This window comes from Sphingomonas sp. Root720, from assembly GCF_001428605.1.
Lineage (GTDB): Bacteria > Pseudomonadota > Alphaproteobacteria > Sphingomonadales > Sphingomonadaceae > Rhizorhabdus.
In genome coordinates, this window is the sequence record NZ_LMID01000014.1 from 113,520 (window position 1) to 168,183 (window position 54,664).

At 67.6% G+C, this 54,664-nt stretch carries 57 protein-coding genes (2 of these 57 only partly in view); 25 read left to right on the plus strand and 32 right to left on the minus strand.

The window, feature by feature from the left end; translation table 11 throughout:
• Positions 1–762: the 3' portion of a thioredoxin-disulfide reductase gene (gene trxB, locus ASE22_RS21305; RefSeq protein WP_056364372.1), read on the plus strand. Its footprint begins 210 nt before the window's first position; only the last 762 of its 972 coding nucleotides appear in the window; its start codon lies beyond the left edge, outside the window; it ends in the stop codon at positions 760–762.
• 42 nt (positions 763–804) lie between these two features.
• Here trxB and ASE22_RS21310 read toward each other — a convergent pair whose 3' ends face one another.
• Complete coding sequence (locus ASE22_RS21310; RefSeq protein ID WP_056364374.1) at positions 805–1,077, minus strand: acyl carrier protein; 273 nt, start codon at positions 1,075–1,077, stop codon at positions 805–807.
• Positions 1,078–1,202: 125 nt separating this feature from the next.
• Between ASE22_RS21310 and ASE22_RS21315 the strand changes: the two genes are divergently transcribed.
• The 11 genes from ASE22_RS21315 (at position 1,203) to ASE22_RS21365 (ending at position 15,639) form a co-directional block, all read left to right on the plus strand.
• Positions 1,203–2,732, plus strand: coding sequence for an acyl-CoA ligase (AMP-forming), exosortase A system-associated (locus ASE22_RS21315; protein WP_056364698.1), 1,530 nt, complete (start codon positions 1,203–1,205; stop codon positions 2,730–2,732).
• The gene (locus ASE22_RS21320) at positions 2,729–3,970 is read left to right on the plus strand and encodes a pyridoxal-dependent decarboxylase, exosortase A system-associated (RefSeq protein WP_056364376.1); all 1,242 of its coding nucleotides are present in this window, start codon (positions 2,729–2,731) and stop codon (positions 3,968–3,970) included. The genes ASE22_RS21315 and ASE22_RS21320 overlap by 4 nt, the downstream gene beginning before the upstream one ends.
• A 102-nt stretch (positions 3,971–4,072) precedes the next feature.
• Positions 4,073–4,723: an XrtA/PEP-CTERM system exopolysaccharide export protein gene (locus tag ASE22_RS21325; protein WP_056364378.1), complete on the plus strand. Its 651-nt coding sequence runs from the start codon at positions 4,073–4,075 to the stop codon at positions 4,721–4,723.
• Between the two features lie 32 nt (positions 4,724–4,755).
• Positions 4,756–6,276, plus strand: coding sequence for an XrtA system polysaccharide chain length determinant (locus tag ASE22_RS21330; RefSeq protein WP_056364380.1), 1,521 nt, complete (start codon positions 4,756–4,758; stop codon positions 6,274–6,276).
• Between the two features lie 4 nt (positions 6,277–6,280).
• Positions 6,281–7,399, plus strand: a complete 1,119-nt coding sequence (locus ASE22_RS21335; protein ID WP_056364382.1) for an AAA family ATPase — start codon at positions 6,281–6,283, stop codon at positions 7,397–7,399.
• Complete coding sequence (locus tag ASE22_RS21340; RefSeq protein WP_056364383.1) at positions 7,396–9,006, plus strand: hypothetical protein; 1,611 nt, start codon at positions 7,396–7,398, stop codon at positions 9,004–9,006. Before ASE22_RS21335 ends, ASE22_RS21340 begins: the two co-directional genes overlap by 4 nt.
• A 38-nt stretch (positions 9,007–9,044) precedes the next feature.
• Positions 9,045–10,634: an ExeA family protein gene (locus ASE22_RS28040; RefSeq protein ID WP_056364385.1), complete on the plus strand. Its 1,590-nt coding sequence runs from the start codon at positions 9,045–9,047 to the stop codon at positions 10,632–10,634.
• On the plus strand, positions 10,609–11,487 hold the full coding sequence (locus ASE22_RS21350; protein WP_082545537.1) for an XrtA system polysaccharide deacetylase: 879 nt from the start codon (positions 10,609–10,611) through the stop codon (positions 11,485–11,487). The genes ASE22_RS28040 and ASE22_RS21350 overlap by 26 nt, the downstream gene beginning before the upstream one ends.
• A 3-nt stretch (positions 11,488–11,490) precedes the next feature.
• Positions 11,491–12,543, plus strand: coding sequence for a FemAB family XrtA/PEP-CTERM system-associated protein (locus ASE22_RS21355; protein ID WP_056364387.1), 1,053 nt, complete (start codon positions 11,491–11,493; stop codon positions 12,541–12,543).
• A complete protein-coding gene (locus tag ASE22_RS21360; protein ID WP_056364389.1) occupies positions 12,543–13,733 on the plus strand; it encodes a TIGR03087 family PEP-CTERM/XrtA system glycosyltransferase in 1,191 nt (396 codons plus the stop codon). Before ASE22_RS21355 ends, ASE22_RS21360 begins: the two co-directional genes overlap by 1 nt.
• Positions 13,734–13,737: 4 nt before the next feature.
• Complete coding sequence (locus tag ASE22_RS21365) at positions 13,738–15,639, plus strand: XrtA/PEP-CTERM system amidotransferase (protein ID WP_056364391.1); 1,902 nt, start codon at positions 13,738–13,740, stop codon at positions 15,637–15,639.
• 3 nt (positions 15,640–15,642) lie between these two features.
• On the opposite strand, the gene ASE22_RS21370 is transcribed toward ASE22_RS21365, so the two are convergent.
• The 3 genes from ASE22_RS21370 to fmt are packed head-to-tail and all read right to left on the minus strand — an operon-like array spanning position 15,643 to position 17,731.
• Positions 15,643–16,068, minus strand: coding sequence for an FKBP-type peptidyl-prolyl cis-trans isomerase (locus ASE22_RS21370; RefSeq protein WP_082545536.1), 426 nt, complete (start codon positions 16,066–16,068; stop codon positions 15,643–15,645).
• Entirely contained in the window at positions 16,065–16,808 is a 744-nt protein-coding gene (gene truA, locus ASE22_RS21375) for a tRNA pseudouridine(38-40) synthase TruA (protein ID WP_056364393.1), read from the minus strand. Before truA ends, ASE22_RS21370 begins: the two co-directional genes overlap by 4 nt.
• Positions 16,805–17,731 (minus strand): methionyl-tRNA formyltransferase, encoded by a 927-nt coding sequence (fmt, locus tag ASE22_RS21380; RefSeq protein ID WP_056364395.1) that lies wholly within the window; start codon positions 17,729–17,731, stop codon positions 16,805–16,807. Before fmt ends, truA begins: the two co-directional genes overlap by 4 nt.
• Before the next feature lie 52 nt (positions 17,732–17,783).
• Here fmt and recR point away from each other — a divergent pair, with 52 nt between their 5' ends.
• The 3 genes from recR (at position 17,784) to def (ending at position 19,508) form a co-directional block, all read left to right on the plus strand.
• Positions 17,784–18,380 carry a recombination mediator RecR gene (gene recR / locus ASE22_RS21385; RefSeq protein ID WP_056364397.1) on the plus strand — a complete coding sequence of 199 codons (597 nt, stop codon included), beginning with the start codon at positions 17,784–17,786 and terminating at the stop codon, positions 18,378–18,380.
• 111 nt (positions 18,381–18,491) lie between these two features.
• Entirely contained in the window at positions 18,492–18,872 is a 381-nt protein-coding gene (locus ASE22_RS21390; protein WP_056364399.1) for a hypothetical protein, read from the plus strand.
• Positions 18,873–18,974: 102 nt separating this feature from the next.
• Positions 18,975–19,508, plus strand: coding sequence for a peptide deformylase (gene def, locus ASE22_RS21395; RefSeq protein WP_056364401.1), 534 nt, complete (start codon positions 18,975–18,977; stop codon positions 19,506–19,508).
• 148 nt (positions 19,509–19,656) lie between these two features.
• Here def and ASE22_RS21400 read toward each other — a convergent pair whose 3' ends face one another.
• Both ASE22_RS21400 and ASE22_RS21405 read right to left on the minus strand, forming a co-directional pair.
• Entirely contained in the window at positions 19,657–20,340 is a 684-nt protein-coding gene (locus tag ASE22_RS21400; RefSeq protein WP_056364403.1) for a Fe2+-dependent dioxygenase, read from the minus strand.
• A 5-nt stretch (positions 20,341–20,345) separates the two neighbouring features.
• Positions 20,346–21,071, minus strand: a complete 726-nt coding sequence (locus ASE22_RS21405; protein WP_056364405.1) for an energy transducer TonB — start codon at positions 21,069–21,071, stop codon at positions 20,346–20,348.
• A gap of 152 nt (positions 21,072–21,223) precedes the next feature.
• On the opposite strand from ASE22_RS21405, the gene ASE22_RS21410 reads away from it, so the two are divergent.
• On the plus strand, positions 21,224–23,593 hold the full coding sequence (locus ASE22_RS21410) for a ribonuclease R family protein (RefSeq protein ID WP_082545559.1): 2,370 nt from the start codon (positions 21,224–21,226) through the stop codon (positions 23,591–23,593).
• A gap of 27 nt (positions 23,594–23,620) precedes the next feature.
• On the opposite strand, the gene dcd is transcribed toward ASE22_RS21410, so the two are convergent.
• The 5 genes from dcd to ASE22_RS21435 all read right to left on the minus strand — a co-directional run bounded on the left by dcd (position 23,621) and on the right by ASE22_RS21435 (position 26,749).
• Positions 23,621–24,175, minus strand: a complete 555-nt coding sequence (gene dcd / locus ASE22_RS21415; RefSeq protein WP_056364408.1) for a dCTP deaminase — start codon at positions 24,173–24,175, stop codon at positions 23,621–23,623.
• A gap of 17 nt (positions 24,176–24,192) precedes the next feature.
• Positions 24,193–24,645, minus strand: coding sequence for a cytidine deaminase (locus ASE22_RS21420; RefSeq protein ID WP_056364704.1), 453 nt, complete (start codon positions 24,643–24,645; stop codon positions 24,193–24,195).
• A 10-nt stretch (positions 24,646–24,655) separates the two neighbouring features.
• Positions 24,656–25,138 (minus strand): UPF0262 family protein, encoded by a 483-nt coding sequence (locus tag ASE22_RS21425; protein WP_056364410.1) that lies wholly within the window; start codon positions 25,136–25,138, stop codon positions 24,656–24,658.
• A gap of 127 nt (positions 25,139–25,265) precedes the next feature.
• Positions 25,266–26,315, minus strand: coding sequence for an HlyD family secretion protein (locus ASE22_RS21430; protein WP_056364412.1), 1,050 nt, complete (start codon positions 26,313–26,315; stop codon positions 25,266–25,268).
• Positions 26,312–26,749: a MarR family winged helix-turn-helix transcriptional regulator gene (locus ASE22_RS21435; RefSeq protein ID WP_235536388.1), complete on the minus strand. Its 438-nt coding sequence runs from the start codon at positions 26,747–26,749 to the stop codon at positions 26,312–26,314. Before ASE22_RS21435 ends, ASE22_RS21430 begins: the two co-directional genes overlap by 4 nt.
• Before the next feature lie 152 nt (positions 26,750–26,901).
• Between ASE22_RS21435 and ASE22_RS21440 the strand changes: the two genes are divergently transcribed.
• Positions 26,902–28,416, plus strand: a complete 1,515-nt coding sequence (locus ASE22_RS21440) for a replicative DNA helicase (protein WP_056364416.1) — start codon at positions 26,902–26,904, stop codon at positions 28,414–28,416.
• Positions 28,417–28,635: 219 nt separating this feature from the next.
• On the opposite strand, the gene ASE22_RS21445 is transcribed toward ASE22_RS21440, so the two are convergent.
• The 7 genes from ASE22_RS21445 to ASE22_RS28045 form a co-directional block, all read right to left on the minus strand.
• Complete coding sequence (locus tag ASE22_RS21445; protein WP_056364418.1) at positions 28,636–29,400, minus strand: phosphoadenylyl-sulfate reductase; 765 nt, start codon at positions 29,398–29,400, stop codon at positions 28,636–28,638.
• Positions 29,393–29,818 carry a DUF934 domain-containing protein gene (locus tag ASE22_RS21450; RefSeq protein ID WP_056364420.1) on the minus strand — a complete coding sequence of 142 codons (426 nt, stop codon included), beginning with the start codon at positions 29,816–29,818 and terminating at the stop codon, positions 29,393–29,395. Before ASE22_RS21450 ends, ASE22_RS21445 begins: the two co-directional genes overlap by 8 nt.
• Positions 29,811–29,957, minus strand: coding sequence for a hypothetical protein (locus tag ASE22_RS26955; RefSeq protein WP_156397250.1), 147 nt, complete (start codon positions 29,955–29,957; stop codon positions 29,811–29,813). Before ASE22_RS26955 ends, ASE22_RS21450 begins: the two co-directional genes overlap by 8 nt.
• 161 nt (positions 29,958–30,118) lie before the next feature.
• Positions 30,119–31,765 carry a nitrite/sulfite reductase gene (locus ASE22_RS21455; RefSeq protein WP_056364423.1) on the minus strand — a complete coding sequence of 549 codons (1,647 nt, stop codon included), beginning with the start codon at positions 31,763–31,765 and terminating at the stop codon, positions 30,119–30,121.
• Between the two features lies 1 nt (position 31,766).
• Positions 31,767–32,063 (minus strand): DUF2849 domain-containing protein, encoded by a 297-nt coding sequence (locus ASE22_RS21460; RefSeq protein WP_056364425.1) that lies wholly within the window; start codon positions 32,061–32,063, stop codon positions 31,767–31,769.
• Entirely contained in the window at positions 32,060–32,869 is an 810-nt protein-coding gene (gene cobA / locus ASE22_RS21465) for a uroporphyrinogen-III C-methyltransferase (RefSeq protein WP_056364427.1), read from the minus strand. The genes ASE22_RS21460 and cobA overlap by 4 nt, the downstream gene beginning before the upstream one ends.
• A gap of 20 nt (positions 32,870–32,889) precedes the next feature.
• Positions 32,890–33,615, minus strand: coding sequence for an HGGxSTG domain-containing protein (locus tag ASE22_RS28045; RefSeq protein WP_414886635.1), 726 nt, complete (start codon positions 33,613–33,615; stop codon positions 32,890–32,892).
• 54 nt (positions 33,616–33,669) lie between these two features.
• Here ASE22_RS28045 and ASE22_RS21470 point away from each other — a divergent pair, with 54 nt between their 5' ends.
• Entirely contained in the window at positions 33,670–34,020 is a 351-nt protein-coding gene (locus ASE22_RS21470) for a hypothetical protein (protein ID WP_235536389.1), read from the plus strand.
• A 410-nt stretch (positions 34,021–34,430) separates the two neighbouring features.
• On the plus strand, positions 34,431–34,823 hold the full coding sequence (locus ASE22_RS21475; RefSeq protein ID WP_056364429.1) for a hypothetical protein: 393 nt from the start codon (positions 34,431–34,433) through the stop codon (positions 34,821–34,823).
• Positions 34,824–35,160: 337 nt separating this feature from the next.
• Here the strand turns inward: ASE22_RS21475 and ASE22_RS26340 are convergent, their stop codons facing one another.
• The 3 genes from ASE22_RS26340 to ASE22_RS21480 are packed head-to-tail and all read right to left on the minus strand — an operon-like array spanning position 35,161 to position 38,286.
• Positions 35,161–36,315 carry a serine/threonine-protein kinase gene (locus ASE22_RS26340; protein WP_082545535.1) on the minus strand — a complete coding sequence of 385 codons (1,155 nt, stop codon included), beginning with the start codon at positions 36,313–36,315 and terminating at the stop codon, positions 35,161–35,163.
• Entirely contained in the window at positions 36,234–37,268 is a 1,035-nt protein-coding gene (locus ASE22_RS26345) for a serine/threonine-protein kinase (protein WP_162248235.1), read from the minus strand. Before ASE22_RS26345 ends, ASE22_RS26340 begins: the two co-directional genes overlap by 82 nt.
• Before the next feature lie 25 nt (positions 37,269–37,293).
• Entirely contained in the window at positions 37,294–38,286 is a 993-nt protein-coding gene (locus ASE22_RS21480) for a PP2C family protein-serine/threonine phosphatase (protein WP_162248234.1), read from the minus strand.
• Positions 38,287–39,148: 862 nt separating this feature from the next.
• On the opposite strand from ASE22_RS21480, the gene ASE22_RS21485 reads away from it, so the two are divergent.
• Complete coding sequence (locus ASE22_RS21485) at positions 39,149–39,529, plus strand: DUF427 domain-containing protein (RefSeq protein WP_056364432.1); 381 nt, start codon at positions 39,149–39,151, stop codon at positions 39,527–39,529.
• 82 nt (positions 39,530–39,611) lie between these two features.
• Here ASE22_RS21485 and ASE22_RS21490 read toward each other — a convergent pair whose 3' ends face one another.
• Positions 39,612–40,442 carry a 23S rRNA (adenine(2030)-N(6))-methyltransferase RlmJ gene (locus ASE22_RS21490; RefSeq protein ID WP_056364434.1) on the minus strand — a complete coding sequence of 277 codons (831 nt, stop codon included), beginning with the start codon at positions 40,440–40,442 and terminating at the stop codon, positions 39,612–39,614.
• A complete protein-coding gene (locus ASE22_RS21495) occupies positions 40,439–41,008 on the minus strand; it encodes a pseudouridine synthase (RefSeq protein ID WP_056364436.1) in 570 nt (189 codons plus the stop codon). The genes ASE22_RS21490 and ASE22_RS21495 overlap by 4 nt, the downstream gene beginning before the upstream one ends.
• A 343-nt stretch (positions 41,009–41,351) precedes the next feature.
• Between ASE22_RS21495 and ASE22_RS21505 the strand changes: the two genes are divergently transcribed.
• On the plus strand, positions 41,352–42,494 hold the full coding sequence (locus ASE22_RS21505; RefSeq protein WP_162248233.1) for a vWA domain-containing protein: 1,143 nt from the start codon (positions 41,352–41,354) through the stop codon (positions 42,492–42,494).
• 118 nt (positions 42,495–42,612) lie between these two features.
• Complete coding sequence (locus ASE22_RS21510; RefSeq protein WP_200933191.1) at positions 42,613–43,818, plus strand: sensor histidine kinase; 1,206 nt, start codon at positions 42,613–42,615, stop codon at positions 43,816–43,818.
• 81 nt (positions 43,819–43,899) lie between these two features.
• Here ASE22_RS21510 and ASE22_RS21515 read toward each other — a convergent pair whose 3' ends face one another.
• The gene (locus ASE22_RS21515; protein WP_056364442.1) at positions 43,900–44,166 is read right to left on the minus strand and encodes a GlsB/YeaQ/YmgE family stress response membrane protein; all 267 of its coding nucleotides are present in this window, start codon (positions 44,164–44,166) and stop codon (positions 43,900–43,902) included.
• Between the two features lie 291 nt (positions 44,167–44,457).
• On the opposite strand from ASE22_RS21515, the gene ASE22_RS21520 reads away from it, so the two are divergent.
• Positions 44,458–46,575, plus strand: a complete 2,118-nt coding sequence (locus ASE22_RS21520; protein WP_082545557.1) for a transglycosylase domain-containing protein — start codon at positions 44,458–44,460, stop codon at positions 46,573–46,575.
• Between the two features lie 30 nt (positions 46,576–46,605).
• On the opposite strand, the gene ASE22_RS21525 is transcribed toward ASE22_RS21520, so the two are convergent.
• Positions 46,606–47,094, minus strand: coding sequence for a glutathione peroxidase (locus ASE22_RS21525; RefSeq protein WP_056364446.1), 489 nt, complete (start codon positions 47,092–47,094; stop codon positions 46,606–46,608).
• Positions 47,095–47,098: 4 nt separating this feature from the next.
• On the minus strand, positions 47,099–47,632 hold the full coding sequence (locus ASE22_RS21530) for a MarR family winged helix-turn-helix transcriptional regulator (RefSeq protein WP_056364710.1): 534 nt from the start codon (positions 47,630–47,632) through the stop codon (positions 47,099–47,101).
• 65 nt (positions 47,633–47,697) lie between these two features.
• On the opposite strand from ASE22_RS21530, the gene ASE22_RS21535 reads away from it, so the two are divergent.
• Entirely contained in the window at positions 47,698–48,582 is an 885-nt protein-coding gene (locus ASE22_RS21535) for a branched-chain amino acid aminotransferase (RefSeq protein ID WP_056364448.1), read from the plus strand.
• A 3-nt stretch (positions 48,583–48,585) separates the two neighbouring features.
• Here ASE22_RS21535 and rarD read toward each other — a convergent pair whose 3' ends face one another.
• The 6 genes from rarD to ASE22_RS27775 all read right to left on the minus strand — a co-directional run bounded on the left by rarD (position 48,586) and on the right by ASE22_RS27775 (position 54,570).
• A complete protein-coding gene (gene rarD / locus ASE22_RS21540) occupies positions 48,586–49,476 on the minus strand; it encodes an EamA family transporter RarD (protein WP_056364449.1) in 891 nt (296 codons plus the stop codon).
• Between the two features lie 154 nt (positions 49,477–49,630).
• Positions 49,631–50,419, minus strand: coding sequence for a sulfite exporter TauE/SafE family protein (locus ASE22_RS21545; RefSeq protein WP_056364451.1), 789 nt, complete (start codon positions 50,417–50,419; stop codon positions 49,631–49,633).
• A 90-nt stretch (positions 50,420–50,509) separates the two neighbouring features.
• Entirely contained in the window at positions 50,510–52,969 is a 2,460-nt protein-coding gene (locus ASE22_RS21550; protein ID WP_056364452.1) for a TonB-dependent receptor, read from the minus strand.
• A 208-nt stretch (positions 52,970–53,177) separates the two neighbouring features.
• Positions 53,178–53,375: a DUF5818 domain-containing protein gene (locus ASE22_RS27770; RefSeq protein ID WP_082545556.1), complete on the minus strand. Its 198-nt coding sequence runs from the start codon at positions 53,373–53,375 to the stop codon at positions 53,178–53,180.
• Positions 53,372–54,052: an orotidine-5'-phosphate decarboxylase gene (gene pyrF, locus ASE22_RS21555; RefSeq protein WP_056364453.1), complete on the minus strand. Its 681-nt coding sequence runs from the start codon at positions 54,050–54,052 to the stop codon at positions 53,372–53,374. Before pyrF ends, ASE22_RS27770 begins: the two co-directional genes overlap by 4 nt.
• Positions 54,049–54,570 carry a LapA family protein gene (locus ASE22_RS27775; RefSeq protein ID WP_235538189.1) on the minus strand — a complete coding sequence of 174 codons (522 nt, stop codon included), beginning with the start codon at positions 54,568–54,570 and terminating at the stop codon, positions 54,049–54,051. Before ASE22_RS27775 ends, pyrF begins: the two co-directional genes overlap by 4 nt.
• 82 nt (positions 54,571–54,652) lie before the next feature.
• Here ASE22_RS27775 and ASE22_RS21565 point away from each other — a divergent pair, with 82 nt between their 5' ends.
• Positions 54,653–54,664: the beginning of a hypothetical protein gene (locus tag ASE22_RS21565; RefSeq protein ID WP_156397248.1), read on the plus strand. 504 nt of this gene lie beyond the right edge of the window; the window shows 12 of its 516 coding nt (coding positions 1–12); its start codon is at positions 54,653–54,655; its stop codon lies beyond the right edge, outside the window.

The window sequence follows — 54,664 nt, forward strand, 5'->3', positions numbered from 1 at the left end:
GCCCAGGCCGAACATGTCGGCGCGACGATGATGTGGGACACGATCGTCGACGTCGACCTGAGCGAGCGGCCCTTCCGGCTGCGCGGCGACGGCGGCACGCTCTATGTGTGCGACACGCTGGTGATCGCGACCGGCGCGCAGGCCAAGTGGCTGGGCGTCGAGGGCGAGACGGCCCTGGGCGGCAAGGGCGTTTCGGCCTGCGCGACCTGCGACGGCTTCTTCTATCGCGGCAAGAAGGTCGCTGTGATCGGCGGCGGCAACACCGCGGTCGAGGAGGCGCTCTACCTGACCAACCACAGCCAGGACGTGACCCTGATCCACCGCCGCGATTCGCTGCGGGCCGAGAAGATCCTGCAGGACCGCCTGTTCGCGCATCCCAACGTCAAGGTGCTGTGGAACAAGCAGGTCGACCGCTTCGTCGGCGGTGAGGGCAATGCCGGCCTGGTCGCGATCGCGCTCAGCGACACGCAGACGGGCGAGACGTCCGAGCTGGCGGTCGACGGCGGCTTCGTCGCGATCGGCCACAGCCCGGCGACCGAGCTGTTCCGCGGCCATCTCGAGCTGGACGAGGACGGCTATCTGATCGTCGAGAAGGGCGGCACCCGCACGGGCGTCCCGGGGGTGTTCGGCGCGGGCGACGTTTCGGACAAGACCTATCGCCAGGCCGTCACCGCCGCCGGCATGGGCTGCATGGCCGCGCTCGATGCCGAGCGCTTCCTCGCCGAGGCCGATTTCGAGGCGCGCGCGACCGTCGCGGCGTAGCGTTCGGGTTCCCCTCCCTGCCAGGGAGGGGACTCGGGAGGGTCAGTTCTTCAGCTTGCGCTCGACGAACGCGACCAGCGCGCCGAAGCTTTCGAGCATCTCGCCGTCGACCTCGTCATCGTCGATGATGATGCCGAGCCGGTCTTCCAGCGCCGTCAGCAGGCCGGCCACCGCCATCGAATCGAGTTCGGGCAGCGATCCGAACAGGCCGGTATCGGCGGTGAATCCGGCGGCGCGATCGGGATCGAGCGCCAGCACGTCGACGAGCACCGCACGCACAACATCCTCTGTCCGGTCGAAATCGGTCGCGCCCACGTCGTCGTCCCTGCAGCTTTCGAAGTCGCGGCTCCGTAGACGGATCGCGCGGCAGGGACAAGATTCGGATCGTCGTCGGCGCGCACCGTTGCCCCGGCGCCGTGCAACGCCTAGCTGAAGCGATGATGCACGAGCTTCCCGATCCAACGCCCAGGCCGCTCGATCATCTGGCGCTGACCGGCGCCCGCGACGCGCCCGCGCTCGTCGACAAGGCGGGGGTGCTCGATCATGGCGGGCTCGACGCGGCCGTGGGCGCGCTGGCGGCGGCGCTGCTGGCCAAGGGGCTGCGGCCCGGAGACCGGGTGGCGAGCTGGCTGCCCAAGCAGCGGCTGGCCTGCCTGCTGCCGCTGGCGGCGGCCCGGGCGGCGCTCGTCCATGTCCCGGTCAATCCGCTGCTCAAGCATGGGCAGGTCGCCCATATCCTCGCCGACAGCGGCGCGCGCCTGCTGATCGCGGGGCGGGGCCGCGCCGAGACGCTCGAGCCCGGAGAGCGGCCCGACGGCTGCGCGCTGCTGGTCGAGGAGGACGAAGGCGCGGCCCTGCTTGGCCATGGCGACCGCCTGCCGCCATCCTCAGCCGATCCCGATGCGCTGGTGGCGATCCTCTACACCTCGGGATCGACCGGGCAGCCCAAGGGCGTCATGCTCAGCCATGCCAATCTCTGGCTCGGCGCGATCGGCGTCGCCCATTATCTCGGCCTCGGCCCGGACGACCGGACGCTCGCCGTGCTGCCGCTCAGCTTCGACTATGGACAGAATCAGCTGCTCTCGACCTGGGCGGCGGGCGGCTGCGTCCACCCGCTCGACTATCTGACGGCGCGCGACGTCGTCCGTGCGGTCGGGCGGCATCGCATCACCACCCTGGCGGGCGTGCCCCCGCTGTGGATCCAGCTCGCCGAGGCCGAATGGCCGGCGGAGAGCGTCGCGCCGCTGCGGCGGCTGACCAACACCGGGGGGCGGATGAGCGTGCCGCTGGTCCGGCGGCTGCGGGCGCTGTTCCCGGCCGCGCGGCTCTTCTCGATGTACGGGCTGACCGAGGCCTTCCGCTCGACCTATCTCGATCCGGCGCTGATCGACGACCATCCCGATTCGATCGGCGGCGCGATCCCCTTCGCCGAAGTGCTGGTGGTCCGCCCCGACGGCACGATCGCCGCCGACGGCGAGCCGGGCGAACTGGTCCATGCCGGACCGCTGGTGGCGCAGGGCTATTGGCGGGACGCCGACCGGACGGCGCAGCGCTTTCGGCCCGCGCCGGCCGCATCGCGCCACGGCGGGACCGCGGTGTGGTCGGGCGACACGGTGGTCCGCGACGCGGCCGGTCTGCTGCGCTTCGTCGGCCGCGACGACGAGATGATCAAGAGTTCGGGCAACCGGATCAGCCCGACCGAGATCGAGGAGGCGGCGATCGCCAGCGGGGCGGTGGCCGAGGCGGTTGCGCTCGGCATGCCCGACGACCGGCTCGGACAGGTGATCCTCCTCTACGCCCGGCCGGTCGGACCCGATGCCGGCGAAAGGCTGACCGACTGGTTCCGCCACAACCTGCCGGGCTTCATGCAGCCCGCGCAGGTAATCTGGCGCGACGACCTGCCCCGCAACGCCAATGGCAAACTCGACCGCACGGCGCTGAAGGCCGAGGCGGCGGAGATGACGGCATGAAACCGACCGGACCGATACCCCCCGATTTCCGCCGGCAGGACGGCGCATTGATGATCGGAGGGCGCAGCGCCGACGACTGGATCGGCATCGCCGGCGACACGCCGCTGTTCGTCTACGATCTCGCGATCGTCCGCGACCGGATCGCGCGGTTCCGCGCCGCCTTCCCGGGGGTGTCGCTTCATTATGCGGTGAAGGCCAATCCGCATCCGCCACTGGTCGCGGCGATCGCGTCGCTGGTGGACGGGATCGACGTCGCCTCGGCGGGAGAGGCGAAGCTGGCGCTCGACGCCGGGATGGATGCGCGCCGCATCTCCTTCGCCGGGCCCGGCAAGCGCGACCGCGAGCTGGAAATGGCGATCGAGGCGGGCGTCACCCTCAACCTGGAATCGGACGGCGAGGCCGATCGCGCGCTGGCCATCGGGCGCGGCATCGGCCGCACGCCGCGGCTGGCGTTGCGGATCAACCCCGATTTCGAGCTCAAGGGATCGGGGATGAAGATGGGCGGCGGTGCCAAGCCGTTCGGCGTCGATGCCGATCGCGCCGCCCCGATCGTCCGCCGGATCGTCGAGGCCGGTGCCGTCTATCGGGGCTTGCACATCTTCGCCGGATCGCAGGCGCTCGATGCCGAGGCGCTGATCGAGGCGCAGCGGTCGGCGCTGGCGCTCGCCGCGCGGGTCAGCGGCGAGGCGGGGATCGCGCCGCCGCACGTCAATCTCGGCGGCGGTTTCGGCATACCGTATTTCGCCAATGACGCGGCCCTGGACGAAAACAGGGTGGGGATCGCACTATCTGCGGCGCTGGCCGCGCGCGACCCGATCCTCGCCGACGCAGAATTTACAATAGAATTGGGCCGCTGGCTGGTGGGCGAGGCGGGGGTCTATCTGACCCGCATCGTCGACCGCAAGGCCAGCCATGGCGAGACGTTCCTCGTCGTCGACGGGGGATTGCACCACCAGCTGGCGGCCAGCGGGAACTTTGGCACCGTGGTCCGGCGTAACTATCCGATTTCTTTGACGAAATACGCCGATTCCGCTATCGTCGAGGATGTGACGGTGGTGGGCTGTCTCTGCACTCCGATCGATCGGCTCGGCGACCATGTCGGTCTGCCGGAGGCGAAGGTCGGCGACGTGGTCGCTTTGTTCCTGGCGGGAGCCTATGGGGCCAGTGCCAGCCCGCAGGCTTTCCTCGGCCACCCGCCGTCGCGCGAAATAACGATAGACGGGACCCGGATCCTGTGATTCTAAGCTTATGTTCATGGATGGTGGAGCATTAGGCGCGACATTGAGTTCACGGGCTCGGGGAAGCTCGTCGCTGGGCCGCTGGCCCTGGAGGGTATGCGTATGGCCTTTGGTGCTGCAGTGAGGAAGTTCGTCGGAATCCTGGCGGTGGCGGCGATCGTCGCCGCGATGCCGGTCCATGCCGCCGACAAGGAAAAGGAGCTGCCTCCCGCGCCCTTCGTGCCGGAAAGCGGACCGCCCGGAGCCGACTATACCATCGGCCCGCTCGACGCGCTCACCGTCTTCGTATGGCGCAACCCCGAGCTGGGCGCACAGGTGCAGGTGCGGCCCGACGGGCGCATCACCCTGCCGCTGATCAGCGACATGGTCGCGGTCGGCAAGACCCCCTCGAAGCTCTCGGACGATATCCGCGACGCGCTGTCGACCTACATCACCGACCCGATCGTGTCGGTCATCGTCAATAATTTCTCGGGAACCTTCTCGCAGCAGATCCGCATCGTCGGCGCCGCGGAAAAGCCTGCCAGCGTCTCCTACCGGTCCGACATGACCCTGCTCGACGCGATGATCGCGGTCGGCGGCCTGTCGCAGTTCGCGGCGGGAAATCGCGCGAAGCTGATCCGCTACGATCCGGCGACCAAGCGGCAACAGGAATTCCGGCTGCGCATCGACAGCCTGTTGAAGCGCGGCGACATCAAGGCGAACGTCAAGCTCCAGCCGGGCGATGTGATCATCATCCCCGAGAGCGTGTTCTAGGATCGGAACCGTGGGGGCGACGAACTAGATCGATGGAAGCCATCTACACCGAGATCAGGATCGCCCTGTACGCGATCTGGCGGATGCGCTGGCTGGCGCTCGCTGTCGCCTGGGGCTTCTGCCTTATCGGTTGGGTGATGGTGATGCGCGTGCCCGCGGCCTATGAGAGCAGCGCGCGCGTCCAGGTCCAGGTCAAGTCGCTGTTCGCCGACGGGGCCGCAGGCGACATGCAGAAGAATGTCGACCGGGTCCGCCAGTCGCTGACCTCGACCGAGATACTGAAACGGGTGGTCCGCACCGTTTCCAACGGCGAGCGGCCGCTGACCTCCTATGAGGCGCTGTCGCTGATCGGCGCGCTGCGCGGCGGCATCTCGATCACCGCCCAGGGCGAAGACCTGCTCGAGATCAAGACGCGGATCAGCCTGAAGAGCATCTCGGAGCAGCAGACCGCCTTCATCGCGCGCAACGTCACCCAGAAGCTGATCGAGATATTCATCCAGGAGAATGTGATCGGCAGCAAGGCGAACAACGCCGAGACGCTGACCTTCCTCGACCAGGAACTGGCCCGCCGTGCGAAGGAGCTGACCGACGTCGACCGCCGGCGCGCGAAGATCACCCAGGACACGCTCGGTTCGCTGCCCGGTTCGGGCACGCTGGACCAGCGGATGGACGCGGCGCGCAACGAGATGGTCAACCTCGAATCGGGCCTGATGCAGGCGCGCAGCGCGCTGGCCGCGATGAACGGCCAGATTGCCGCCACCCCCGCACAGATCCCGGCGGGCGGCGTGGGGATCGATTCGCTCGACCAGCGCATCGGCACGCTCGAGGGCCAGCTGTCGGAGGCGATCTCGCGGGGGTGGACCGAAAAGCATCCCGACGTCATCGCAATCCGCGCCCAGCTCGCTCAGTTGCGTGCCGAAAAGGCGCGCGGCGGCAGCCGATCGGTGCCGATGGCGCCCAATCCCGTCTACGTCTCGCTCAAGTCGATGCAGGCCGAACGCGAGGGCAATGTCGCGGCGCTCCAGGCGCGCAAGTCGCAGCTCGAGGGCGCGGTGAACATGATCGCGCAGCGCCAGTTCGCCGCTCCGGTGGCCCAGATCGATCAGGCGCGGCTGGACCGCGATTACGACGTGCTCAAGGAGCAATACAACAAGCTGCTGGCCCAGCGCGAATCCGCCAAGCTGCGGTCCGACGCGACCGGCAAGACCGACGGCGTCCAGTTTCGCGTGATCGACCAGCCGTCGCTGCCGCGCCAGCCGGCCGCCCCCAACCGGACGATGCTGCTCACCGCGGTGCTGGTGGCCGGGATCGTCATCGGTTCGGGCGTGGCCTTCGCCAAAAGCCAGCTCTCCAGCGTCTATACGACCACCCAGCAACTGGCGAAGGCCAGCGGCCTGCCGGTGCTGGGATCGATTTCGGAGGTGATCACCGCCGACGCGCGGGTGATCCGCCGCAAGCAGATGATGTGGTTCTCCTCGGCGGCGGCGGGCTTGCCGGGCATGTTCATGCTGCTGATGTTGATCGAGTTCGTCAAACGCATCATGGTGCCCTGACGCTATGGATGGACAGGACGACAGCGGCAAGCCGCCGCCCCGGAAGCGCAAGCGCCGCGGTTCGCTGATCGAGCGGGCCGGTTCGGTCTATGACTTCGAAGCCGTGCTGCGCGCCCGGGTCGTGATGCCGGACGGCGGTGGCGGCGGGGCGCCGATCATCGACGTGCCGCTGAGCCCGTCACAGGCGCCTCTGCAGCCGGCCCAGTCGCAACCCCAGGCGCCGGAGCCGCTGCCCTATGCGGCGCTCGACACCGGGCGGAGCATCGCCGGGACGGGTGCGCCGCCTCCACCGCCCGCCCTGGCCGAGGCTGGGGGGGCTGCGCTGGTGCCGCCCGCCACGCCGCCGCTCGCCGGCCGGGATGGCGGCACCGCGCTGCCCGCGCCCGATATCGTCTATCGCACCGCCAAGGTGAATCGCGCCGACCTGATCGACCAGGGCTTCGTGATGCCCGACGCGGCGATAACGGCGCTCGCCGAGGAGTTCCGCATCGTCAAGCGGACCCTGCTGCTCAACGCGATCGGACCGACCGCGCTGCCCAACGGGCGCCGCATCCTGATCTGCTCGGCCCAGGCGAACGAGGGCAAGACCTTCTGCGCGGTCAACCTCGCGCTGTCGATGGCGAACGAGCGCGACATCGAGGTGCTCCTGATCGACGGCGACTTCGCCAAGCCGACCGTGCTGTCGACGCTGGGCATCGAGGGGCCGGTCGGCCTGATGGACGCGCTCGCCGATCCCGACATCGACGTCGAGACGCTGGTGATCAAGACCGACGTCGGCAACCTCTCGGTGCTGCCCTCGGGCAAATATACCAACGAGGCGACCGAGCTGATCGCCGCCGACCGTACCCGCACGATCATCGAACGGCTGTCGTCCAAGGGCAATCGGATCATCCTGTTCGACAGTCCGCCCGCGCTGGCCGCGTCGCCGGCGTCGGTGCTGGCCTATCATGTCGGTCAGGTGCTGCTCGTCGTGCGTGCCGACAAGACGGCGGAGGCCGAACTGCGCGACGCGGTGCTGCTGCTCGGCGGCTGCGAGGAGATCCAGCTGCTCCTCAACGGCGCGCGCTTCGCGCCCAACGCCCGCCGGTTCGGCAGCTACTACGGATATGAAGCGCCGCGATGAGCAGCGCCACATCGCGAATCCTGCTGGGTCTCTTCGCCGGAGGGGCTGCTTGCGGCGTGGCCCGTGCCGATCGGCCGGAGATCGGCGCCTTCATCGACACGCAGCAGGTCGCCGAGACGCAGCTGCATGGACCGGGCGAGGACGACGTCACCTATACCGAGGTCTCGGGCACGCTGACCGCCCAGATCAAGAACCGCCGCATCGTGGCGTCGGGCACCTACCGGCTTTCCTACCGCATGCCCGAGATGGGCGACGTGGGGAAGAACTTCAACCAGGACGGGCTGATGCGGTTGCAGGCCAACCTCATCGACGAGTGGCTGACGATGGAAACGGGGGCCATCATCACCCGGAGCCGCGTCGATGCGACCGGCGCGGCGCCGCAGTTCAATGTCGGCGATCCGCAGAATCTGGCGCAGACCTATTCGGCCTTCGTGCAGCCGACGATCTCGCATCGGCTGGGGGACGTGAGCGTCGGGCTGAGCTATCGCTACGCCTATACGCGCAACGAGACGACCCAGGACGCTCCCCCCGCCACCGGCCCGATCAACGACCGGTTCGACAGCTCCAAGGCGCAGCGGGTGACGCTGGACCTGGGGATGGATCCGGGCGCCCTTCCGTTCGGATGGAAGGTCGCGTCCGAATATCGCCACGAGGACACCACCAACCTGGCCGAGAATTTCCGGTCCTTCAACGTGATCGGCGAGGTCCGCCTTCCGCTGTCGAGCGAGCCGATCGCGCTGGTCGCGAGCGGAGGGTACGAACAGGTCCGGACCTCGGAACGTTCGGCGCTGCTCGACCCGGTCACGGGCTTTCCGGTGCGCGGCAAGGGCGGCAGGTTCGTCGTCGACCCCGCGAGTCCGCGCTTCCTGACCTATGACGTATCCGGCCTGATCGCCAATGCGGGCGTCATCTGGAAGCCCAGCCGGCGCACCCGCATGGAAGCGCGCGTCGGCCGCCGCTATGGCGACCTGTCCGTCACCGGCCTGGTCGAGATGCGGCCGGACGAGCGATCGGGCCTGACCTTCATCGTCAGCGACAGGGTGGAGAGCTTCGGCCAGGGACTATCGGATGGGCTGGCCGGGACGTCGCCGGCGATTGATGTCGGCCAGGTCGATCCGGCCAGTTCCTATCAGCAATGTCTGTTCGGCAAGACCAAGGGTTCGGGACAGTGCGTGAACGGCGCGCTGGGCCAGGCATCGGCGAACAGCTACCGCGAGCGGGCAGCGAACATCATTTTCATGCGCGCCATGCGGATCTGGACCTTCAGCGGTTCGTTAGGCTATTCGCGCCGGGACTATATCGACAATCCCAATTCCCCGGTTTCACTCGACGGCGTGGTCGACCAGAGCTTCTTCGCCAACATGACGTTCGGCCGGCCGCTCAGCCGCACCTCGGGGCTGTCCTTTTCTTTTAGCGGCAATTTGTTTAAGAATGGGCAGGTCGGAGCAGCTGATGTGATGTCTGGATCGTTCAGCACCAGTTACTATCAAAGCTTCGGACGTGGTATACGGATGCAGGCAAGCGTCGCGGTGGATGGGTCGAAGCAGGATGGGACAACGGCCGATGTATCGGGGCGTGCGCGGCTTGGTTTGCAGTATCGGTTTTGAAATGCGGCATCGCTGCCTGTCCAGGCGGGAGGGTCGATTTGGATCATGACCCCTACGGTCTGACCGACCGGCCTTTCCAGCTCACTCCGGACCCGCGCTTCTATTTCGAGAGCGCCACCCACCGCAAGGCGATGACCTATCTGGGCTACGGCCTTGCGCAGGGCGAGGGTTTCATCGTCGTCACGGGCGAGGTCGGGACCGGCAAGACGATGCTGGTCGGCCGCCTGATGGCGACGATCGACCGCTCGCGGCTGACCGCCATCAACCTGGTCTCGACCCAGCTCGAGGGCGAGGACATCCTGCGGATCGTCGCGCTCGCGCTCGGCATCGCCACCGACGTCGCCGCCAAGGGGCAACTGCTCGCCCGGATCGAGCGCTTCCTCCATGAACAGGCGCGCGGCGGCAAGCGAACCCTGCTGATCGTCGACGAGGCGCAGAACCTGCCGATCTCGGCGCTCGAAGAACTGCGCATGCTGTCGAACTTCCAATATGGCGGGCAGGCGCTGCTCCAGATATTTCTGCTCGGCCAGCCCGAATTCCGTGATGCGCTGGCCCAGCCGCGCTTCGAACAGCTGCGCCAGCGCGTGATCGCCACCCACCATCTGACCGCGATGGGCGCGGACGAGGTGGCGCCCTACATCATGCACCGGCTGGCCTGCGCCGGCTGGAAGGGCACGCCGCGCTTCACGCAGGACGCCTATGAGACCTTCCACCGCCTGTCGGGCGGCATCCCGCGCCGGTTGAACATGCTGGCGGGACGCGTGATGCTGCAGGGCGCGATCGAGCGGCTGATCGATATCGACGGCGAGGTGGTCGAGGATGTCGCCGCCGATCTGGCGAGCGAGAGCATCATGCCCGCCGCCGGCCCCCAGCCGCTGGCGCGGGCGATGCCGATCATGCCCGAGGCGATGCCGCAGCCGTCCGCCTATCTGGCGCCGGTCGAGCCGGCTGCTGCGCCGGAGCCGCAATGGTCGCCCGCCCCGGTCGAGCCAGAGCCGCCGCAATGGGCGCCGCCGCCCGCCGCCGCGTCGCAGGCGGTACAGGTCGAGCCGAACCGAGGCGCCGCCGCGCCGTCCTATACCAGCTACGCGCCCGACGAGGAGGACGAGCCGGCTCCGCCGCCCGCCGATCCGTTCGCCGCACTCGCGGCCAATATTCCGCCGCCGTCGATCGCACAGCCCCCTCGCTATGACGGCTATGTGCCGCCCCAGGCGGCGGCGCCGCCGCCGATCGTCCCGCCCCGGCCCCCGCTGCGGGCCGTGGACGCCGATCCGGCGGTCGCGCCGGCCCCGGTCCATGCCGCCGCGCCGCCGCCCATATTCGCGCCGGCGCCCGAGACCTACGCGCCGCCGGTCCAGCCCGCCTATCAGCCGCCGCTGGCGGAAGCGTCGCCGGCGCCGGTACCTGCCCCGCCCCATCCCGCCGCCGCGGTGCCCGATCCGGCGGTGGCCGACTATGCCGCGCGCAACGCCGCGCTCGAGGCCCGGCTGGCCGAGCAGGAGGCGATGCTGCGGCGGACCCTGTCGTTGCTGGTCGAACTGGTCGAGACCGATCCGCTGCTGCCCGGGAACTCGCGGCCCGGCGATCCACGAGGCAGCGGCGATGGCGGCAACCAGGACGCGGCCTGATCGCATCATGGTAACCAACGGCCTGTCGGTCGATATCGAGGACTGGTTCCAGGTCGGCGCCTTCGAACGCACGATCCGTCGCGAGGACTGGGATGCGCTGACGCCGCGGGTCGAACGGAACAGCGACGCGGTGATCGACCTGTTCGGCCGGATGGGCGCCAGGGCGACCTTCTTTACCCTCGGCTGGGTTGCGAAGCGCAATCCGTCGCTGATCCGTCGGATCGTCGATGCCGGGCATGAACTGGCCAGCCATGGCTGGGACCATCTCCGCGTTTTTACCATGACCCCGGACCGGTTCCGCGAGGACCTGCGCCGCACCCGCGCGGTGCTGGAGGACTTGGGCGGGCAGAAGGTGATCGGCTATCGCGCACCGAGCTTCTCGATCGACGCCCGGACCCCCTGGGCCCACGAAATCCTTGCCGAGGAGGGCTATGTCTATTCGTCGAGCGTCGCTCCGGTGGTGCACGATCATTATGGCTGGCCCGAAGCGCCGCGCTTCGCCTTCCGCCCGGTGGCGGGCAGCGCGCTGGTCGAGCTGCCGGTGACGACCGCCCGGCTGGGCGGTCGCATCGTCGCGGCGGGCGGCGGCGGCTTCTTCCGGCTGTTCCCCTATGCTTTTTCGCGCTGGGCGATCCGGCAGGTGAACGGCGAGCGGCATCCGGCCGTCTTCTATTTCCACCCGTGGGAGATCGATCCCGGCCAGCCGAGGGTCGCCGATGCGCCGCTCAAGTCGAAGCTGCGCCATTATGCGCGGCTCGGCGCGATGGAGGGCAAGCTCGAGCGAGTGATCGGCGACTTCCGCTGGGATCGGATCGACCGCGTGGTCGCCGCCGAAGCGGCCGGGGCCTCCTAGGCCGTGACGGGGGTCCGCCGCGTTGCCCTGACCGATCCCTCGATCGCCGCCGCGATCGAGGCCTATGTCCAGCGCCATCCGCAGGGCAGTGCTTTCCATCGCCCGGCGTGGAGCCGCGCGGTCGAGCGGGGCTGCGGACAGGCCGCCCATTATCTGGTTGCCGAGTCCGCGGATGGCGACCTCACCGGACTGCTGCCGCTGACCGAGATGCATTCGCCGCTGTTCGGGCGGGCGCTGGTGTCGGCCGGCTTCGCCGTGGGCGGCGGGCCGATCGCCGACGACGACGCGACCGTCGATCGGCTGGCGGAGGCGGGCTGGGCGCTGGCCGGACGGCTGAGCTGCCCGTCGCTGGAACTGCGCGGCGGGGCGCTGCCGTCGGGCAGCGGCTGGCATGTCGAGCGGGGCATCTACGCCGGTTTCGTCCGGCCTCTCGCGGCCGACGACGAGGCCGAGTTGCTCGCGATCCCGCGCAAGCAGCGCGCCGAAGTGCGCAAGGCGCAGGGTCTCGGGCTGACCGTCACCGCCGGGCGCGACGAGGCGGATAGGGCGGCCCATTATGCGGTTTATGCCGAAAGCGTCCACAACCTGGGCACGCCCGTCTTTCCACGGGCGCTGTTCGACGCGGTGCTGGACGGTTTCAGCGAGGACGCCGACATTCTGACGGTGCGCCATCGGGGGGTGCCGCTCGCAAGCGTGCTGAGCCTGTACCACAAGGGCGTCGTCATGCCCTATTGGGGCGGCGGCACGCGGGCGGCGCGGACGTGGCGCGCCAACGACATGATGTATTATGCGCTGATGCTTCACGCGCGACGGCGCGGATGCACCGCCTTCGATTTCGGACGGTCGAAGTTCGGGACCGGTGCGTTCGCCTTCAAGAAGAACTGGGGCTTCGAGCCGGAGCCGCTCGGCTATGCCGCGCGCACCGCCGACGGGCAGCAGCCGCGCGAGATCAATCCGCTGAGCCCGAGATATCGGCTGCAGATCGCGCTGTGGCAGCGTCTTCCGCTGTCCCTCGCCAACCGGATCGGTCCCTGGATCGCCAAGGGGCTCGGCTGATGGGCGAGCTGATGTTCCTCGCCCATCGCATCCCCTTTCCGCCGGACCGGGGGGATCGCATCCGCAGTTTCCACATGCTCCGGCACCTCGCGCGGATGCGGCCCGTCCACCTGCTCGGCTTCGTCGACAATGAGGACGACCGCAAGGCGGCGAAGGAATTGCTCCCGATGCTCGCGTCGCTCCACATCGAGGTGCGCGCCAAGTCGAGGCTGCGCGCCGGGCTGGAGGCGCTGATGCTGGGCGAGCCGGTGTCGGTCGCGGCGTTCGGATCGCGGCGGATCATGCGGATGGTGGACCAGCTGCTCGCCGAACGGCCGATCGACACGATCCTCGCTTATTCGGGACAGATGGCGCAGTTCGTGCCCGACGATCGCCGGGGGCGCCGTTTCATCATGGATTTCGTCGACGTCGATTCGGAGAAGTTCGCGGCCTATGGCGCCGCCGAGCGCGGCCCGATGCGCTGGATCCATCGCCGCGAGGCGCGGCTGCTCGGCGAATATGAGGACAGCGTCGGCCGCTGGGCCGATGTCAGCCTGTTCGTCAGCGAGGCGGAGGCGGCGCTGTTCCGGCAACGGGCGGGACTGTCGAGCAGCCATGTCCGCGCGCTCGACAACGGCATCGACACCGGTTTCTTCGACCCGGCGGGCTTCCCCCGCCTCGAGGGGGCCGAGCCGATGCTCGTCTTCACCGGGCAGATGGACTATCGCCCCAATGCCGACGCCGTCGACTATTTCGCGCGGCGGACCTTTCCCGCGATCCGGGCCAAGCACCCCTCGACCCTGTTCGCGATCGTCGGCCGCGATCCGACCCCGGCGGTGCGGGACCTGGCCAAGCTCAGGAACGTCATCGTCACCGGGGCCGTGCCCGACGTGCGGCCCTGGCTGGCCGCCGCCGCGGCCGTCGTCGCGCCGCTCGACATCGCGCGCGGGGTCCAGAACAAGGTGCTCGAGGCGATGGCGATGGCGCGACCGGTGGTGGCTTCCCCCGCGGCGTTCGAGGGAATAGACGCGGTGCCGGGAGAACATCTGCTGGTCGCCCACGGCTATGACATGGCCAATGCCGTCCTCCATCTTCTCACCCATTGCGAAGAGGGCGAGGCGATCGGCCGGGCGGCCCGCGCGCACGTCATCGCGCGCTATGACTGGGAGGCGCAGCTTCGCGCTCTCGATTCGCTGATCGGACAGCCCTGAACCCATGTGCGGAATTGCCGGTATCTATCATCTGCAGACCGCCAAGCCGGTCGAGGAAGCCCGCGTCCGGGCCATGACCGACATGATCGCCCACCGCGGGCCCGACGGGGCCGGCGCCTGGACCGATGCCGGGGTCGGACTCGGCCATCGGCGGCTGTCGATCATCGACCTGGCGGGCGGCGCCCAGCCCATGGCCAGCAATGACGGCCGGGCGATGCTCACCTATAACGGCGAAATCTACAATTATCGCGCGGTGCGCGCCGAGCTGGAGGCGCTCGGCCGCGGCTTCCGGACCAGCAGCGACACCGAGGTGATCGTCGAGGCGTGGCGCCAATGGGGCCCAGATTGCCTGTCGCGCCTCAACGGCATGTTCGCCTTCGCGATCCACGATCAGGAGCGCGGCTGCCTGTTCCTCGCCCGCGACCGGCTGGGCGTGAAGCCGCTATTCTACGCCGAGCTGTCCGACGGCAGCGTCATCTTCGGGTCGGAGCTGAAAGCGCTGCTCGCCCACCCGCTGCTGCGCCGGACGCCCGATTTCAGCGCCGTCGACGACTATCTGGGCCTGGGCTACGTCCCCGACGACAGCAGCGTCGTCGCCGGGGTCAGGAAGCTGCCGGCCGGCCATTACCTGCTGATGAAGCGCGGCGCCCCGCTGCCGCGGCCGGCACAATGGTGGGACGTGAGCTTCGCCGAGCGGGCCAGGGGCGGCGCGGCCGCGCTCGAAGAGGAACTGGTCGCCATCATGCGCGCCGCCGTCACCGACCGGATGGTGGCGGACGTCCCGCTCGGCGCCTTTCTGTCGGGTGGCGTCGACAGTTCGGCGGTGGTCGCGCTGATGGCGGAGGCGAGCAGGCAGGCGGTGAAGACCTGCTCGATCGGCTTCGATCACCCCGATTTCGACGAGTCCCGCTATGCCGCAGCAGTCGCGGGGCGCTTCGCCACCGATCATCGCACCCGCGTCGTCTCGGCCGACGATTACGGCCTGATCGACACGCTGGTCGAGGCCTTCGACGAACCTTTCGCCGACGCCTCGGCGCTGCCGACCTACCGCGTCTCCGAACTGGCGCGCGAGACGGTGACGGTCGCGCTGTCGGGCGACGGCGCCGACGAGGCCTTTGCGGGCTATCGCCGGCTGACCTTCTTCCAGGCGGAGGAACGGGTGCGCCGGCTGCTGCCGCTCGGCTTTCGTCGTCCCGTCTTCGGGACGCTCGGCCGGGTCTATCCCAAGCTCGACTGGGCGCCGCAGAAGCTGCGCGCCAAGACGACGCTGCAGGGGCTCGCCAGGTCGAGCGAGGAAGCCTATGCGCTCGCAGTGGGCGTGACCGCGCCGGCGATGCGGCGGCGGCTCTATACCGACCGGGCGGTGCGCGAACTACAGGGGCATCGCGCCGAGGACCGCTATATCGCGACGATGCGCAAGGCGCCGGCGCGCGACGCGCTCGACCGCGCGCAATATGCCGACATCAAGATCTGGCTGCCCGGCGACATCCTGACCAAGGTCGACCGCACCAGCATGGCGGTCGGGCTAGAGGCGCGCGAGCCCCTGCTCGACTATCGGCTGATCGAGTTCGGCGCGCGGTTGCCGGTGGGCATGCGGGTGCGCGGCTCGACCGGCAAATGGCTGCTCAAGCGGGCCATGCGCCGCTATCTGCCCGACGATATCCTGTTCCGCCGCAAGATGGGTTTCGTCACCCCGATCAGCGCCTGGTTCCGGGGGCCGCTCGCCGGCGAGGCCCGCCGCATCGCGAAGGCCTCGTCGCTGGTCGAGACCGGATGGTTCGAGCCTGCGGCGCTCGACGCCGTCGTCGCCGAACATCAGGGCGGCCGCGTCGACCATGGGCGCCTGTTGTGGCAGCTGATGATGCTCGACCGGTCGCTGGGCAGGCTGTTCGGGACTGGACGCTGACCCTCAACGGACCTTGATCAGCTCCACCTCGAAGATCATCCAGCTGTCGGGCGGGACCGGGCCCTTGCCTTTCGCGCCATAGCCGGCCGCGGGCGGGATGATCAGGGTGCGGATGCCGCCTTCCTTCATCCCGGCGATTCCCGAATCCCAGCCGTCGATCACGGTGCCGCTGCCCAGTACGAAGCTGATCGGCTCGCCGCCGCGCGACGAATCGAAATTCCTGCCGCGCGCTTCCTCCTCCGGCAGCCAGAGCCACCCGGTATAATGGACGCTGACGGTTCGGCCGGCGTGGGCCTCGACGCCGGTTCCGAATTCATAATCCTCGATCTGGGTGCCGTCGGGCAGGGTGACCGTGTCGGCATGGGCCGCCATGCCCAGCGTCAGCGCGACGATCGATGCGAGTAGGAGGCGGGCGGCGCGGGTGCTCATCCGGGATAGACCGCTTCCATGAAGTAGAGCCCGTCGGGCGGAGCGTTGAGGCCGAGCCGCGAGCGGTCCGCCGCAGCCAGCGCACCGGCCAGGTCGCCGGAACTCCAGCGGCCCCGCCCGACCAGCATCAGGCAGCCGACCATCGAGCGGACCTGATGATGGAGAAAGGAGCGCGCCGCCGCCTCGATCTCGATCAGTTCGCCGATGCGGCGCACCTCGAGCCGGTCGAGCGTCTTGACCGGGCTTTCGGCCTGGCAATGCGCCGAGCGGAAGGTGGTGAAGTCGTGGCGGCCGACGAGATGCTGCGCGGCGTCGTCCATCGCCCGGTCGTCGAGCTCGGCCGCGACCTGCCAGGCGAGCCCCACATCGAAGGTCAGCGGCGCGCGGCGGTTGACGATGCGGTAGACGTAGCGACGGCCGATGCAGGAGAAGCGCGCGTGCCAGTCCTCCGCGACGACCTCGGCGGCGAGGATCGCGACCGGCGCCGGGCGCAGCAGGGCATTGAGCGCCTCCTTCAGCCTGAAGGGCGTGATCGGCCGGGCGATATCGGCATGCGCGGCCATCGCCCGGCCATGGACGCCGGAATCGGTGCGGCCGGCGGCGTGGAGCACCGCCGTCTCGCCGGTAACGGCGGTGATCGCTTCCTCGATCGCCTGCTGCACGCTGGGGCCGTGCGCCTGCCGCTGCCATCCCATGAAGGGGCGCCCGTCGAACTCGACGGTCAGGCGGAAGCGCGTCATCCGCGCGGCGGACCGTCGAGATGGGTGCCCGGCGGGATCGCGAAGCCGCGCAGGAGTTCCTCGGGGCTCATCGCCGCCTTGCCCGCGCGCTGGACGCGGGTCGGACGGATCGCGCCGTTGATGCATTCGATCGTCAACCGGTCGTCGATCACCTCGCCGGGCGCGGCGAGGCCATGCCGGTCGACGACCTCGCAGGCGAGGATGCGGATGCGCTCGCCCAGATGTTCGAACCAGGCGCCGGGGGCTGGGTTATAGGCGCGTACTTGCCGCTCGATCTGCCCGGCGGCCTCGGCGAAGTCGATCCGGGCCTCGGCCTTGTCGATCTTGGCGGCATAGGTGACGCCCTCCTCGGGCTGGACCACCGGCGGATAGGCCGGAAGGTCCGCGAGGACATCGACCATCAGTGCCGCCCCGCGGCGCGCCAGTTCGTCGGTCAGCTCGCCCGCCGTCTTGCCCGCGACCGGGGTTTCGACGGTCGCCAGCATCGGCCCGGTGTCGAGCCCGCGCTCCATCCGCATGATCGTCACCCCGGTCACCGGATCGCCGGCGAGGATAGCGCGCTGGACGGGCGCCGCGCCGCGCCAGCGCGGCAACAGCGAGCCATGGACGTTGAGGCAGCCCCGGCGCGGCGCATCGAGGATCGGCTGCGGCAGGATCAACCCGTAGGCGGCGACCACCGCGGCATCGAGGTCGAGCGCGGCAAAGCCGGCCTGCGCCTCGGCATCGCGCAGGGTGGCCGGGGTGCGGACCGCTATGCCCAGCTCCTCGGCGCGACGCTGGACGGGGGATGGCATCAGCGCCTTGCCGCGCCCGGCGGGGCGGGGCGGCTGGCAATAGACGGCGGCCAGCTCGTGGCCCGCCGCGACCAGCGCGTCGAGCGTCGGCACGGCGAAATCGGGGGTTCCCATGAAGGCGATGCGCATGGTCCCTCTGAAACGCTTGCGTTGCGATGATGCAAGCCCATATCGATGGACCATGTCGTCCGCCGAGATAGAAACCCTCACCCAGGCCCTGGCGAAGCTGCCCGGGCTCGGCCCCCGTTCGGCCCGGCGCGCGGTGCTTCATCTCCTCAAGAAGCGCGAGGCGGCGCTGGCGCCGCTGCTCCGCGCGCTCGAGGTGGTGAACGAGAAGCTGACGAGCTGCCATGTCTGCGGCAATGTCGACACCGACGACCCCTGCGGCATCTGTTCCGATCCACGGCGCGATGCGCGGATGCTGTGCGTGGTCGAGGAGGTCGCCGACCTCTGGGCGCTCGATCGCTCGCGGCTGTTTCCGGGTCGCTTCCATGTCCTCGGCGGGCGGCTCTCCGCACTCGAAGGCGTGCGGCCCGAGGATCTGTCGATCGACCTGCTCATCGGCCGCGTCGCCGCCGGCGGCATCGACGAGGTGGTGCTGGCGATGAACGCCACGCTCGAAGGGCAGACCACCGCCCATTATATCGCCGACCGGCTGGAAAGCTTCCCCATCCGCCTGACGCAGCTGGCCCATGGCCTGCCGGTGGGCGGCGAACTCGACTATCTCGACGAAGGCACCCTGGCGCAGGCGTTGCGCGCGCGCCGCCCGGTGAGCTGACCGGGGAACGGGAAGGGGCCCCTGGCCGTTCTGCCACGGTTAAGATAGATTCGCCCATTCTCGACGCCGGCCGACTCCAGCTCGGACCCAAAAGGGTAAGGAGCTTTGCTGATGAGACGATTATTCACCAAATTGGTCGCGGCGCTTGCCGTCACCAGCGCCGTTGCGGCGGCTGTGCCCGCCGAGGCGCGCGATCGCGGGGGCTATGGCCGCGACGGTCATCGCTGGGACGGGGACCGCCGCTGGCGGGGCGACCGTAGCTGGCGGGGCGACCGTGGCTGGCGCGGGGATCGCAACTGGCGTGGCGATCGCTGGGGCGGACGTGGCTACGGCTATTATCCGCCGGTCCGCTATCGCTATGCACCGCGCTATTATGGTTATGGCTACGGCTATCCGCGCGGAGGCTATTATCATCGCGATCGTGGCGGCGACGCGCTGATCGGCGCGATCGCGGGCATCGCGATCGGTGCGGCGATCGCCGGCGCCGATTGATCCAAGCGGCCGACTGACCGCCTGAGGCACCCTCCTCGACAGGGGAGGGTGTCGAACGCTGATCGTCTTGACGATTCGGCCCCGGATACCTAGCTCGGCTCAATGGCCATCCGTCCGATCCTCGAAGCGCCCGACCCGCGGCTGCGCACCAAGTCCACGCCCGTCGACTCGGTCGACGACGATCTGCGCGCCCTGATCGGCGACATGTTCGAGACGATGTACGACGCGCCGGGCATCGGCCTTGCCGCGATCCAGGTCGGTGTGCCGAAGCGTGTGCTGGTCATCGACCTGCAGGAAGAAGAGGACGCCGAGGGCAAGCCGGTCCGCAAGCCGCTCGTCTTCGTCAATCCCGAGCTGTTCGAGCCGTCCGACGAGCAGTCGGTCTACAATGAGGGCTGCCTGTCGGTTCCCGACCAATATGCCGAGGTGGAGCGACCCGCGGTGATCCACGCCCGCTGGCTCGACGAGAAGGGCGAGAAGCACGAGGAGCGGCTGGAAGGCCTGCTCGCGACCTGCCTGCAGCATGAGATGGATCATCTCGAAGGCGTTCTCTTCATCGACCATCTCTCGCGCCTGAAGCGCGACATGGTGCTCAAGAAGCTCGAAAAGGCCCGCCGCGCCCGCAAGGCGGCGTAAGGCGAAACCCGTCCATTGGTCCGTCATTCCCGCGCAAGCGGAATTCACGGTCACGGGACGCCTTTTGGACGGCGGAGGGGCGCATCGTCCCTTCATGCTTTCTGTCGCGCGCCCGGCTTACGCCATGACGTTCATGCGTTGACAGGCGTCAGGCGTCCGCCCAGCGCCGCAGCAGGTTGTGATAGACGCCGGTCAGCTTGATGATCGCCGGATCGTCCTGGCCGCGGTCGGCGCCGACCGCCTGGATCGCCGTGTCGAGATCGAACAGCGTGCGGCGGGCGCCGTCGTCGCGGACCATGCTCTGGATCCAGAAGAAGGAGCAGAGCCGCTCGCCGCGCGTCACCGGGGTGACGTGGTGGAGGCTCGATGCCGGATAGAGGATCATGTCGCCGGCGGCGAGCTTGACCTGATGGGTGCCGAGCGTGTCCTCTACCACCAGCTCGCCACCGTCATAGCTGTCGGGATCGGCCAGGAAGAGGGTCGCCGACAGGTCCGAACGGATACGGAAATCGGTGCCGCGCTTCAGGCGGATCGCGTTGTCGACATGGGTGTCGAAGTGCTCGCCCCCGCCATAGCGGTTGAACAGCGGCGGATAGACCTTGAGCGGGAGCGCGGCCGCGATGAACAGCGGCGTCGCCCCGAGCGCGTCGAGGATGAGGCCGCCCGCCTCGCGGGCCGCGGCGTCGTCCTCGGGCAACTGCCGATTCTTCTTGGCGAGCGCCGACTGGTGGCCCGACGTGGCGTTGCCGTCGATCCATTCGGCCCCGGTCACGAGCGTGCGGACATGGTCGAGGGCGCGGCCCGACAGCACGCCCGGAATCGCGATCATCATGCGGGTCAGCCGTTCAGCGTAAAGGGCATGCTGTAGAGGCCACGCACCTCGACCGGCTGGCCGTCGCGAACGATCGGCTGCCAGCGCCATCCGCGAATCGCCTGGAGGGCGGCCTTGTCGAGCCGCTCGAAGCCGCTGCTCTGGGCGATCGAGATCTCGCTGACCCGCCCATCGGTACTGATCAGCAGCCGCACCACGACGGTGCCCTGTTCATGCTTGCGGCGCGATTCCATCGGGTAGCGCGGCGGGTTGCCCTCTAGCAGTCGCTCGTCGAGATTGCCCACCGTCACGGGGCCCGCCGGCGGCGGCGCGGCGACTGCGGTCTGCTTGGGCGGCGGGGGTGCGGTGGTGACGGTGATCGGCGGAGGCGGCGCCAGCGTCTGGACGATCGGCGGCGGTGCGAGGACGATCGGCTGGACCTTCTCGATCACCACCGGCTCGGGCTTCGGCTTCTCGGCGGGCGGTGCCGGCGGCTCGGCGATCAGCTCGACGACCAGTGGCTTCTTTTTCTCCGCGATGTGGATGACGTCGAACGTCACCAGACCATAGAGCGTGACGACGTGGAGGGCGACGATCGCGATGATCGTCGGCCAGTTCGGATTGCGGTTCGCACCGTAGACCGAACGCTCGATGGGCGGCGGGACCGTGGCGCTCTCCCGCGCATCGGGCAGATCGGCGAAGTAGAGCGCGTCGCTCTCCGCCTCTGATCCCCGCTCCAGCGTCGCATGCATGGTCAACGATCGAATCCCCTTGGTCCTCACCGGGCTATCGCAATTCTTAGTGCAAATCAATCGCAATAGCGTTTGATCGACATCAAACACCCTGCCTTGCCGCCGATATCGCCGGAGGTGACGAAGTGTCTCGCGGTCCCTATGTGATGGACATGCCTCGCCCCCAGCCTGCCGGTCTCCCGACCCGCGAACAGATCCTCGACTTCATCGCCAAGTCGGACGTGCCAGCCGGTAAGCGGGAGATCGCCCGTGCGTTCGGCCTGCAAGGCAATGAGAAGATCGCCTTGAAGGCGCTGCTCAAGGACATGGCCGACGAAGGGCTGATCGACAGCGCGCGGGGCCGGGCCTTCCACAAGATGGGCGGGATCCCCAAGGTCACCGTATTGCGGATCACCGACGTCACCGACGAGGGCGTCGCGCTGGCGGTGCCCGAGACCTGGCATGGCGAGAATGGTCCTCCGCCGCAGTTGCGCGTAAAGGAGGTGCGCGGGCGGAAGGGCCCGGCGCTCGGCGTCGGCGAGCGGATCCTCGCGCGCACCGAGGAAGCGGGCAAGGGCTGGATCGCCCATCCGCTGAAGAAGCTCGCGCGCGGCGAGGAGCTGATGCTCGGCGTCCTCCACCGCGAGGGCGACAAATTATGGCTGCGTCCGGTCGACAAGCGCGAGAAGCGCGACACGCTGGTTTCGGATGCGGGCGACGCCGATGCCGGCGATCTGGTGCTGGCCGAGAAGGCGGGCCGTCCGCCGCGCATAACCGCGCGCGTCACCGAGCGGCTGGGCGATCCGTTCGCGCCGCGCTCCTTCAGCCTCGTCGCGATTCACAAGCTCGGCATTCCCGATATCTTCCCGGAAGCGGTGCTCGAAGAGGCCGAACTGGTGCCCAGGCTCGACCTGGGGGATGGTCGCGAGGATTTGCGCGACCTGCCGATCGTGGCGATCGACCCTGCCGACGCGCGCGACCATGACGACGCGATCTGGGCGGCGCCCGACGACGATCCCGCCAATCCCGGCGGCTTCCGGGCAATCGTGGCGATCGCCGACGTCTCCTTCTACGTCCGTCCCGGATCGGCGCTCGACCGCGAGGCGAAGAAGCGCGGCAACAGCGTCTATTTCCCCGACCGCGTGGTGCCGATGCTGCCCGAGGCGCTGTCGGCCGACATCTGCTCGCTCAAGCAGGGTGAGGACCGCGCGGCGATGGCCTGCCACCTCACGATCAAGGCCGACGGCACGCTGGCGACATGGCGCTTCACCCGCGCGGTCGTCCGGCTGGCCGCGAACATCGCCTATGAGGACGCGCAGGCGGCGATCGATGCTGCTTCGTCACCCCAGCGAAGGCCGGGGTCTCGGGAGGGTAGCGAACTGCCCATCTCCGGAGATCCCGGCCTTCGCTGGGATGGCGCCCTGGTGGAGTCCGCCCTGAAGCCGCTCTGGGCCTGCTGGAAAGCGCTGTTCAAGGCGCGCGAGGCGCGCGAGCCGCTCGACCTCGACCTGCCCGAACGCCGCGTGGTGCTGGACGAGAAGGGCCGTATCCTGTCGGTCGCGCCGCGCGAGCGGCTCGACGCGCACCGGCTGGTCGAGGACTATATGATCGCGGCCAATGTCGCGGCGGCCAAGGCGCTGGAGGCGAAGAAGGCGCCGGTGATGTACCGCGACCATGAGCCGCCGAGCCGCGAGAAGCTGGTGGCGCTCAAGGAGTATCTGGCCACCTTCGACATGGAATTCGCGCTCGGCCAGGTCGTGCGCCCCGCCACCTTCAACCATATCCTCGGCAAGATCACCGACGAGGCGATCAAGCCGCAGATCATGGAACAGGTGCTGCGCAGCCAGACCCAGGCCTATTATGCCCCGGCCAACACCGGTCATTTCGGGCTGGCGCTGGGCAGCTACGCGCATTTCACCAGTCCGATCCGCCGCTATGCCGACCTGCTCGTCCACCGCTCGCTGGTCGGTGCCTATGGACTGGAGGGCGGCAAGCCGAAGCTCAACGGCCCGGGCAAGTCGAGCGACATCCCCGCCCGGACCGCGCTGACCCAGGAAGAGGCCGAGCGGATGACCGCGATCGGCGAGCTGATCAGCCAGGCCGAGCGCCGCGCGATGGAGGCGGAGCGCGAGACGATCGACCGCTACGTCGCGGCGTTCCTGTCGACCAAGATCGGCGAGCTGCTCGACACGCGGATCACCGGGGTCCAGTCCTTCGGCTTCTTCGCGACGGTCGAGGGGCTGGGGGGCGACGGGCTCGTTCCGGTGTCGACCCTCGGCGCCGAGCGCTTCCGCTATGACGAGGCGGCCCGCGCGCTGGAGGGGGAGGAGAGCGGCGATCGCTACACGTCGGGCATGAAGCTCCGGCTGCGGCTGGTCGAAGCCAACCCGATCAACGGCTCGCTGCGCTTCGAGCTGGAGGAAGGGGCGAGCCACCTGCCGATGCGCGGCGGTCCGCGCCGTGACGGCAAGGGCAAGAGCCGGCCGATGATGGGGCGTCGGGGCAGGCCGGCCAATATCCGGCACAAGGGCGGGCGTCGGTAGCGAAAGCCCTCCCCTCGGGGAAGGCAGTTACAGCCGCGGCAGCGTGACGCCCTGCTGGCCCATATATTTGCCGGCGCGGTCGGCATAGCTGATCTCGCAGGGCTCGTTGCCCTGGAGGAAGAGGAACTGGCAGGCGCCCTCGTTCGCGTAGATCTTGGCGGGGAGTGGCGTCGTGTTCGAGAATTCGAGCGTGACATGGCCTTCCCAGCCGGGTTCGAGCGGGGTCACGTTGACGATGATGCCGCAGCGCGCATAGGTCGACTTGCCGAGGCAGATCACCAGCACGTCGCGCGGCACCCGGAAATATTCGACGGTGCGCGCCAGCGCGAAGCTGTTCGGCGGGATGATGCAGACATCGGTCTCACGGTCGACGAAGCTGTTCGAGGCGAAGTTCTTCGGATCGACCGTCGCCGAATCGACATTGGTGAAGATCTTGAACTCGGGCGCGACGCGGGCGTCATAGCCGTAGGAGGACAGGCCGTAGCTGATGCAGCCGTCGCGCCGCTGCGCCTCGACGAAGGGCTCGATCATCCCGTGATTCTGCGCCTGCTCGCGGATCCACTTGTCCGACATGATCGACATGAAGCTGCGATTCCCCTTTATGCGATGCCGAGATCGGACGGCCCGAAAGCGTGCGGCAGCAATTCCGATGCCCGAAAATAGGCGAAGGCGCCACCGTCGGCCGATCCACAATAGATATCGATGTCGCGGCCGCCGAGCTGGGCCGCCTCGTTGATGATCTGGCGACAGCGGCCGCAGGGCGTGACCAGCGCCGATCCGGCGATCGATCCGTCGCGTTTCAGCTGGCCGCCGGTCACGCCGATCGCCACCACGTCGCGCAGATGTCCCTCGCTGTTGGCGCTCGCCAGCGCCACGGTCTCGGCGCAGAGCGACAGCCCGTAGCTCGCATTCTCGAAATTGGCGCCGGTGATCATCCGGCCGTCGGCGAGCAGCACCGCCGCGCCGACCCCGAAGCGCGAATAGGGCGCATGGGCGTTGGCGGCCACCCCGCGCGCCGCGTCGATCAGGACGCGGCCCGCCAGTTCGCGTATGTCGACCGGCTCAGCCACGGATGTGCAACACGCAGATCAGCGTGAAGAGGCGCCTGGCAGTGTCGAAGTCGACCTCGATCTTGCCCTCCAGCCGTTCCTTGAGGAGTTGGGCCGCCTCGTTGTGGATACCGCGCCGGGCCATGTCGACCGTCTCGATCTGCTGCGCGGTCGAGGTGCGGATCGCCTGGAAATAGCTGTCGCAGATCGCGAAATAATCCTTGATCGGCCGGCGGAAGCTGCCGAGACCCAGGATCAGCGTTTCGAGCAGGTCGCTCGATTCCGCATGGACGTCGATCGCCAGCCGGCCTTCCTCGACCCTGAGCTTGACCCGATAGGGGCCGGCATAGTCCTGCGGATAGGGGCGCAGCGGCTTGAAATAATTGCCCTCGAGCAGGTCGAAGATGGCGACGCGCCGTTCCTGCTCGACATCGGCATTGCGCCAGATGATCGTCTTTTCATCGAGATCGATGGCGATGATGCGCGGATCGGACATTCTCCCTGCGCCTTAGCGCCTGATCGGCCGCGGTGAAAGCGCTTCACGCTTCTCGCCGGCGCCGGCAAAGCGAAGCCTGCAGATCCTTGTGGGTCTGCAGGCTTCCAGTTTGCCTCGGGGGAGGAACTCAATCGGCGACGTGCACCGTGACATGGGCGCTCCAGCCGGCGACGAGCGGCCGGTCGAGCCGGTCGTCGATCTGGATGCGAACGGGTACGCGCTGGGTGACCTTCACCCAGTTGCCGGTCGCGTTCTGCGGCGGCAGCAGGGAGAATTGCGAGCCTGTGCCGGCGTTGATGCCGATCACATGGCCCTTGAAGGTTCGCCCGGGCAGCGCGTCGAGCTCGATGTCCGCGCGCTGGCCGATGCGGACCTTGTCGAGTTGGGTTTCCTTGAAATTGGCGTCGATCCAGTACCCATGGTCGCTGACGACGTTGACCATCGGCAGCATCTGGATCGCCATCGTGCCGGGCTGGAGCTTGTCGGCCTGGCTGATGCGGCCGTTGATGGGCGCGCGGACCTCGGTGCGCGCGAGGTCGAGCGCGGCCTTATCGCGCGCGGCGACCGCCGCCTCGATCTGGGGATGGCCGCCGGCCCGCGACGTGCCGATCACCGCACGCGCCGATTCGGCTTCGGAACGCGCCGAGGCCTGCTGCGCGCGGGCGGCGGCGAGCGCGGCCTTGGCGGAATCGTAGGAGGCGCGCGTGGTGAAGCCGCGCGCGAGCAGTTCCTGCTGCCGGCCGAACGTGTCGCGGGCCAGCGTGACGTCCGACGCGCTCTTGGCGGTGTCGGCCTGCTTGGCGTGATAGGTGCTCTGCAGCTGGGCGACGGTCAGCTCGGCGTTGCCGACGGCGGCCTCGGCCTGCATCAGCGCGATGCGATAGGGCTGGGGATCGATCCGGAAGAGCAGGTCGCCCTTCTTCACCGGTTGGTTCTCGCCGACATGGACTTCGGTGATGCGGCCGGCGACTTCGGCGCTGACCTCGACGACATGGGCGTTGACCTGCGCATTGTCGGTCGAGACGGTTCGCCCGCCGGTCAGCCAGAAATAGAGGCCGACGGCGAGCAGCAGCAGCGGCACCGACAGCATCGCGGCGAGCCGGCCCAGCCGGCGCTCGCCGCGCGCGGCCGGGGCGGTCTCGGCCGTGTCGCCGGCGATGGCACGCATCTCGTTCATCGCCGCGCGTCCGCCGCGAGAGGCTGCTCGGCCCGTTCGTCCTGATCGCGGATATTGTCGCGGACGATGTTGAGCAGGCCGGTCAGCGTCGCCCGCTGCCCGGCGTCGAGCGGCGCGAGCAGATTGTCCTCCATCTCGTTGGCGATGCCGGTGAGATTCTCGACCAGGGGCATCGCCTTCGCGGTCAGGTGGAGCCGCCAGACGCGGCGATCGGAGGGATCCGCCCGCCGCTCGACGAGGCCGCTCTCGGCCAGCCGGTCGACCATGCGGCACAGGGTGATCCGTTCGACGTCGAGCATTTCGGCGACCTCGCTCTGGGTCGGGCCATCATAGCGGTCGAGATAGAGCAGCATGCGCCACTGGGCGCGGGTCAGTCCGCGCGATCGGGCGCGGGCGTCGAACCAGTAGCGGGACCGGCGCGCAATATCGTGCATCAGAAAGGAAACACGTCGACTCAAATCTGTATGCATGCTTACATTGTGGATGCTTGCTGTATGCTCTGCAAGAAAAATATCCACAGATCGGCCCCCCGAACTTTTACGTAACAGAGCTTGCGGCGGCGCTCCGGCGGGCGGATAATCGCGCGATGGCCGAGCCCGTACCGATCTTGCCGCCCACCCCGGGCGAGCCACCCGCCTTGCCGCACAATGTCGAGGCGGAAGCCGCGCTGCTGGGCGCGATGATGCTCGACAATCGCATCGTCGAGGATATCCAGGTCAAGCTCAGGCCCGAGCATTTCTTCGAGCCGCTCCACGGCCGCATCTATGAGGCGATCCTGCGCATGCTCGATCGCAACATGCTGGCGACGCCGGTGACGCTGCGGCCGATGTTCGAGGCCGACATCGGCATGCGCGAGCTGGGCGGGCCCGCCTATCTGGCGCAGCTGACCGGCAGCGGCGCGGCGCTGATCGGCGCCCGCGACTTCGCCAACCAGATCTACGACCTCGCCCTGCTCCGCGCGCTCGTCGCGGTCGGCCGCGGCATGGTCGAGGGCGCGCTCGACACCTCGGAGGAGGTCGATCCCAAGGCGCAGATCGAGCAGGCCGAGATCGCGCTCTACAAGGTCGCCGAGGAGGGCGGCGAGGAAGGCAGCGTCAAGAGCTTCGCCCAGGCCACCAAGGTCGTCATCGAGACCGCCAGCGCGGCGCTCAACTCGGGCGGCCATGTCGCCGGCCTCACCACCGGGCTCGAGCGGCTGAACGCCAAGATCGGCGGGCTGCATCCGTCCGACCTCATCATCCTCGCGGGCCGTCCCGGCATGGGCAAGACCTCGCTCGCGACCAACATCGCCTTCAACGTCGCGCAGCGCTACATCCGCGACCAGCAGGACGGCGTCGCCCACACCGTCGGGGCGCCGGTTGCCTTCTTCAGCCTGGAAATGTCGGCCGACCAGCTGGCCGGCCGCGTCCTTTCCGAGCAGGCGGAGATCAGTTCCGAGCAGATCCGGATGGGCAAGATGAGTCATGCGGAGTTCGCCCATTTCGCGCGGGCGGCGCAGGATCTCGAGAACCTGCCGCTCTACATCGACGACACGCCCGGCCTGACGATCGCCTCGCTGCGCACCCGCGCGCGCCGGTTGAAGCGGCAGCGCGGGATCGGCGCGATCATCGTCGACTATCTCCAGCTGCTGCAGGGATCGGGCAAGTCGTCCGACGGCAACCGCGTGCAGGAGATCTCCGAGATCAGCCGCGGCCTCAAGACGCTGGCCAAGGAGCTGAGCCTGCCGGTGATCGCGCTCTCCCAGCTCAGCCGCGCGGTCGAGCAGCGCGAGAACAAGAAGCCGGTGCTGTCGGACCTGCGCGAATCGGGCTCGATCGAGCAGGACGCCGACATGGTGTGGTTCGTGTATCGCGAGGATTACTATCTCAACCTGCTGCGGCCGAAGGAGGCTTCGATCGAGGCGGGCGACAGCGCCGTCGAGGTGACCGCCTTCGAGGAATGGAAGGTCAAGATGGCCCGCGCGCACAACCGGGCCGAGCTGGTCATCGCCAAGCAGCGCCACGGTTCGACGGGGACGATTCCGTTGAAGTTCGAGGCGCGCTTCACCAAATTCTCGGATCTGGCCGACGATTATTACGGCACCACCGACTATGACGACTAGGCCCGCGCAGGCCGGGCGTGACAAGCCTTCCGATTCGTGATCTTCTCCCCCGCAGGATCCGCAAAAGCGGGCCCGGTGGGGGAGAGGGTGCGAAGATGGACCGCATCGATCATGTCATGGACCGCGTCCTTACGATGGCGGTCGTCTGCATGCCGTTCTACGTCATCTACAAGCTGGGGCTGTTCCTGATCGAGTAGCGGGCAACGCCGGCCAGCCCGATCAGAAGACGGGCTCCTCCCCGGGGCGGACGATCGGTTCGCCGTGGATGCCGCATTCGACCTTGTCCCAGCCGCGCCAGCGGCCCGCGCGCGGATCCTCGCCCGGCTTGACCACGCTGGTGCACGGCGCGCAGCCGATCGACAGATAGCCCTGCGATTCGAGCGGATGGCGCGGCAGGTCGCGCGCCTCGAACCAGCGGTCGAGATCGGCCTTGGTCCAGTCGGCGAGCGGGTTGAACTTGATCCGGTCGCCGTCCAGCTCGAAGCGGGCGATCCCCGACCGGGTCGAAGCCTGGAAGCCCTTGCGGCCGGTGATCGACGCGTCGAGGCCCTTCATCGCCGCGGCGAGCGGCAGCACCTTGCGGATCTCGCAGCAGCCGTCGGGATCGTAGGACCAGCGCAGCCCGGTGCCGTCCCTGGCCTCGATCGTCGCCGGCTCGGGGGCGACGGTGCGCAGCCCGGTCAGGCCCAGCCGATCGACCAGCGTGTCGCGATAGTCGAGCGTCTCCTGGAACATCTTGCCGGTGTCGAGGAAGACCACCGGGGTCGACGGATCGACCGCCGCGACCAGGTCGAGCAGCACCGCCGATTCCGCCCCGAAGGAGGAGACCACGGCGACGCGGCCGAGCAGCCCCTCCTCCAGCACCGCCCGGATCACCGCCTGCGTCGTCGCGCCCTCGAAGCGCGCGTTGAGGCGCGCGACGTCGGCCGCGGTGAAGCGCGGGGCGGTGTCGATCCGGTCGATCCGGCGGGCGGTCTCAGCCATGCCGCTTGGCCCAGATCGGGCGGCGGCCGTCGACGGTCTTCTGGTAGACGTCGTCGTAGAGCGCCGCGAGCCGGGCGAGCGTGTCGCGGTCGATCTCGGCGTCGCTCAGGAAGGCGTCGAAGCCGCAGCGGCGCATCGGGCCGATCTGGTCGACCAGCACGTCGCCCGCCGCGCGCAGCTCGCCGGCATAGCCCGCCTCGCGCAGGATGCTGCCGATCGAATAGCCGCGCCCGTCGCGGAACTTGGGAAAGGACACCTCGATCAGCGACAGCCGGTCGAGATGGGGGATGAGTTCGCGCGGGTCGTCGGTCGGCTCGAGCCGGACGGCGGTCGCGTTCGACTGGCCGAGGAAGGCGTCGAGGGTGACGGCCGGCTCCTCATGCGTCTCGTCGTCGCGGAAGCGGATCAGATCACCCATGATGGCCGTGCTCCACGTCATCCCGGACTCGATCCGGGATCCCGCTTTTTTCGGCGGTGTTGAAGAAGGAAGAAGCGGGATCCCGGGTCAGGCCCGGGATGACGAAAAAGGGGGAGGGCAGCGAGAGGAGATCACCCATGATGCGCGGTCCCTGCTGCGGTGTTCGTCATGCCAGCGAAGGCTGGCATCTCGGGAGATGAGGGCGCCGCATGGCCTCCCGAGATCCCAGCCTTCGCTGGGATGGCGCGACTGGGGCCCGGGATGACGGAAAGCGGGGACGGTCGCGGCGAGACGAGGAGATCACCCATAGATCGCCTCCTTGAACGGGGCTTCGCCGACCCGGCGATAGGTGTCGAGGAAGCGTTCGCCGTCGTCGCGCAGCGCGGTGTAGACGTCGACCGCCTTCTCGATCGCGTCGACCACCCCGTCCTCGGAGAAGCCGGGGCCGATGATCTTGGCGAGGCTGGCGTCCTCCGCCCCCGATCCGCCGAAGGAGAGCTGGTAATTCTCCTCGCCCTTCCGGTCGACGCCGAGGATGCCGATATGGCCGGCATGGTGGTGGCCGCAGGCGTTGATGCAGCCCGAGATCTTGAGCTTGAGTTCGCCCAGGTCGCGCTGCCGGTCGAGATCGCCGAACCGCTTGGCGATCTTCTGCGCCAGCGGGATCGAGCGGGCATTGGCGAGGCTGCAATAATCGAGGCCCGGGCAGGCGATGATGTCGCCGACCAGATCGAGATTGGGGGTGGCGAGGCCGGCCGCGTCGAGCTTCTGCCAGATCGCGTGGAGATCGGCCTTCTTCACATGCGGCAGGACGACGTTCTGGGCATGGGTGATGCGCAGCTCGTCGAAGCCGTAGGCCTCCGCGAGATCGGCCATCAGGTCGATCTGCGCCGAGGAAGCGTCGCCCGGGATGCCGGTGGTCGGCTTCAGGCTGATGTTGACGATCGCATAGCCCGGCGCCTTGTGCGCGGCGACCTGCCGGTCGACCCACGCCAGGAACTCGGGGGCGAGGCCCGGGTCGTTCCGGTCGATGTCGTCGGGCAGCCCGGTCTCGAAGGCGGGCGGCGCGAAGCTGTCGGCGATCCGCTGGAACTCCGCCTCGGGCGCGTCGAGGCCGAGCGTGCGGGTGTGGAGAAATTCCGCCTCGACCTGGCGGCGATATTCGTCGGCGCCGAGTTCGTGGACGAGGATCTTGATCCGCGCCTTGTAGAGATTGTCGCGGCGGCCGTAGCGGTTGTAGACGCGCAGGCAGGCCTCGACATAGGCGAGCAGGTCGGCCTTGGGCAGGAAGTCGCGGATCACCGGGGCGACCATCGGGGTGCGGCCCATCCCGCCGCCGACGAACACGCGGAAACCCGCCTCGCCCGCGGCGTCGCGATGGATCTGCAGCCCGATGTCGTGGAGCCTGACCGCGGCGCGGTCCTCGTCGCTCGCGATCACCGCGATCTTGAACTTGCGCGGCAGGTAGCTGAACTCGGGGTGGAAGGTGCTCCACTGGCGCAGCAGCTCGGCCCAGGGGCGCGGATCCTCGACCTCGTCGGCGGCGGCGCCGGCATATTGGTCGGACGAGATGTTGCGGATGCAGTTGCCGCTGGTCTGGATCGCATGCATCTGCACGGTCGCCAGCTCGGCGAGGATCTCGGGCGCGTCGGCGAGCTTGATCCAGTTGTACTGGAGGTTCTGCCGGGTGGTGAAATGCCCATAGTCCTTGTCGTATTTGCGGGCGATGTGCGCGAGCATGCGCATCTGCCGGCCCGACAGCGTGCCATAGGGGATGGCGACGCGCAGCATATAGGCGTGGAGCTGGAGATAGAGGCCGTTCATCAGCCGCAGCGGCTTGAACTGGTCCTCGGTCATCTCGCCGGCGAGGCGGCGGTTGACCTGGTCGCGGAACTCCTCGACGCGGGCCTCGACGATCGCCTGGTCATATTCGTCATAGCGGTACATGTCAGATCACCCAGTCGCCGATGGTGGGATCGGCGGGTTTGAGGCCCAGGTCGGGGCGGACGGTCGGCCCGATCGCGCGGATGCGGTCCTTGATATGGGCGGGGCGGGGCCCGGCGTCGGTCATCTCGGCCTGGATCACATAGGGGCCGTTGACCCGGCGCGCGGCTTCCTCGCGCGCGCCGATCGCCTCGCCCTGGTTGTCGACGTCGACCGCATGCTCGATGTGCCGCGACCAGCCGTCGCCGGTCCACCAGGTCACGTCCCCCGTGATCAGATCGTTGCCGGTCAATATCTTCACGCTTCGTCTTCCATCACATGCGCCTGGCGTTGGGCCTGCGCCGCGAAGGCGGCGAGGCGGTTTTCGGCATCGGACAGCAGGACGACCTCGCCCACCACGATGATCGCGGGGCTCACCACCGCCTCGCGGACGACCATGTCGCCGAGGTCGGCGAGCAGGGTCCGCAGCGCGCGCGCGCCTTCGAGCGTGCCGCGTTCGAGCACCGCCACCGGCATGCCGGGGGCGACGCCGTCGGCCATCAGCTTGTCGGCGATCTGGCTGGCGGAGGTGACGCCCATATAGATGACGAGGGTGCGGCCCTGGCCGGCGAGCCCGGCCCAATTCTGTTCGGCGAGCCCCTTGCAGGTGCCGGCGACGAAGCTGACCGCGCTCGACCAGTCGCGGTGGGTGAGCGGCAGCATCGCTTCCGCCGCGCAGCCGAGCGCCGAGGAGACGCCGGGGACGACCTCGACCGGGAGGCCCGCGGCGCGCACCGCCTCGACCTCCTCGCCGCCGCGGCCGAAGACGAAGGGATCGCCGCCCTTGAGCCGCACGACCACCGACCCCGCCTTCACATGGGCGATGATCAGCGCGTTGATCGCGTCCTGGGGCAGCGTGTGGCGATCGCGCTTCTTGGCGACCGAGATGCGCTGCGCCGAAGGCGGCGCATGATCGAGCACGCGCGGATCGATCAGCCCGTCATGGACGACGATGTCGGCGACGCGCAGCGCTTCGACGGCGCGCACGGTCAGCAGGCCGGGATCGCCGGGACCGGCGCCGACCAGGATGACGCGCCCACGCGCTTCGGGATCGAGCAAGGATGCCATGGGGTGCCAGATGGGCCCGGTTACCGCGTTGCGCAAATCAAGGATGCTTGGGGGCGGGCCAAGTTTTCTTTGCCCAAGGGGTCAGGCCCTTTTTCCTTGCCCTTCGCCACCGCGCCCTTCCGGCGGAGGCCGGAATCTCGGGAGGCGAGGGCGCGGCCTCGTCGGTCAGGCCATCTCGGCGCGCCTCCAGTCGCGTCCAGTTGCGAGCCCTTCGCGAAAACGCCGGGTGCATGGGGTTGATCTTCGAATTTTATATTTTTTCTTTTCGACGCGGCCGGGATCGGCGGCCTTGGCAGATCTTCCGCCCCGCCCCCGCCCCCGCCCCCGGCTGCGACGACCGCCACCCTCCGGCCGAAATTTCCGGGACTGGTGGCGCGCAGATAGCGGACGATCGCCCTGACCCGCCCAGAATACCAGCCATGCTTCACGGCGTTGGCATTGCCGCGCGGCGCGCCGCTGCCCTTGCCGCCATGCATGCGGCACCGCCGCCGGCCGTTCACCGCGGGCGACCGGCACGGCTGGCCCGAGCGGGTGCGGGCGCCGCAGCGGGGCGCGGCGGCGAGGATGTCGGGTTGTGCGGACGGGATCGGCTGGGGGTGCATGGCTTCGCTCCGGCATGGGCCTGCGACGGCGTTGGGCATGGTCCTGGGGACCGGCCTTCCTAGCGGATTATCGTGCGAATGACAAGAACAAAAAGGGAACTTGGGAGCGCCGCTCGATCGCCCGGATGGCGGAAACAGCGCCATTGCGGGGGATAGGGGGGAGGGCCATGATGGCAGCGACGACGGAAGGGGTGGACGATGGCCGACGACCGACAGACGCTGGACCCGCCGCCTGCGCCGGCGGCGCGGGGCGCCCGCCGACAGGGCAGGCCGGCCCGCACGGCGGCGGTGGCGAAGCCCGGGATCGTCGCCACGCACGCTTCGGCGACCGGGGCGGCCGCCGTGGGTTCGGCCAGCGTCGGCGCGCTCGCGCTGATGTCGGTGGGCCTCGGCGCGCTGGCGGTCGGGGCGATCGCGGTGGGGGCGGTCGCCATCGGCCGGCTCCGCATCGGCAAGGCGCGCATCCGCAAGCTGCGCATCGACGAACTCGAAGTGGGGAGCCTGATCCGCCTCGATGATGATGGGGCGTCGGGCGGGCGGGCAGAGTAGGCGGGGGAGGGCTTTCGCGCCTCGTCCTCGATCCGTTCGGTCTCCGACCGACGCCGAGGCGCAGGATCGGCAGAATGTCCCGAAACGGAAAGCGCATGCCGAACAGGGCGAGGCGAGGGCGGTCGCCGTCGAACGGGGTGGAAAGCCGGACGCCGCCTGGCTAGAGGTTCACGATCCGATTGCATCGGATCGGCCGCTCCAGCGTGTTGTCTTACCGCGATTTCCGAGTCGGCAGATGTTTCCATCTGCCTCGAAATCGCTCTAAGCCTGCGCCGAGAGCAGGATGGACAGCCCAGCCCACATCCCGGCCGGCAACGGTCGCCGCCTTCAACCGTGCCGCCGCGGCGCGCCCCGGCCGCTTCGGCGGCGCGCAGGCCGTCGCGCCGGCCCTCTTTCCGGCAGATTTCCGCGTGTTCAGCTTCGTCTACGATAACAACGCCCATATCCTCCGGATCAGCGTGGAGGGTCTATGGGCGCCCGAAGACGTCCCCGCGCTGGCGGCGGCGCTCGGCAGCGCGGCCCGGCGGGCGAGCGCCATCCGCGACGATTTCGACGTCATCGTCGAATCGCTCGACTTCCCGCTCCAGGCCGACGACGTCGCCGATGCGCTGTCGGATATCATGCGCGTCGGCATGGCGCTGACCACGGGCCACGCCGCGGTGGTCGTCGGCAGCCTCGCCAACCGCGAGCAGGCCGAGCGGACGCTGGCCCACCCCCATCTCAGGGTTTTCATGTCGATGGAGGAGGCGCAGCGCTGGCTGGCCGAGGCGGGTGCGGCGCGACGAGGCGCGGGGGTGCGGTAGTGAGAGGTGGCGGTGGCGAGGCGCGGGCGCGCCGCTGAGCGCGCTTCGCTGTCGGGCGGCCGCCTGATCGCTTTCGGCGTCTAGCGACCAGACCCAATCACTCACATCGGCCGCCAAGAACGTCTGCTCCGAACAGAACCTGCCGATCTATCGCTCCGAAGCTTTTGCGTTTGCAGCATGCTCGCTCGAATTGAACGCGCCGCTGTATGGAGTTCTGAGATAAGGAGTCAAAACGGTACGTCGTCATCCGAGGAATGCTCATGCGCGTCCCCCAAAGCGACGTCATGCACGACATTAAATGCACGGGCCAGCGTAGAGCTGAACAAGCTCTCTTCGATCATGGCTTCAGTGGCACCTTAACAAGAGGAAACGCCCTGGGTGAAGGCTTGCCCGGGTGTCTTGCAAACCAGACACGATCCCCAACGCTAACAGAGGCGCCGCCATAGAAGCTGGCCGTGTGATACATGACAGAGGGGCCGTGATCGGCAGTTATGAAACCTACCGTCATGCTCTGCTTGTGGTTTATTGTGCCAAGCTCATAGGCATCTACAGAAAAACAAAGGCCATCCAAAGTCGTGCATAGCTGATCTGCAGTTGGCCGATCTGCTCCATTTTTCGCAAAGCACGAAAGTATAATGGCCATGATTTCTTCACCCAAGCTCTTAAATTGAGCGCCAGCGATTTGCTGAGGGGGTGGCGGGGGCACGGCGTTCAAAATATTTGGAACGCTTAGAAGCCCTTGTCCAAAAGGCTGCTTGCCGGAAAGCAGCTCATACATAATGGCGGCGATCGCCCACACGTCCGAAGCGAAAGAAGCGTTCTTAAAATCTGTTATGCTCTCAGGTGCCATGTAAGGAATCGCACCTATGACGGTCTTTGACGTGGTATTCCCGCGCGGACCGATTCCATGTCCGATTTCGGCTTCCGCCATTTTCGCGATGCCGAAATCGGTAATCTTGATGCCCGAAAAATGATGGCCGCCAAGTACCATGATATTGCTCGGCTTCAGATCCCTGTGAATTACTCCAGCGTGATGGGACGCCGCCAAGCCTTTTGCAAGTTGCTGAAAAATCTTGGCTACGGTCGATGGAGGTAGAATTGGAACCTCGTCCGGCACGACTTTCCCTAAATCGGCCCCGTCAACAAATTCCTCAATCAAGTAGTTTCCCGTGCCATCTTCCACGTAATCCAGAGTTTTAGCCACGTTTGCGTGGTTCACCCTCGCACTGACGACAGCAGAGCTTTGAAAGCGACGAACGCCGCTGCTGTCTTTCGGAACTTTCAGCGCCACACTGCGCCGGAAAAGTTCATCCTGGGCTTCGTAGACGTGCTGCATGCCCCCCGCGCCAACGTAGCGAACAATCTGATACCGTCCGCCTATGGGCGGCGATGAAGGTGAAAGAAGCGACATCAAAGAGTTACCTCTGGATGCGACAAAGCGCAGGGAACGGAGGCCCGGACGCCTCCCCCTTGGCCGAACACGATAACGCATGCTCCCGTAAGTCGCTGGCCAATCTGCGCGGGCGAATTGTTTATCATTACGGTGCCGCTAAATCCTGTCACCGTGAACCTGATACCATCGTACCCAACGGAAATCATGTTCCCATTCCACGAAAGATTGGCAGTACGATTAGTTGAATCAACAAAGTTCTCTTTGCCGTTATACGTCAGAAGAAGCTTATGCTGATCGCGCAGAAGTTCATCCGCGATTGCCGCCTTTACTGTGGAGATCGGCGGACGAAAACTTGGATTGGGATCGATACAGGCTTGGAGCAGGTTAGCGATCGACGATGGAACGGACGCTTGCAAGTTGCGGAAACTGAACCCTGGGATCGGCAGGTTGGGCGGCATGTCGTAAAGCTCTGCTGGTAGGTTTCCCCCATTAAGCATCCAAATGGCAACGCAACCGAATGCGAAGACATCAACAGGCGGAGCATAAGGGAAAATTCCAGCCGGCGTGGCTTTGAAAACCTCAGGCGGTGTATATCCACGAGTAAAGTACAACGAAGCCGTGCCGCTCGAGGTGCTCAACTTTGCCAATCCGAAGTCAAAAATCTTTAATTGTCCGTTGGCATCGAACTTCATGTTATCTGGCTTAAGATCCCTATGAATTAGATCATGCGCGTGGATCTCGGAAATCCCCGCACAAATTGGATACAGAGCCTTTAGAGCGTCAACGCCACTCGCGCCGACGTGGCAGGGTAAAAGTTCTGCCCCAGAAAGATATTCCTCAACAAAAGCAACAATATCGTCATTCGAATCTCTGACGACATCGTAAACTTGTACCACATATCGGGATCGTATTGCCGAAAGGGCAGACAATTCATCAAGCAAGCGGCGCGGTTCAATGCCACGCTTCAGCGATTTGACGACAACTTGACGAGACAGATTTGAATCTTCGCAAAGTACCGTATCAGACATTCCCCCACCGTTGAGCGTCTTCACGATGGTTCGATACCGAGGAGGCAGGTTAATCATCTGCCTCGGCCTCCCCTAGTCGGAACAAGACCTCCTGATCCTGGGGATTGCCACCCGATGAAGCCTTTAATTTTGCGGGCCGATCGGGGCGTTTGCGCGTCGCCTTCCGCTCCTGCGCAGGCTTGCTAGCCGCTTTGCTGGCGTCTGACGGGACAGCCTTACTTCGGCCAGCCTGCTCGCGATGATCGCCACGGCGCAGATCAGGAAGCCAGACTTCGATGTGGTCGGAGGGCGTCCATATCCGCGCGATACTGACACCGACCTCCATTTCTGGCTCATCCGTGTTCGCCGTTAAGCAAGCGATGGATGCGTTGTCAGGTCCGTTCAATGCATTGGCGACGAAGACGGCCTTACGGGCGAGATCGATCGGCGAGCGAACATGTGCTGCCATCCCTTCCAACGCCTTTCTGCCGAAGCCGTGGGTGCCATCAGACGTCAAAAAGAAAAGGTTCGTCCCGGCGAAATTTACCGGGAAAAGCGCTGGTGTCATTACAGGGCCGATGCCGACGAACTGAAGCAACCGATTGTCGAGTTCGTCCTCGTTCACATCCCCAGCCTCCGCCTGAACGATCGCGCTGAGCGTATCGTCGCGCGTAAGGAGCCTCAAGTCGCCGTCATGTTCGACGGCGTAGAGGCGACTGTCTCCCACGTGGACGCAGGCGCCGGAATCACTGGTAATTGATAGCGCGGTTAGCGTGGTCCCGCCCTTGCCATCATAACGTTCATAGACAGCGGCATTTGCCGCTTCGCAGGCACGCATGAGATCGAGAGGCGAGAATTCTCTGTCGCTGGTGTTGGCGATCATCGTCGTCAGAAAGGCGGCGGCCGCTCGCGAAGATGCATCGTGGCCGTTGACCATACCGCCCATGCCGTCACAGACGATCGCGAGCCTGATGCGGCGGCCCACCTTCGTTATAAGCTCGCAGACCACAGCGCGATCTTCGTTGCGTTCGCGGCTCGGCCCTTGGGTGGATGCCACGGCCATATCGCCGTGGCGGCTTGCCGAACGGCCGTCAGGACCCTCTAGGAGGAACCTGTGTAATCTCGCGTAAAATTCGCGTTCGAACTGACTTGCGAACATGAAATCAACCGTCTCCCAATTACGATCTAGCCGTTCCGACAAGCTTTTGAAAGCGCGCCCTGTCTGGCGTGAACGCTACGCTTAGTAGACGTGGCAGTGAGGGGCGCCCCTGAGGCGGAAGGCTGGTTTCCCTCCAGCTTGCGAATAGCCATGCCGCCTAAGACGACCTCAGCGAATGCGACTCCGCGAGCGGTGTCGATAAAAGTTAACAGTCAGCATCCGGCCTAGTTGCCGTCGAAATTGGCGCCCAGTTGGCTGATCGCCGATTGTCGGGTTTTGGCCATCAACCTGCCGCTGTACTTGTCAAACGGGAACGTCAGTTTTGTCCCAATGTAAGCCATTCGACGAGCGCGCATGACAATTCCCGGGACAAAATACTAAATTGAAATCCGCTTCCCGCTATTATTCCGGGGACACCATAGTAAATATTGAGTGGGCAGCACCGGCTGCCCGCTCGCTGCCGAAGACTGGATCGCGCGTCAGGAAAAGGCGACACATCGAACGCTTGCGCCGGCCAGGCGCGGTCCGAAGCCGAAGGTCGATACAGTAGTATAGTGTCCCCGAATCAAGGCCCAAGGCCGCGACTTCACGCTCGGCATGCAGGCGCTGCAGCGCAGTGCACAGCCCGGCGAAATTGCCGATGCGATCGCCTTGCTCGCGTTCGGCGCGGCCCGCTGGGTCTCGGGCGACACATTGCGGGTCGATGGGGGCTCCAAGCTCCGAGCGGACGCCCTATATCCCAATCTGAAATTCCCGGAGACGGACCATGACCGACAAGATCATCAAAATCCCGAGCCCCGATCATCCCATCACGGTCGAGCGCAATCCCCATCGCGTCGTCGTCACGCTCGGCGGACAGGAGATCGCCAATACGACCGCCGCGCTGACGCTTCGCGAGGCCAGCTATCCGGCCGTCCAGTACATCCCACGCGAGGATGTCGACATGACCGCGCTGGAGCGAAGCGATCATGGCAGCTATTGCCCCTACAAAGGCGATGCTTCCTATTACAGCATTCCCGCAGGCGGCGAGCGTTCGGTGAATGCCGTCTGGAGCTATGAGGCGCCCTACGATGCCGTCGCCGAGATCCGGGGCCATGTCGCGTTCTACCCGGACCGCGTTGACGGGATCGACGAAAGGGCCCCCTGATCGGCCGTCGATCCTGCGGCATGTGCTTTCTCGGCAATTCCGGGGAGACGTCCCCGGCGGGCGGGCGCCGTCCGCGACGATCTTAATCGTTCAACCAATCGGCTATGATCTCGCCCCTATGCCCTTCGGGTGCCAGCGCGGCGCGGAGGGCTTCCAACAGCGGCGGCAGCGCCTGGGTGAAGGCGTATGGCGGGTTGACGATGAAAAGACCCGCGCCGTTGTAGAGACCTGGCTGAACGCTGTCATATAGCCAATGCTCCACGCCCATGAATTTCGGGATGCCGAGCTTGCGTAACTGCTCCTTCCATCGCCAATGCGCGGCGCGGTCCTTCAGCGGATACCAGATCACCGTCACGCCATGCGCCCATTTGCGACAAGCGGCGGCGAGGGTGGCCGTGATACGAGCGCGTTCGTCCGTCTGCTCGTATGGCGGATCGACCACCACCATGCCGCGCCCGGTGCGGGTCGGGAGCATCGCCAGCCAAAGCTCATAGGCATCGCGCTCATGCACCGCAGCGGGCGTGCCGCGCATCGCGCCGCGCAGGGCACTGGCGTCCTCGGGATGTTTTTCATTGAGGATCAGGACGTCCTGCGGGCGCAGGAGCTGCGCCAGAAGGCGCGGTGAGCCGGGGTAGAGATGCGGCTCGGCCCCGACGTTCACCGCCCGTATGGCGGCGCGGTAGTCGTCCAGCACGGGGTTCGGATCGGCGAAGGCCCGCAGCACGCCCTGCGTGGCCTCGCCGGTGCGTTGCGCCTGATCGCCGCCAAGGTCGTAGAGCCCGCAACCGGCATGGGTGTCGATCAGCGTCAGCGCGCCCTCTTTGCGCTGCAAGGCCCGGACGAGGGCGATCAGGAGGCTATGTTTCACGACATCGGCGCTGTTGCCGGCATGGAAGGAATGGCGATAATTCATTGGAATGCACAACCGTCCAGACCAGAGGACTCCTCGAACTGGCCCGGCGCGATCCCGGCGACAGTCCAGTCGCCGATCGACCAGCGCACCAGCCTGAGGGTGGGCAACCCGACCGCCGCCGTCATGCGGCGCACCTGCCGGTTGCGCCCTTCGCGGATGGTGATCTTCAGCCAGCTGTCGGGGATGAGCCTGCGCTGGCGTATCGGCGGATCGCGCGGCCACAGGTCCGGCGCGTCGATGCGCGCAACATCGGACGGGAGGGTCATGCCGTCCTTGAGCCGGACGCCCTGCCGCAAGCGCTCCAGTTCCGGCTCCTGCGGATCGCCTTCGACCTGCACGAGGTAGGTCTTGGGCAGCTTGAAGCGTGGATCGGCGATGCGCGCCTGCAGCCGCCCGTCATCGCATAGCAGCAGCAGGCCCTCACTGTCCCGATCGAGCCTTCCGGCGGGATAGACGCCCTTCACCGCGATGAAGTCGGACAATGTCGACCGCACCGTGGGCGATCCGCGGTCGGTGAATTGCGACAGGACCCCGAAGGGTTTGTTGAACAGGAGTAGCCGGGCCATCCCGTCTCATATCGCCCGGTTGCGGCCATGTCTTCAGGCTCATGCCGCCGCCGGATGGCTGCGCCCGCCAGATTCGTCAGTGGCTGCTGGTGACCTCGTCGCCCAGCAACGGATCGACCGGAGCATCGATCGTCTTCTCCAGGGAAGACTGGATCGCGCGTCGGGAAAGGGCGACACATCGACCGCTTGCGCCGGCCGGGCGCGGTCCGAGGGCGTAGGTCGATACATTGATATAGTGTCCCGGATTGAGGATCGCGTTTCCCCGCACCTCCTAACCGGCTTGATCCGCCAGGCCCGGCGCGGCATTTTGGCGGACCCGCGGTCAGGACGTCAGGTTCGCACAATGGATATCACCCGTCGCTGCGCTTCCGCTTTGCTGGCGCTGGTCGTCTGCGGATGCGGCGGTCCCAAGAGCGACGCTCGGGACGACGCGCCGACGGCGCTGAGCGCCGGGAGCGCGGATGACGTCGAACATGCGCGCGCCTATATCGGTCCGTTCATCTCCGACAATCCGGATCGCTGCTTCGCCGACGTCGGGCTGGACCGGCCGACGCTGGAAGGGCGGGCGGGCGACGACATCGGCCCCCGCGTCCTGCCTGTACGCGTCGTCATAGCGATCGACGGCTCCGGCTCCATGGCGGGCAGGATCGGCGGACAGACCAAGCTCGATCTCGCGCGCGAGGCCGCCACGCGCTTCGTCGACGGGTTGCCGTCGACGGTCGAGGCCTCGTTGATCGTCTTCGGGCAGCAGGGGGACAATGGAGCGGCGGGCAAGGCCAGGTCCTGCGCGGGCGTCGACCTGCTTGCCCCCATGTCGAGCGATCGGGCGCGGCTCGTTGCCGCGGTCTCCGGGGTCCGGGCGGTGGGTTGGACGCCGCTTGCCGCCGGCCTGGCACGGGCGGAGGCGCTGCTCGCCCGCTCGTCCACGCCGGGCGAACAGATCATCTATGTCGTATCGGACGGGGAGGAGACCTGCGGCGGCGATCCGGTGGCGGCCGCGCGGCGGATCAATGGCGGCCAAACCCGCGCGATCGTCAATATCATCGGCTTCGGCCTGCCTTCGGGCGAAGCCGCGGCGCTGAAGGCCGTTTCCGACGCGGGGGGCGGCACTTTCGTCAACGTCGACAGCCGCGCCGATTATGACCGAACGTTCGAGCGGGTGCGCGAATCCAATCGCCAGGCGTCGAACGCCATACGCCAGAGCAACGCCATCGCAGGCAATGCCGTGCAAACCTCAAACGCCATCAGCAGCGCCGCGGTCTGCGTCAGCAACATCATCAGCAGCGAAAAGGTCCGGCTGAGCAACGACCTGTCCGCTCGGGCGGTTCGGGGCCAGCCGGTGCCATTCGATCGCACCGCCCAGGCGCTGTTGAAGCAACGGCATGATGCCATGGAGGTCCGGCTGAAGGACTTTCGCGCGCGGTTGCAAAATGACGAGGCCCGGGCGCGCGGGAAGATCGATGCGGCGGCTGATGCAGTCCGCTAGGTCGACCCGGAACGGGCTGCCGGGTAAGGCGCCATCCAGCGGCTGACGGCCGCCAGACCGGCGACCCTGCGAAAGTCCGCCTCGCGAAACAGGCGGCGTTGGTGGTTCGGGAGCGATCGTGATAGCCCGGTTCCCGATGATCACGATCCCGCGAGTCCGCGCCGATTTGGCCGACGCCGTCTATCCCGAAGGGGAACTGAACCGCCGGCCCATTCCCGTTACGGATTCCGCGAGGGACAAGGCCGCGATCCTCGATCTGGCCGCGCGCATGGTCGACGAGCCCGAAGCCGTCCTGCCGCGATTCGTCGAACTGGCGATGGAGATCGGCGGCGGCGTGTCGGCCGGGTTCAGCCTGTTCGAGCCCGGCGCCGGCCGGTTCCGTTGGCGGCATCTCCACGGATCGCTGGCGGCGTTCGAGGACGCCACCACACCCCGCGACTTCAGCCCTTGCGGCGTCGTCCTCGACCGCAGGGCGCCCGTCCTCGCGGTGCATTCCGAACGCGCCTATGACTGGATCTCCGACGAGCGGATCATCCTTCCCGAGGTGTTGCTGGTGCCGCTCTTCGCGGGCGACGAGCCGCTGGGAACGCTATGGGTCGTGTCCGATGTCGCGGGCCATTTCCACAACGGCCATGCCCGGTCGCTGGCCGAGCTGGCGGCGTTCGCGGGCATGGCCCTGCGGATGATCTCGTCGGAGCGCGCGCTCTCGGTCGCGCTCGAGGAACAGTCGCTGCTGGCGATGGAGATGAACCACCGCGTCAAGAATCTCTTCGCGGTCGCCGACGGCATGATCCGCGCGAGCGCGCGCGGCGAAGCCAGCAAGCAGGAGATGGCAGACGCGCTTTCGGGCCGCCTGCATGCGCTGGCCTCGGCGCACTCGCTCGTCAGCCGGCATCTGAACGAACTGGGACGGGCGCCGCGCAAATCCGATTTCCGCTCGGTGCTGGAAGCCGTCCTCAAGCCGCACAGCGACGGTCCTGCATCCATCGAGATCGATGGCCCCACGGTCAAATGCGGTGATCGCTCGATCAACGGGATCGCGCTGACCTTCCACGAACTGGCGACCAACGCGGCCAAATATGGAGCGCTGTCGGCCCCCGGGGGCAGCGTCGCGGTGCGCTGGGAAAAGGACGAAGCCACGCTGGCCGTGACCTGGACGGAGCGCGGGGGGCCGGTCGTGACCGCGCCCGCGGCCAGCGGCTTCGGCGGCTCGCTCCTGCAGAAGACGATCACCCGTCAATTTCACGGGACGCTGGAGCATGACTGGCGGCCCGACGGCCTGATCGTGCGGATCACGCTTCCGCTGGCGCAGATCGCCGCCTGACCAAGCGCGGCCCGGGCGCGTGGACCGCTTGCCCCCGCCGCCGCGCCCACGCCCGTCCAGCTACGGCCGCAGCCGCCCCGATCAGCGCACGCTCTTGCGCTGGATCAGGTTGAGCACGGCCAGCAGCACGACCGCGCCGACGAAGGCGATCAGCAGGCCGGTGAGCGAGAAGCTCTGGACGCTGCCGCGCACGCCGAAGAGCGGGCCGGACAGGGCGTTGCCGATCAGCGAGCCGATGCAGCCGACGACGATGTTCCAGAAAATCCCCATGGTGGCGTTGCGGCCCATGACGATGCTGGCGAGCCAGCCTGCGATGCCGCCGACGATGAGTGCGATGATCCAACCCATGATATCTCTCCCTGTTTCGGTTCCGGACAGCAGACGAGCGGCTGGGGCACTTGGTTCCGGTGGGCGCGTGGCAAGTGGAAACGGCGGCCGCCTCCCGGCGTCCGACGTCGGTCGGGAAACAGCGGCGTCTCGACCATTTTGGGCGATAGTGGCTTTGCCCCTTCGGTCCGATCGACCTATGAGCGCTTCTCAAAGCGCGGGAAGCATTCCGTCGTTATGGGTTCGACATAGGTGATCGAAAGCCTGAGAATGAAAATGGAGCGGCTTCTGGCCGCGTGGCGTTCGCGGAGCATGCCCGTTGCGGACGGCGCCGCCCGCCCCAGCCGGCTTCGCCGCCCGTCCTGGCGCTCGTTCGGCAAATGGTCCGGCGTCGCCTTTCTCGGCCTGATCCTCGTCGCTATCCTGTGGGCGACCTGGGTCGCGCCGCCATGGGGGGCGATGGAGCCGCCGCGCAAGCCGAGCTTCGTCTATCTCGCCGCCGACGGCACGCCGATCGCGCGGCGGGGGGCGGGGGAGGCGCCGGTCGATGCGGCCGACCTGCCGCTGCATGTGCGCGGGGCGTTCATCGCGATCGAGGACCGGCGCTTCGCCGAGCATCTGGGCATCGATCCGCGCGGCTTGGCGCGCGCGCTGTGGCACAATGTCCGCGCGGGCGAGACGGTGCAGGGCGGCTCCACGATCACCCAGCAGCTCGCCAAGACGGCCTTCCTGTCGTCCGACCGCAAGATCGGGCGCAAGGTGCAGGAGGCGGTGCTGGCGCTGTGGCTCGACGCCTGGCTGACCAAGGACGAGATCCTGTCGCGCTATCTGTCGACGATCTATTTCGGCGACGGCGCCTATGGCCTGCGCGCCGCCGCGCGGCATTATTTCCAGAAGACGCCCGAGCGGCTGAGCATCGGCGAGGCGGCGATGCTGGCGGGGATGGTCAAGGCGCCGAGCCGGCTCAACCCGACGGTGAACCTTAAAGATGCGCAGGCGCGCTCCCGGCTGGTGATCGCGGCGATGGCCGAGGAGAAGATGATCTCCCCCCCGGAAGCCGAAGCCGCGCGGCTGGCGGTGCCGCGCGTGGCGCCCGACGAGCTGCCGGCGGGCACCTATTTCGTCGACTGGGTCGCGCCGCAGGCGGAAGAGGCGGCCGCGCGGGCGGGGACCGGCCGGGAGGGCGGGCAGCTGACCGTCACCACGACGCTGGACCGCGACCTGCAGCAGGCGGCGATCAAGGCGCTGACGTCGGTGCTGGAGGGTTATGGCGACGGGGTGCATGCGACGCAGGCGGCGCTGGTGGCGATGCGCCCCGACGGGCAGGTCGTCGCGATGATCGGCGGGCGCAGCTACAAGGCAAGCCCGTACAACCGCGCGACGCAGGCGCAGCGGCAGCCGGGATCGGCCTTCAAGCTGGCGGTGTACCTGACCGCGCTGGAGAATGGCGAGACGCCCGACACGCTGGTCGACAACGGGCCGCTGACGATCGACGGCTGGAGCCCGAAAAATTACGGCAGCTATGGCGGGCCGACGACGCTGCGCAGCGCCTTCACCTATTCGAGCAACGTCGCCGCGGTGCGGATCGCCGAGCGGGTGGGGCGGCGCAAGGTGGCCGACACCGCCCGGCAGTTGGGCATCACGGCGCCGATCGCCTCCGGCCCGTCGATGGCGCTGGGCACGTCGGGGATGACGCTGATCGAGCTGACCTCGGCCTATGCGGCGATCGCGAACGGGCGCTATCCGGTGAAGGCGAGCGGGCTGGCGCAGGCGATGCCCGAGCGCGGGGAGCCGATGAACCCGCATGTGCGCGAGATGATGCTGGACCTGCTGTGGAGCGCGGCCAACCAGGGCACGGGGCGCGGCGCGGCGCTGGGCATTCCGACCTTCGGCAAGACGGGGACGACGCAGAACCACCGCGACGCGCTGTTCGTCGGCTTCGCGGGCGGGCTGGTGACGGGCGTGTGGGTCGGCAATGACGACGACACGCCTATGCGCGGGGTGACGGGTGGCAGCCTGCCCGCGGCGATCTGGGCCCGGTTCATGGGGTCGGCCAGGCTGAAGGCGGGCGACCTCGACCTGCCGCCGACCCTGATGGCGGCGATCGAGCAGCGCCAGGAGCAGATGCGGGTGCAGGCCGAGGAGCGCGAGCTGGCCGAGCTGGAGGCGGCCGAGGCGCTGGACCAGGAGCAGGAGGGATCGCCGATCGGGCGGTTCATCGACGGGATATTGCCGGGCTTCCTGCGCGGCGACAGCGCGGCGGGCCCGGACGAGGCGCGCGACGAGGCCGCGATGATCGCGGCGCAGGAGGCGCGCGAGAAGCGCCGCATCCGGCTGGACGAGCTGCGCCGGCGCAAGGCCGAGCGCGGGGGGGGCTATTTCCCCGAGGAGGGAGAGGGGGAGAGCGAGGAGCCGCTGCCGCCCGATTGAGCGGCGGGGAGGGCGCCCGGGCTGTAGCCCTCATGCGCCCTCCAGCAGCTCCTCGATCTCGCCGCGTATCGCCTCGGGCCTGGTCGTCGGCGCGTAGCGGCTGAAGACCTGGCCGTCGCGGTCGATCAGGAATTTGGTGAAGTTCCACTTGATCCCCTCGGTGCCGAGGATGCCGCGGGCGTTGCTCTTCAGCCAGCCGTAGAGCGGGTGGGCGTGGGGGCCGTTGACCTCGACCTTCGCGAACATCGGGAAGCGGACGTCGTAGCTGGTGCGGCAGAAGGCGTCGATCTCCGCCTCGTCGCCCGGCTCCTGCGCGCCGAACTGGTTGCAGGGGAAGCCGAGGATGACGAGGCCCCGGTCGGCGAGCTGCTCGTGCAGCCGCTCCAGCCCCTCATATTGCGGGGTGAAGCCGCATTTGCTGGCGGTGTTGACGATCAGCATCACCTTGCCGCGATAGCGTTCGAGCGGCACCTCGGCGCCGTCGATCGCGCGGGCGGAGAAATCAAAGGCCGTCGTCATCGGATCATCCCTGCTTGCGCGCGTGCGGCATGCGCGGCTTCTCGTCGGGGGGCACCAGCCCCTCCAGCACCGACCAGAAGCCGGTCACCGCATTCTGCCCGGCCTGGGCATAGGCGCCCGACAGGCGTTCGCGAAGGGCCTCGAACAGCGAGGCTTCGAGCGCGGCGCCCGCATCGGTGACGCGGAGCAGCCGCTGGCGCCGGTCCTCGCGGCCCATCCGCGTCTCGATCAGGCCGCGCTCGGCCAGCTCGTTGAGGACGCGGCCGAGCGACTGCTTGGTGACGCCGAGGATGCGCAGCAGTTCGCTGACGGTGATGTCGGGGTTGCGGGCGATGAAGTAGAGCGACCGGTGATGCGCGCGGCCGAGGCCCTGCTGTGCCAGCCCCTCGTCGATGCCGCGCAGCAGGTGGCTGTAGCCGAAATAGAGCAGCTCGACCCCGCGGCGGATTTCGGGCTCGCGCAGGAACAGCGGCGACGCGGCGCGAAACGCCTCGGGAGACTTGGGGGGAGTTTTGGGGGGAGAATTTGGGACAGCCATATTGACGTAATTTGCCATCACTTCTACGGCGAAGCAACGACATTATCGTGCGTGGAAGCGGAAATATGGCTGAGGAAATGACCTTCGACGATCGGGACGGCTTCATCTGGCTCGACGGCGCGCTCGTCCCGTGGCGGCAGGCCAACGTCCATGTCCTCACCCACGGCCTCCATTATGCCTCGTCGGTGTTCGAGGGGATGCGCGCCTATGACGGCACGATCTTCGCGCTGGGCCAGCACAGCCGGCGGCTGCGGGAGAGCGCGCATATGCTGGGCTTCGACCTGCCCTGGTCGGTCGAGGCGATCGACGCCGCCTGCATCGCGACGCTGGCGGCCAACGGGCTGACCGACGCCTATGTGCGGCCGATCGCGTGGCGCGGATCGGAGCAGATGGGGGTGTCGGCGCTGCGGACCCGGCCGCACATGGCGATCGCCTGCTGGGCGTGGGGCAGCTATTTCGATCCGGGCGCGGCCGGGCTTCGGCTCGACATCGCGCCGTGGCGGCGGCCCCCGCCGCACTGCGCGCCGGTCCAGGCCAAGGCGGCAGGGCTCTACATGATCGCGACGATGTCCAAGCATCACGCCGAGGGGCGCGGCTTCGACGATGCGCTGATGTTCGACCATCGCGGGCAGGTGGCCGAGGCGACCGCCGCCAACGCCTTCTTCGTCAAGGACGGCGTGCTCCACACCCCGACGCCCGACTGCTTCCTCGACGGCATCACCCGCCAGACGGTGATCGGGCTGGCGCGGCGGCGCGGGATCGAGGTCGTCGAGCGCGCGATCTGGCCCGAGGAGCTGGAGGGGTTCGAGCAGTGCTTCCTGACCGGATCGGCCGCCGAGATCGTGCCGGTCGGTTCGGCGGGGCCGTGGTCGTTCGAGATCGGCGAGCTGACGCGCCGGATCCGGGCGGACTATGCCGATCTGGTGCGCGGGCGGCCGGCCGCGGGCTGAGCGCTATTCGGGCAGCGCCGGGGTCACCCGGCCACGGTGCCAGGTGGCGAGGACGTAGACGGCGAGCCCCGACCAGATCAGCGCGAAGGCGAGCAGGTGGATCGGCAGCATCGGCTCCCCGAACACCGCGACCGCGATCAGCAGCTGCAGGGTCGGGCCGATATATTGGAGCAGGCCCAGCTCGGAATAGCGCATCCGGTTGGCCGCGCCGGCGAACAGCAGCATCGGGATGGTGGTGACGAAGCCGCTCGCGACGAGCATCCACAGCGGCGGGCTGTCGGGCCGCGCCATCGCCCCCGGCATGAGCGCCAGCCAGCCGATCGCGAGCGGGAAGAGCAGGCCGGTCTCGATCAGCAGCCCCTCGACCGGGCCCAGCCCGATCACCTTGCGCACCAGCCCGTAGAGGCCGAAGCTCAGCGCCAGGCCGAGCGGGATCAGCGGGATGCCGCCCTGCTGGATCGCCAGCGCGGCGACCCCGGCGGCGGCGAGCAGGATCGCCGCGACCTCCATCCGGCCCAGCCGCTCGCGCAGGAAGAGCACCCCGAGCGCGACGTTGACCAGCGGGTTGATGAAATAGCCGAGGCTCGCCTGCAGCGTGTGGCCGCCGTTGACGCTGTAGACGTAGATCGCCCAGTTGGTGGCGATCAGCAGGGTCGAGGCGCCGAGCGCGAGCAGCAGGCGCGGGGTGCGGATCGTGGCGCGGATCGCCGCCCAGCGCCCGACGAGCGTGGCGAGCACCAGCAGGATCGCCAGCGACCAGATCACCCGGTGCGCCAATATGTCCGCGACGGGCAGTGCCTGCAGCGCGCGGATGAACAGCGGCAGCAGGCCCCAGATCGTATAGGCAGCGACGCCCATGACGATGCCCAGGCGGGTTTCGGAGCGGACAGACATGCGCCCGCCTATTGCGGCAATGCCCGAAAGGCAACGGCCTCTGGAAATCGCCCCAGAGCGGTTCACGATCTGATTGCATCAGATCGGCCGCTCTAGCTTATTATTCCATCGCGATTCCGAGCCGGCAGACGTTTCCATCCGCCTCGAAACCGCTCTAGCCGAGCGCCTTCCACAGGCTGAACAGGCTCGTCGCCACCAGCACCGTGCCGACCATCGTCAGCAGGCGCTTCGCGGCGATGCGCTTGACCAGCAGCGCGCCGAGCGGGGCGGCGAGCAGGCCGCCGATGATCAGTCCGACCGCGGCGATGGTGAAGGCCTGCAGCCCCATCGTCAGGACGAAGGTCAGCGAGATCGTCGAGGTCAGGAAGAACTCGGCGGTGTTGACCGTGCCGATCGTGCGGCGCGGCTCGGTGCCCTGCACCAGCAGGTTGGAGGTGACGACCGGCCCCCAGCCGCCACCGCCCGCCGCGTCGAGGAAGCCGCCGACCAGGCCGAGCGGGGCGATGACCCGGGCCGGCCGGTGCTCGGCGCCATGGTCCATCCGCCACGAGCGCCAGAGCAGGTAGACGCCGATGCCGATCAGATAGGTCATCACGAAGGGGCGCGCGGTCGATCCGTCGATATTGGCGAGGAGATAGGCGCCGAGGACGCCGCCGAGCATGCCGGGCAGGACCAGCCGCGCGAACAGCTTCCAGTCGACGTTGCGCTGGCTGATGTGGCTGATCGCCGAGGCGGCGGTGGTGAAGGTCTCGACCAGATGGACGCTGGCCGAGGCACGCGCGGGCGCGAGGCCGATGACGCTGACCAGCAGCGTGTTGGTGATCACGCCGAACGCCATGCCCAGCGCGCCGTCGACGAGCTGGGCGACGAAGCCGACGCCGATGAAGGGTGCGATCGCCTCGAGATGGGCGAAGGTCAGTTCGGGGAGCGAGAAGGAAAACATGCGGCTGATCTTCCGTCGAAACGTCCCGGCCGGCACCCTGAGGCACCGGCCGGGAATTGAAAGCAAGCGTCTTTTGCCCGCCGGCCGTTGTCAGAACTTCGCCTTGACGGTGGCACCCCAGGTGCGCTGGTCGCCGAGGGTGCCGGCGATCAGGCCGACATTGCCCGGAGCGACCTGCAGCAGATCGATATATTTCTTGTCGAAGGCGTTGCGGACCCAGCCGAAGATGTCGAACCGATCGGTGCGGAAACCGGCGCGGACGTTGGTCACGACATAGCCCTTCACCTCGGTGTAGATCGACGGCGAGGCGTTCGAGTTCCAATGCGACCGGTAATTGCCGTCGACGCCGAGATAGGCCTGGCCCTCGTTCGCCAGCAGCTCGACCGGGACATTGGCCTCTGCCCCGAAGGAAGCGGACCAGCGCGAGACGCCGGGGAGGCGCTGACCCGAGATGTCGCACTGGCGCGGGCTGAGCGCACCCGGGACGCCCGGCTGCGAATAATCGGGCGCAGCGTTGGCCGGCTGGAGCGTGCCGCCCGACAGTTCGGGCGGGCAGGGTGCGTTGGTGAACTTCTTGTACTTGGCGTCCGTGTAGGCGCCGCTCACATAAGCGAGGAAACGCTCGCTCGGGTTGATGCGGAAGTCGGTCTCGATGCCCTGCGAGCGGACCTTGTCGGCATTGGCGAGATAGCCGCGCACCGTGCCGAACTGGCCGCCATTCACCGTGGCCTGGAAGTTCCTGATGTTGGTGCGGAAGGCGGAGACGTTGAAGGTCGCCTTGCGATCCCAGAACTGGGTCTTCATGCCGACCTCGAAATGGTGGAGCGATTCCGGCTTCACCGTGCTCGCGGTCAGATCGGGCACGTTCGCGCTGGTCAGCGGCAAGCCGTTCTGGTTGATGCCGACCGTCTTGAAGGTCTTGGCATAGGTGGCATAGCCGAGGATCCCAGGCGCGAACTTATAGTTCACGTTCAGATCATAGCTGAAGTTCCACTTGCTGACCGACGGGCTGGTCGACTGCGGCTGATAGACGCCGCACTGCGCCGCCAGATTTCCGCTCAGGGCGGGCCCGCCCGGCGGGACCGTGCAGTTGATCACCGCGCCTGCGCCATTGGTGACGACGCGTTCGTAGAAGCCCGACTTCTTATCGTAGTTCAGGCGGATGCCGGGCTGGATGGTCAGCTGGTCGGTCACCTTCCAGGCGGCCTGGGCGAAGGCCGCGGCGCTGGTGCTCTTGAGATATTGGGTGTTGGTGGCCGTCAGCCCGTTAAGGATGCTGGGATCGTTCGCCTGGGCGCCGGTCAGGCTCCAGCGGCTGGCGTCGATGCCCTGCGATTCGGTGCCCTGGGTGTCGATGCGCTGCTTGAAGCCGAACAGTCCGGCGACGAAGTCGACTTTCTCGCCATCGTAATTATAGCGGAATTCCTGGCTGTACTGATCCTGCTGCGACGGGTTCTGCGACTTGGAGACGATCGACAGGCCCGTGAAGTCGCGGTCGTTTTCCGGCTTCCAGTCCCAGAAACGCCATGCGGTGATCGAGGTGAAGGTGCCGGCATCGGTATCCCAGACCGCCTTGAGCGACGCGCCGCCGATCTTGTTGCCCGCGTTGAGGCTGGAGTCGAGATCGGTCAGCCGGTCATAGGGGTTGCGGCTGGGCACCTGATAGTTGCGCCCGGCGGCGTTGGCGGCGGCGACCAGGGCGTCATATTGCCGGCCGATCGCGCGCTGGGTGCGGCCGACGCGGACGAAGGTGGTGCCGAAGCCGAGCGGGTCCTGCTTGCTGTAATCGCCCGACAGGGTGATCTTGAGATCGTCGGTCGGCTTGAACAGCAGCGTGCCGCGCACGCCGAGATTGTCCTGCTCGTTGATATATTGGTTGGTCCGGGGGTTGTAGAGCGTGCCGCGCCGCGAGGTGACGCCGCCGGCGACGCGCACCGCGACCTTGTCCGACAGCGGGCCCGACACGGCGGCCTTGGCCTGCTTGAACTTCAGGTTGCCGGCGGTCACTTCCGCACGGCCCTCGAAATCGAAGGTCGGCTGGTTGGTGGTGATGTTGATCGCGCCGGCGGTGGTGTTCTTGCCGTAGAGCGTGCCCTGCGGACCGCGCAGAACCTCGACCTGGCCGACGTCGAGGAAATCGAACACCGCGGCGGCGACGCGCGAATTATAGACGTCGTCGACATAGATGCCGACGCCCTGCTCGAAGCCGTCGCTGGTCAGGCCGAACGGAACGCCGAGGCCGCGGATGTTGACCGAGGTATTGCGCGGATTGGACGAATAGACCTGCAGCGTCGGAGCCAGCTGCTGGAGTTTCAGGATGTTGAAATTGCCGGTGCTCTCGATCTGGTTGGCGCCGACCACCGAGATCGCCAGCGGCACTTCCTGCGCGGTTTCCTGGCGGCGGCGGGCGGTGACGATGATCTCGCTGTTGGCGCGGGGCGATTCCAGCTCGGCCCCGTCGGCGATGTCGGCCGCGGGCGGCACGGCCTGCGCATGGAGCGGAGAGGAGAGGGCGGCCAGCGCCGCGCTCGCGAGGAGCAGTTTCTTCATGATGTCCCCTTTTTAAACCTGCTTCGTCGGCCCCATTTGGGGAGAGCGGGGTGGGCACCCGCTCTCCCCGCCCCGGGGAACCGATCTGCCAAGGGTTTATCTCTACTGAATGAGAAGAGAAGAAAGAAAATCTATCAAAACGGTAGAAAAAAAGGTTTAGAGCGACGCAACAGTATGAGTCCGCTCGATTTTTCGGGGTAGCGGTCGGTCAGGCGGGCTGGACGCCGTCCGCCTCGACATGATCGGCTCCGGTCAGCAGGCCGATGACGCGCACGCGCTTTTCGACGAGGTCGACCGGGGTGCGCTGGAGCTCGAGCCGGTAATGCCCGCCGCGATCGCGCTTGAGGACGAAGCCGCCGCCGTCGCGCAGGAGCGTGCCGGTCTCGTCGACCGGGGTGCCGCTCAGAGCGTCGCCTCGATCGCGCGGGCGGCGAGGTCCGGATCCTCGGCCTGGGTGATCGGCCGGCCGATGACGAGGATCGACGCGCCCTGGTCGAGCGCCTGGCGCGGGGTCATGACCCGCTTCTGGTCGGCATGGCCGTTGCCGCCGGCGGGACGGATGCCGGGGACGACGAAGAAGCCCTGCGGCCAGAGCTTCTTGGCGGCCTTGACCTCGTTGCCCGAGCAGACCACGCCGTCGAGCCCGGCCTGTCGGGCGAGCAGGGTGAGCCGCTCGACCTGGGCATGCGCGTCGGACGCCACGCCGATCGACTGCAGATCGTCGCCGTCGAGGCTGGTGAGGACGGTCACCGCGACCACCTTGGTGCCAACCGGCGCCGCCGCCTTGGCATCCTCCATCATCGCGAGCCCGCCGGCCGCATGGACGGTGAGGATCGCCGGCTTCAGGCCGTTGAGCGCCTGCACCGCCTTGGCGACGGTGTTGGGGATGTCGTGCAGCTTGAGGTCGAGGAAGACCGGCAGGTCGAGCGCGGCCATCTCGCGCACCCCGGCCTGGCCGTGGGCGGAGAAGAATTCGAGCCCCAGCTTGATTCCGCCGACATGGTTGCGGACGCGCGCGGCGATGTCCCTGGCGCGGGCGATGTCGGGCGTGTCGATCGCCACATAGATGGGGCTGCGGGTCATTCTACGGTTCCGGTGGACGGCGGGATGGCGATATCGGGCGCCGCGGGTGCGGACAGCGGCGCGGACGACGCCGCCCCTAGCGCATTGCGCTCGAGATTGTCGATGCGGCGATGCAGCCGCCACAATTTGGTGCGGTGGACGGCGTAGGTCGGCAGGAAGCCGACCACGGCGCCGAGCAGCAGCACCACCGGCAGCTTCACGTCGGCGGTCAGCCCCGCCCACAGGTTGATCGGCACCGGAACCCAGTTCCGCAGCGAGAAGATCACCGCGATCACCGCCAGAGCCGCCCAGAACAAGGTCTTGAGAAAATGCATGGCCCGCTTGTCCCCCACCCGTCCGGCGCGGTCAAGATGCGCGGTCGTTGCGGACGCGATGCGTTGCCCGGCCGGACGGCGTGCGCGGCGGCGGTCTGCGAGATCGAGGCGTGCCGCCGGGCGGTGCTCCAGAGGCAGGTCAGGCCGCATGGGGGTGGCCAGGTGCCGGTCCGCGATCAAGGTCTCGGCGAGGAAAGCGGACATCGACATCACGGCCGCCGACCACTGCGGTAGCTTCGATCACGTGCCGTCCTACCGGATCAGGCAGAGCGGACAGGAGCGAACGATGGATCGACAG

What these genes read in the sequence shown, in the direction of transcription:
- ASE22_RS21435 (WP_235536388.1), bottom strand. Translation starts at nt 26,749, where the DNA reads ATGCACGATATTGCGCGCCGGTCCCGCTACTGGTTCGACGCCCGCGCC.
- ASE22_RS21495 (WP_056364436.1), bottom strand. Translation starts at nt 41,008, where the DNA reads ATGGCCCGGCTACTCCTGTTCAACAAACCCTTCGGGGTCCTGTCGCAA.
- ASE22_RS21405 (WP_056364405.1), bottom strand. Translation starts at nt 21,071, where the DNA reads ATGCATGCGACGCTGGAGCGGGGATCAGAGGCGGAGAGCGACGCGCTC.
- pyrF (WP_056364453.1), bottom strand. Translation starts at nt 54,052, where the DNA reads ATGACCCGCAGCCCCATCTATGTGGCGATCGACACGCCCGACATCGCC.
- ASE22_RS21485 (WP_056364432.1), top strand. Translation starts at nt 39,149, where the DNA reads ATGACCGACAAGATCATCAAAATCCCGAGCCCCGATCATCCCATCACG.
- ASE22_RS21335 (WP_056364382.1), top strand. Translation starts at nt 6,281, where the DNA reads ATGGATGGACAGGACGACAGCGGCAAGCCGCCGCCCCGGAAGCGCAAG.
- ASE22_RS21370 (WP_082545536.1), bottom strand. Translation starts at nt 16,068, where the DNA reads ATGAGCACCCGCGCCGCCCGCCTCCTACTCGCATCGATCGTCGCGCTG.
- ASE22_RS21440 (WP_056364416.1), top strand. Translation starts at nt 26,902, where the DNA reads ATGGCCGAGCCCGTACCGATCTTGCCGCCCACCCCGGGCGAGCCACCC.
- ASE22_RS21425 (WP_056364410.1), bottom strand. Translation starts at nt 25,138, where the DNA reads ATGTCCGATCCGCGCATCATCGCCATCGATCTCGATGAAAAGACGATC.
- ASE22_RS26340 (WP_082545535.1), bottom strand. Translation starts at nt 36,315, where the DNA reads ATGCGTTATCGTGTTCGGCCAAGGGGGAGGCGTCCGGGCCTCCGTTCC.
- ASE22_RS21390 (WP_056364399.1), top strand. Translation starts at nt 18,492, where the DNA reads ATGAGACGATTATTCACCAAATTGGTCGCGGCGCTTGCCGTCACCAGC.
- ASE22_RS21525 (WP_056364446.1), bottom strand. Translation starts at nt 47,094, where the DNA reads ATGACGACGGCCTTTGATTTCTCCGCCCGCGCGATCGACGGCGCCGAG.
- ASE22_RS21365 (WP_056364391.1), top strand. Translation starts at nt 13,738, where the DNA reads ATGTGCGGAATTGCCGGTATCTATCATCTGCAGACCGCCAAGCCGGTC.
- ASE22_RS26955 (WP_156397250.1), bottom strand. Translation starts at nt 29,957, where the DNA reads ATGGGTGATCTCCTCTCGCTGCCCTCCCCCTTTTTCGTCATCCCGGGC.
- ASE22_RS21470 (WP_235536389.1), top strand. Translation starts at nt 33,670, where the DNA reads ATGGCCGACGACCGACAGACGCTGGACCCGCCGCCTGCGCCGGCGGCG.
- ASE22_RS21330 (WP_056364380.1), top strand. Translation starts at nt 4,756, where the DNA reads ATGGAAGCCATCTACACCGAGATCAGGATCGCCCTGTACGCGATCTGG.
- ASE22_RS21515 (WP_056364442.1), bottom strand. Translation starts at nt 44,166, where the DNA reads ATGGGTTGGATCATCGCACTCATCGTCGGCGGCATCGCAGGCTGGCTC.
- def (WP_056364401.1), top strand. Translation starts at nt 18,975, where the DNA reads ATGGCCATCCGTCCGATCCTCGAAGCGCCCGACCCGCGGCTGCGCACC.
- ASE22_RS21360 (WP_056364389.1), top strand. Translation starts at nt 12,543, where the DNA reads ATGGGCGAGCTGATGTTCCTCGCCCATCGCATCCCCTTTCCGCCGGAC.
- ASE22_RS21315 (WP_056364698.1), top strand. Translation starts at nt 1,203, where the DNA reads ATGCACGAGCTTCCCGATCCAACGCCCAGGCCGCTCGATCATCTGGCG.
- ASE22_RS21455 (WP_056364423.1), bottom strand. Translation starts at nt 31,765, where the DNA reads ATGTACCGCTATGACGAATATGACCAGGCGATCGTCGAGGCCCGCGTC.
- ASE22_RS21520 (WP_082545557.1), top strand. Translation starts at nt 44,458, where the DNA reads ATGCCCGTTGCGGACGGCGCCGCCCGCCCCAGCCGGCTTCGCCGCCCG.
- ASE22_RS27775 (WP_235538189.1), bottom strand. Translation starts at nt 54,570, where the DNA reads ATGTCCGCTTTCCTCGCCGAGACCTTGATCGCGGACCGGCACCTGGCC.
- ASE22_RS28045 (WP_414886635.1), bottom strand. Translation starts at nt 33,615, where the DNA reads ATGGCGCTGTTTCCGCCATCCGGGCGATCGAGCGGCGCTCCCAAGTTC.
- rarD (WP_056364449.1), bottom strand. Translation starts at nt 49,476, where the DNA reads ATGTCTGTCCGCTCCGAAACCCGCCTGGGCATCGTCATGGGCGTCGCT.
- fmt (WP_056364395.1), bottom strand. Translation starts at nt 17,731, where the DNA reads ATGCGCATCGCCTTCATGGGAACCCCCGATTTCGCCGTGCCGACGCTC.
- ASE22_RS21490 (WP_056364434.1), bottom strand. Translation starts at nt 40,442, where the DNA reads ATGAATTATCGCCATTCCTTCCATGCCGGCAACAGCGCCGATGTCGTG.
- ASE22_RS21505 (WP_162248233.1), top strand. Translation starts at nt 41,352, where the DNA reads ATGGATATCACCCGTCGCTGCGCTTCCGCTTTGCTGGCGCTGGTCGTC.
- ASE22_RS21530 (WP_056364710.1), bottom strand. Translation starts at nt 47,632, where the DNA reads ATGGCTGTCCCAAATTCTCCCCCCAAAACTCCCCCCAAGTCTCCCGAG.
- ASE22_RS21340 (WP_056364383.1), top strand. Translation starts at nt 7,396, where the DNA reads ATGAGCAGCGCCACATCGCGAATCCTGCTGGGTCTCTTCGCCGGAGGG.
- ASE22_RS21545 (WP_056364451.1), bottom strand. Translation starts at nt 50,419, where the DNA reads ATGTTTTCCTTCTCGCTCCCCGAACTGACCTTCGCCCATCTCGAGGCG.
- ASE22_RS21450 (WP_056364420.1), bottom strand. Translation starts at nt 29,818, where the DNA reads ATGGGTGATCTGATCCGCTTCCGCGACGACGAGACGCATGAGGAGCCG.
- ASE22_RS21445 (WP_056364418.1), bottom strand. Translation starts at nt 29,400, where the DNA reads ATGGCTGAGACCGCCCGCCGGATCGACCGGATCGACACCGCCCCGCGC.
- ASE22_RS21350 (WP_082545537.1), top strand. Translation starts at nt 10,609, where the DNA reads ATGGCGGCAACCAGGACGCGGCCTGATCGCATCATGGTAACCAACGGC.
- ASE22_RS21410 (WP_082545559.1), top strand. Translation starts at nt 21,224, where the DNA reads ATGCCTCGCCCCCAGCCTGCCGGTCTCCCGACCCGCGAACAGATCCTC.
- ASE22_RS21550 (WP_056364452.1), bottom strand. Translation starts at nt 52,969, where the DNA reads ATGAAGAAACTGCTCCTCGCGAGCGCGGCGCTGGCCGCCCTCTCCTCT.
- dcd (WP_056364408.1), bottom strand. Translation starts at nt 24,175, where the DNA reads ATGTCGATCATGTCGGACAAGTGGATCCGCGAGCAGGCGCAGAATCAC.
- ASE22_RS21535 (WP_056364448.1), top strand. Translation starts at nt 47,698, where the DNA reads ATGGCTGAGGAAATGACCTTCGACGATCGGGACGGCTTCATCTGGCTC.
- ASE22_RS21400 (WP_056364403.1), bottom strand. Translation starts at nt 20,340, where the DNA reads ATGATGATCGCGATTCCGGGCGTGCTGTCGGGCCGCGCCCTCGACCAT.
- truA (WP_056364393.1), bottom strand. Translation starts at nt 16,808, where the DNA reads ATGACGCGCTTCCGCCTGACCGTCGAGTTCGACGGGCGCCCCTTCATG.
- ASE22_RS21430 (WP_056364412.1), bottom strand. Translation starts at nt 26,315, where the DNA reads ATGAACGAGATGCGTGCCATCGCCGGCGACACGGCCGAGACCGCCCCG.
- ASE22_RS21325 (WP_056364378.1), top strand. Translation starts at nt 4,073, where the DNA reads ATGGCCTTTGGTGCTGCAGTGAGGAAGTTCGTCGGAATCCTGGCGGTG.
- recR (WP_056364397.1), top strand. Translation starts at nt 17,784, where the DNA reads ATGTCGTCCGCCGAGATAGAAACCCTCACCCAGGCCCTGGCGAAGCTG.
- ASE22_RS21320 (WP_056364376.1), top strand. Translation starts at nt 2,729, where the DNA reads ATGAAACCGACCGGACCGATACCCCCCGATTTCCGCCGGCAGGACGGC.
- ASE22_RS21480 (WP_162248234.1), bottom strand. Translation starts at nt 38,286, where the DNA reads ATGGCCGTGGCATCCACCCAAGGGCCGAGCCGCGAACGCAACGAAGAT.
- cobA (WP_056364427.1), bottom strand. Translation starts at nt 32,869, where the DNA reads ATGGCATCCTTGCTCGATCCCGAAGCGCGTGGGCGCGTCATCCTGGTC.